Source organism: Erythrobacter sp. S227 (genome assembly GCF_057364925.1).
Genome location: NZ_CP200280.1, coordinates 3,139,834 through 3,195,340, shown reverse-complemented (window position 1 = coordinate 3,195,340; position 55,507 = coordinate 3,139,834). Strand labels below are relative to the sequence as shown.

The following is a 55,507-nucleotide window of genomic DNA, read 5'->3' as shown; positions in this document are numbered from 1 at the left end:
TCTCACTCCCTATCTCGACATTCCGTTCCAGCACGCCGCGCCATCGATACTCAAGAGCATGCGCCGTCCGGCGAATGAGGCGAAGGTCTTGGACCGCATCAAGAAGTGGCGCGATATCTGCCCCGACATCGCCATCCGTTCCTCATTCGTGGTCGGCTTTCCGGGAGAGACCGAGGCGGATTTCCAATACCTTCTCGAATGGCTGGAAGAGGCACAATTGGACCGCGTGGGCGGTTTTCGTTTTGAACCCGTCGAAGGCGCGCGCGCCAATGATCTTCCGAACCCTGTTCCCGAGGAGATTAAGGAAGAACGCTACGCCCGTTTGATGGAAGCAACGACACGCATTTCCGCCGCCAAACTCACCGCCAAAGTGGGGCGCACGCTCCCTGTCATCATCGACGAAGTGGGCGAACCAGACGAAGACGGCGACATTGGCGCAACCGGTCGCAGCGAGGCCGATGCGCCCGAAATCGACGGTGCTGTTTACTTGCGCAATGTGCCCGAAACACTTGCCGCTGGCGATATTGTGGACGTCGCGGTGGAAGACGCAGACGCGCACGATCTGTTCGGCGTCATCGCCTGAGCGTCGGTCCGGCCCCAAAGCATCATAGCGCGCGCAATGCCGATCAAAATCTCCTCCCGCTTCGCCTTTGAACTGGACAAGGCAACCGACGTGCTTCTGCAATTCGAGGCCGCAGCGCTGCCTGATCAGCGCATCATCTCGTCCCATTTGGCGATGAGCGAGACGGAAACGATGGCCTGCGTCCCTGCGCAAGACAATATCGGGACCCGCATCTTGCTGCGGGCGCAAGGGTTTTTCAGAGTCGAATATGAGGCCGAGGTTGCGATTGACCGCTTTGTGCCTGACATCGCGTCGCTCGCCGCGCTTCCGACACAAAGGCTCCCGGGAGAGGCTGTGCAATATCTGCTCGACTCGCGCTATTGCCGCGCTGACCAGTTTCAGCATTTTGCCGGGACCCAATTCGGCGCAAGCACGGGCGGAGAGCGGATTGCCGCCATTTGCGACTGGGTGCGGCAATCCTTCACCTATTCACCCGGTGCCAGCAACAGCTCAACAGACGCCGCCGAAAGCTTTATCACCCGTCAGGGCATTTGCCGCGACTATGCCCATATGGTGATCGCACTGGCGCGCGCGTCCACTATCCCTGCGCGATATGTCGCGTGCTATTCTCCGGGTGTTTGCCCGCAGGATTTTCACGCGGTCGCCGAAGTCTTCCTCGCCGACCCCGAGAATCCCGGCAGCGGCGCTTGGCAGCTGATTGATGCAACTGGCATGGCCGATCCGCAAGAAACGGTGAAGATCGGTATCGGCCGCGATGCCGCCGACGTCAGTTTTCTTACAAGCTTCGGGCCCATGCGCTTTGTTTCATCGGCTGTGGACGCAAAAACGGTCTAGGCTCAGGACCCTAGCTGCTCGCCCGTTTGACAAGCTTTACCGGTACGCGCTGCACTTTGGGGTGCGTTTCCCCCTCGCCTATTGCACCTGCGACCGCTTCGACCAGCATACGGCCTGCAAGGTCGAGATCAGGCTCAATCGTGGTAAGCGGGGGCGAGGTCATCTCGCTTGCCGGAATGCCGTCAAAGCCCACGAGGCGAAAGTCATCGGGGATCGCCCTACCCGCCGTTTGCAACTCTTCGATCACACCAAATGCAAGCGCATCGCAAACGGCAAACACGCCGTCGCAATCGCTATGCTCTTCGAGCAATTTCTTTGCCGCCAGTCGCCCTTGATCGCGCCGCGCGTCCGCGGGTTCAATTTCGATCAGGCTGGCGGGAATCCCGCGTTCCTTGGCCCGGTTCAGGAAAACGCGCGCCCGTTCGGCAAATTGGCGCTGCGGGCTTCCTAAAGAACCGATGCAAACAAGGGTCTTCGCGCCTTGATCGATCAGATGATCGGCTGCGGCTTTTGCGCCCGTTTCATTGTCTGACAACACCCGGTCAAGGTCCCCCAAAGGCGACCCCCAAAAGGCAACAGGCGCACCGGTTTGTGCCGCCGCTTTCCCGACATCGCTGAAATAGTCCCAGGCCGGGCGGTTGGCGGTGGTCCCGATCACAATCAGCCCCTCTGCCTGACCGCGCTCAACATAGTGGCCAAACAGCTTGTCCTCATCCGCTTGAAGCGAGACGAGAACCTCGAGGCCTTGCTCTGCGGCCGCTGCGCAGATTCCGCCCAGAAGCGCATAGGAAAAAGGGTTCACATCGCGCGCCCGTGCGCCCGGTTTGCAGATGACGACGACAGCCAAAGTGCCCGTGTGCCCCCGCCTCAAGCGAGCGGCCCGTTCATCGACGAAATAGCCCATTTCCTGGGCTGCGCTCATGACCTTTTGCCGGGTCGCTTCGCTGATTACAGCAGAACCGGAAAGCGCGCGGCTCACCGTCGACTGGCTCACGCCTGCGCGCTCTGCCACGTCAAAGCTGGTGATCCTCGCATTTCTGCGAGGCTCGTCCCCAGAGCCGTTCCCAAGCCCTTCCCCAGAGCCGTTTCCCGACCCGTTCATGGCCACACATCCTTTTCGCTGCTCGAATAGCGTCGTAAATGAGCATGATGCGCATTTGAATAGCTATGCAATGTATGGTCCACATCTAGCTTGGCCTGCTAGAGAGTACGAGGCATGCGCGATGTTTGTGCACGCCGAAGGAGAATAGACCATGGCACCGCCGCAATTTGCTGCTGATCGACTGCTCTTGTTTGGTGCGACCGGCGACCTGTCACGGCGCAAGCTTTTGCCGTCTTTATGCGCGCTTGATGCCGATGGACTGCTTCCTGAAAAGCTGAAGATAATCGGTACGGCGCGAAGCGATCTGGATGATGCGGGCTTTCGCGACATGGCACGCGCGGCTTTGGAAGAGTTTCTGCCCGCGGATCGCCGCGGTGGAATGGCAGGGTTTCTCAACCGTTTAAGCTATCAAACGCTGGATGCGAGCACTCTGGACGGCTTCGATGCGCTTGCCGCCAAAATTGACGACGCTGGCGGGTCCGAGGGCGGTCTCGCTATTTTCCTCTCCACCGCGCCAAGCTTGTTCGGGCCCACTATCGCCGGATTGGAGAAAGCCGGGCTGACGGGCGAAAAGGTGCGCATGTGCCTTGAAAAACCGCTGGGCACCGACCTTGCTTCATCTGCCGAGATCAATGACGCGGTTGCGGCTGCTTTCCCCGAAGAACGCATTTTCCGCATCGACCATTACCTTGGCAAAGAAACCGTACAAAACCTGTTGGCCCTGCGCTTTGCCAATATCCTGTTCGAGCCGATCTGGAACTCCAACGTGATCGAGCATGTGCAGATCACTGTCGCTGAGACCGTGGGGCTTGAGGGGCGCGTTGGCTTTTATGACGATGCGGGCGCGCTGCGCGACATGGTTCAGAACCATATGCTGCAATTGCTCGCGCTGGTGGCGATGGAGCCGCCGACATCCTTCGATGCGACGGCCGTACGCGATGAAAAGGTGAAAGTGCTGCGCGCGCTTCGTCAGGTTACAGCAAGCGAGACAGTGACCGGACAATACCGTGCAGGTGCCAGCAACGGTCAGGCAGTTCCCGGCTATGACGAGGAATTGGCCGAGCATGGCCTTGGCGAAAGCGAGACAGAAACCTTCGCCGCGATAAAGGCACATGTCGACAATTGGCGCTGGAAGGGCGTGCCCTTTTATCTGCGCACCGGCAAGCGCATGCCCCACCGCGTAACAGAAATTCTGGTCCAGTTTCGCAGTGTGCCACATTCGATCTTTGAAGGCCAGAAACTTCAGAACGGCGCCGGGCTCCAGCCCAATCATCTGCTTATCGAAATACAGCCCGAAGAGAACATCACGCTCTCGCTCATGGCGAAAGTTCCGGGCCTTGACGAAGACGGCGTGCGCCTTCGCGAAGTGCCATTGGCGATTGCCATGCCCGATGCCTTTGCCGAGGCACAGCGGCGGATCGCTTATGAGCGGCTGCTGCTCGACCTGATCAAGGGCGACCAGACCCTGTTCGTGCGCCGCGACGAGGTGGAAGCGCAGTGGAACTGGATCGACGGCATCCGCACCGAATGGAAATTGCACGGTGTGAAACCGCAAACCTACATGGCCGGATCATGGGGGCCGAGCAGCGCAATTGCCCTTACAGAACGCGACGGAGTGAGCTGGCATGAGTAAATTGAACCCTGTCATCGAGCGCGTGACGCAGCGCATTATTGAACGCTCGCGAGGCCCGCGCGGTGCCTATCTTGACCTGATGCAGCGCGAGGCGGACAGGCGGCCTGAACGCTCAGCTGTGTCGTGCTCGGTTCTCGCCCATGCCTTTGCGGGCGCACTTGAGGATCAGGATGCGCTGAAAGAAAATCGCGGTCCGAACATTGGCATCGTTACCGCTTACAATGACATGCTTTCTGCTCACCAACCCTATGGCCGGTACCCAGACCGGATGAAGATTTACGCCCGCGAAGTGGGCGCAACGGCGCAGGTTGCAGGTGGCACCCCCGCGATGTGCGACGGGGTGACACAGGGCGAAGACGGGATGGAGCTATCGCTTTTCTCCCGCGACAATATCGCCATGGCGACCGGCGTTGCGCTTTCGCACCAGATGTATGACGGCGTTGCCTGCCTTGGCATTTGCGACAAGATCGTGCCGGGGCTCTTGATGGGCGCGCTCCGCTTTGGCCACCTGCCTGCCGTTTTTGTGCCTTCCGGCCCCATGCCAAGCGGCATTTCAAACAAGCAAAAGCAGGAAACTCGCCAAAAATACGCAAGCGGCGAAGTAGGCCGCGACGCCCTGCTCGAAAGCGAGCTTGCCTCCTACCATTCACCGGGAACCTGCACCTTTTTTGGCACCGCCAACTCCAACCAGATGATGATGGAGATGATGGGCCTGCACATTCCGGGCAGCGCCTTTGTTCTGCCCGGATCAAAGCTGCGCCAAGCCTTGGACCGCGCTGCTGTCCACCGCCTCGCCGAACTCTCCGGCACTACGGAACGCACTCTGGCACAAGTGGTCGACGAAAAGGCGATTGTGAACGCGGTGATCGGCCTGCTTGCCACCGGCGGATCAACCAATCACGCGATCCATATTCCAGCGATGGCGCGCGCCGCTGGCATCATCATCGACTGGAGCGACATGGCTGAGCTTTCGAGCGCCGTACCGCTTCTCGCCCGCGTCTATCCTAATGGCTCGGGCGATGTGAACCAGTTCCATGCAGCAGGCGGCATGGGCTATGTCATCAGCGAATTGCTCGACGCTGGCCTCGCCCACGGCGACATCCTGACAGTGTGGGAAGATGGCTTTGACGCCTACCGCGCAGAGCCGGTGTGGGAAAACGAGGCGCTCCAATGGATGCGGGTTGAGGAAAGCCAGGATGACACCATGCTGCGCCCTGCCTCTGCCCCTTTTCAGGAAGATGGCGGCATGAAGCTCTTGACCGGCAATCTGGGGCGCGCGTGCTTTAAGTCCTCTTCAGTGGCAAAAGAACGCTACACCATCACCGCCCCTGCCCGCGTGTTCCAGACACAAGAAGCGGTGAAAGAAGCCTTCCAAGCTGGCGAACTTGACCGCGACGTGGTCGTCGTTGTGCGTTTTCAGGGTCCGCGCTCCAACGGGATGCCGGAGCTTCACGGCCTCACCCCTTCCCTTGGCGTGTTGCAGGACAAGGGCTTCCGGGTTGCGCTGGTCACAGATGGCCGCATGTCGGGTGCCTCTGGCAAGGTTCCAGCGGCAATCCACTGCTCACCCGAAGCAATGGACGGCGGGCCGTTGAGCCTTTTGCAAGACGGCGATGTGGTGACCGTTTGCGCGCAGACCGGCACTCTTAGCACCGATGCCGACCTCAGCGCGCGCACCCCTGCCCCCAACCCGCCGCAGGAATGGGGCGTTGGCCGCGAACTCTTCCGCATGATGCAAGCCCAAGCCGACGAAGCGGAAAAAGGCGCATCGGCTATGTTGGTGGCCGCTGGCCTATGAGCGAAGGCACACAAATCGTCGCCGTCGATGTCGGCGGCACTCACGCGCGCTTTGCGATTGCCAGCGTGGCGGACGATGGCACCATCACCCTTGGTGAACCCACAACGCTCCACACATCGGACCACGCCAGCTTCCAGACAGCATGGGAGGACTTTCGCACACAGCACGAAAGAGGTGGCGGCACGCTTCCGGACAAGCTCGCTATGGCCGTGGCGGCCAAGATCAAGCCCGACCTCATCCGGTTTACCAACAACCCCTGGATCATTCGCCCGCCTCTCATCCCTGAAAAGCTTGGCGTGGCCGCGCACGTTGTCATCAATGATTTTGCAGCGGTAGCCCATGCCGCCGCTCGCGCTCCTGCCGACCAATTCCTGCATCTTGCAGGCCCCGAAGAACCCTTGCCCCAAACCGGCACAATCAGCGTACTTGGCCCTGGCACAGGGCTTGGCGTTGCGCATTTCAACCGTGTTTCCCCCACCCACTACCACGTGCAGGCAACCGAAGGTGGACATGGCGATTTCGCCCCGTTGGACAGTATCGAGGACGCCATCCTTGCGCGCCTGCGCCAGCGTCACACCCGCGTTTCAAACGAGCGCGTCGTCTCTGGCCCTGCGATTGTCGAAATTTATCAGGCTCTTGCCGCGATGGAGGGCCGCGCGGTTCACGAGAAAACCGACGTCGAGATTTGGACAGCAGGCGTAAGCGGCGAGGATTTGCTGGCGTCGGCTGCCGTCGACCGCTTCTGCCTCGCGCTTGGTTCAGTCGCGGGTGACATCGCTCTAGTCCAAGGGGCATCTGGCGTCGTTATTGCAGGCGGCCTTGGCTACCGCATCCGCGACACGCTTCTGGCCTCCGGTTTTGCTGACCGCTTCTGCGCAAAAGGCCGATTTTCCTCGCTTATGGGCTCGCTACCGGTCAAGCTCATCACCCATCCCCAGCCCGGCCTTCTGGGCGCGGCTGCGGCCTTTGCGCAAACTCATCTTTCCGATCAATCACCTGTGGACACTCCGAACGCATGACACTCCCGCTCACCAGCATCGACGATCTTTCCGAGCGCCTGAAGGAGTTGCACGTCCGAACGCGCGAAACGCCGCTGTTCAACCCTGTCTTTCAGCTCGGGCTGGACCTGTCACGCGCGCTTGAAGGGGGCACTTCTGATCTGGACGCGCTTGAGGCGCTGGTCGAAGAGCTTGAATGCGCCAGCCTTAATGCCCGCAAAGACCGGATGCGCGCATTGGTGGCTCTCTCCGGATCGCAGAGCGCAGTCACCGCAACCAGTGACAAGAACGAAGACTTCGCAGCGTTTCAAAAGCGCTGGGAAACCCCGCAACTGCACGCTGTCTTCACAGCTCACCCGACCTTCCTGATGACGCCTGCACAAACCCGCGCCGTTGCCGATGCTGCGACCAACGGGTCCCATATTGCACGCAGCGCAGATCTCAGCGGTGCAAGCCGTCCGCAAATCACGCTTGATTACGAGCACGCAGAGGCGATGGCCGCCATCGCCCATGCGCAAACCGCGCGAAGTGCCATTGTGCGCGAGGCGTTCGAGCACGCATACGGATGCTGGCCCAAAGAGTGGAAGATCCTGCGCCCGCTGCCGTTCCGTTTCGCCACATGGGTTGGCTATGACATGGACGGGCGCACCGATATCGCGTGGTACACCTCGATCCGTTTCCGCCTGCTTGAGAAGGCTGAACGGCTTGCCAGGTATGCCGACGAGCTGGCCGCGATTGATGACGATCACGCTCTGATCGCGACGCTGAAAGCAGGCGGTGCCCATGCGAGCGCCAGTGCCAAGGATTTCGCGGGAGATTTGTCTGCACCGCAGGCTTTGTCCGACGCGGCCAATCGCCTCACCGCCGATGATCCAGCAAAACTGACAAGTCTTGAAGCAATCATCGCGCAGCTCGAGGAAGAGGCACAAGGCGAAAGCCAGGACGCGAAAGCCGCCGATCTGCTCACTCTGGCCTGCGCCATGCGCGCCGATGGTCTGGGTATGGCGCATATCCACTTTCGCGTGAACGCCAAGCAATTGCACAACGCCATCCGTGTCCACCTCCACGAAAGCCCGCAACTGGACCTGTCGAGCAAGGGCGCAGTGGCGACCCTTCGCGGCATGTTGACCAAGGTCACTCCCAAACGCACCAATTTCGCCTCGCTCGCTATCGAAAGCTCGACCGCGACACGGCAATTCCTCGCGATGGCGCAGATCCTTGAACACATCGACGCCGATACGCCGATCCGCATGTTGGTGGCAGAATGCGAACAGCCCTCGACGGTGCTTGCCGCCCTTTACCTCGCCAAACTGTTCGGGATTGAAGACAAGGTCGACGTCTCGCCCCTGTTTGAAACCGAAGAAGCGCTCGAACACGGTGGCCGCTTCCTCGAGGCGCTGTGCGCTGAAGAAAGCTATCAGGAATATGCCCGCACAAGGGGCCGCGTTTGCATCCAGACCGGCTTTTCCGATGCGGGGCGTTTTGTCGGGCAGATCCCGGCAAGCCTTGCGATTGAACGTCTTCAGGGCCGCCTGGCGCAGGCGATGGGCAAGAACGGGCTCACCGATGTGGCAGCGCTCATCTTCAATACCCACGGCGAAAGCATGGGCCGCGGCGCGCATCCCTCGACGTTCGAAGACCGCCTTACCTGGCCGCTAAGCCCCTGGGCGCGAAGCCGTTTCAACCGCAACGGGATCGAGCTTGAACCCGAAGTGTCTTTCCAGGGCGGCGACGGTTACCTCTTCTTCGCCAATCCCGAACTGGCGCGCGCGACCCTTACCCGGATTATTTGCGACGGCCCGCCGCCAAGCGAAGTGTGCGACGACCCGCTCTACCAGCGCACGGATTTGAGCCTCGATTTCTACCGCGCGATCCGCGCGCATCAGCGCCGTCATTTGCGCAGCCAGACATACAGCCGCGCGGTTACCGCCTTCGGGCTTGGCCTGTTAAATTCCACCGGAAGCCGCGTGTCGCGACGGCAAAGCGACCTTTCCGCCGACCGCGATATGAACTTGCGGCAAATCCGCGCCATCCCGCACAATTCGATCCTCCAACAGCTTGGCTATCCGGTGAATGTCATCGCCGGCATCGGAAGCGCGGCGGATGGCAATTACGAGGAAATCTCCGCTCTTCTCATGCAAAGTGATCGCGGGCGGCAATTGATGCGTTTGGCGCAATCCTCCAATGCGCTTGCCAGCATCAAGACGGTTGCGGCCTATGGCGAATTGTTCAATTCGGCCTATTGGGCAAGCCGCCCCTATCGCGGGACAGAGCCGCATTTGTCCTCTGCCTGCGAAGTTCTGGCCGAATATCTAACCAAAGATGACCGCACCGGTGTTTACCGGCGCCTCGCATCGCGGGTTCGTGTCGATGCGCTCAAATTCCACAGGCTGCTGGACCAGCTTCCTCGCGAAGAGCGCCTTGAATTTGATCAGGACACACGGCGCATGATTGGCGCAGCGCAGGCTCTGCGCCTTGCCTTGATGCAGCATATTTTTCTGCGCGCCGTATCGGTTCCGGTCTTCAGCCGCGCGAATGATATCAGCCGCGAAGATGTGCTGGAGATGGTGTTCTCGCTTCGGATCGACGATGCACTGGCTCAGATGCGGCGTGCCTTTCCGGTCGCCTTCCCCTCGCCGTCCGATTTCGCGATGGATGCGCCTGCCGATTATCCCGATGCAGAAACCGAAGGGTATGCAGCGATTTCACGCGATTACATCGACCCGATCGAGCGCGCTTACGGCTTGATGCTGAGGCTGAGTGTGGCGATCGCCAACGAGTTCGGCGCCCATGGCTAGGACCTTTCCCTGCTGATCGAGGGCAGTAAACTAAACGCCGAAGCCTTGAGCCCGTTAACGTTTGCGCCCTATTTGCGTCCCCGCAAGGGACGGCCGCGACTTAGGCACTAGCGAAAAAGCCGAAAAAACGGCATAATGCGCTGCGTGATAAAGGGATTACTGATTATGGCTTTCGGCAAACTTCGTTTTGCAACCGTTGTAGGTTTGGCAGCACTGACGAGCGGCGCGACCCTTGTTGCTGGACAATCTTCCGTTGAAGAGGCGGGCGACGAGGCTCTGCGTATTGCGATGGAAGCAGAGGATGAAATCCGCGCGATTGACCCGACCACCGGTGGCGACTCACTGGTGATTGATCCCTCTCTGCCCCAGCCATATGACGCCAATGAAGTCACCCTTCCCGAACTTCCGTCTGCACCAGATGCGCTTACACAGTCTGCATTGGGCAACGTTCCGGACGATACAATCGATACACCGCGCGGTCCTGCTCTTCGCATGATCGAGGCGCAAGACGGCGCTCTGCCAGAGCTTCCTTCCGCGCCAGCTGACATCACCGCTCGCGCAATGGAGCAAGCACCGGCGGTCGCAGCTCCAGCGATTGCACAGGCCCCGAAGAATGCGCCAGAAGACCCCTTCGTAATCAACTCGATCCTGCCGATTGAGGGCACTATTCGTTATGGCGATTGGTTCTGGGACGAAAGCCGCGCTCCCAAAACGGGCAAGCTGGTCATCACCGTCGACCTTGATGCCCGCGTCATCAGCGTCTTTCGCAATGGCCACGAAATCGGCACGGCGGTTGCCCTGCTTGGCACCAAGAGCCACCCGACACCTGTTGGTGTTTTCCCGATCCTGACCAAGGAAAAGGACAATGTGTCCGAAAAATATGACAACGCGCCAATGCCATGGACGCTGCGCATGACATGGGACGGGATTGCCATCCACGGTTCGCCGGTAATGAACGGTTACGCCTCGCACGGCTGTGTCGGTGTGCCCGATCCGTTTGCCGAGAAACTCTTCGCCATTGCCAAGCGCGGGGACAAGGTGATCGTAACACGCGGCAAAATGGTCGGCGTGGGCGACAAGCTTATCAGCGGATGATTTAGTGCGTCCTCCGGGGCGGTTCCGGCACAAAACGCCAGACCCGCATATCGACGCCCACTTTGTCGACCTTTTCGATATCGCAGCGGCCAAGCACACCGCCAAGCGACGCATTCTCCCCGCGCCATAGTCGGTCGGCGGCTCTCCCCGCCTCGCCCCGGCTGACGCGGCCGCCCAGCTTTGCGACAATGCGGCAAACGGTCTCGATCTGGATCGCGCGCGGCACGTTGCAGAAATAGCGGTACTGCGGCAGGCCGTCTGCCGTCTCCTCGAGCGTCACCATCTCTTCCCAATCTGCTTGCGCATACCATTCCAGCGCCCGCCACCCTTCGGCCAGATGCTGCGCGCTTGCCGCGAGGTTCGGCGCGTCCAGCCAATCATGCTGCGCCAGATGTTGTCGCACGCGCACACGGTCAAAGGCGCGATCTACATTGGATGGGTCGCGCACCGGAGTAATGCCGCAGGCCTCGACCACTTCCTCCAGCTCGCTTTTCCGAAAGCCAAGCAGAGGCCGGATTAATGGCAGGTTTTCGTAGCCGGGCACGTGGGTCCACTCGCGAACACCGGCAAGCCCCGCAATACCGCTCCCGCGCACCAGCCGCATCAGCAGCGTCTCTGCCGCATCATCGGTATGATGCGCCGTCGCAACCGCGCCCAGCCCCTCTTGATGGGCCCATTGCCCCAGTGCCGTGTACCGCGCCTCTCGCGCCTTGGCCTGCAAATTGCCGGAACCCAGCTTTACCTTGGCCCGCGTGAAAGGAACGCCAAGCGCGGCACACACGCTTTCGACCAGTGCGACCTCGGCCTTGGCCTCGGCGCGCAGACCATGGTCCACGCTCATCACCGCGATCTCTCCCGGCAGTGTGGTGGCCGCCAAAAGCAGAAGGGCAAGGCTGTCGGGACCACCTGACACGGCGAGCCCCAAGGGGCCTTCGCGGTCCTCGTCAGGCCACAGGCGTTCAAGCGTCCCGGCAAAGCGTACAATACGCTCCGGTTCGATCGCAGCTAGGTTGAGCGGCCTATCAATCAGTGCCCCCTTTGGTGTCACATCGGCCCTTCAAACGGGCTCAACTCTCGCAGGTGACTTTTTGTAAACTGCTTTGGTATTGGCTCGCCAGACGCCCCGTCGCAACCGCAGGATAGGTTTCGCCAAATTCGGCCAGCGCAATGCAGGCCCGGCGGGTATCATCCATCGCGATCATCGATTCAGCCAGAAACAGCAGGCTGTCCGGTGCGCGCCGTGCGGTGCGGTCGGCCTGATAGTTGCGCAAGAACCAGCGCGCTGCCTCTTCCGGCATGCCATCATCAAGGAAGGCCCGGCCAAGCAAGTTACGGCCGTAGGTGATGCGCGAATGGTTGGGATAGGCCTCGACGAACGACGCCAATTGCTGGCGCGCTTCGGGGAAATATCCCGCATTCCAGAGGCGGAAGCCGTAGGAATATTCGTCATCGCCCGCATCATCGGTTTGCGGCTTTGTGATCGCCTGAACACCCGCGACACGTTCGGCGCTTGGGCCGGTTGTAGTGGTCGTAGATGTGCTAGCGGTGCCGCTGGTAGGCTGCTCTTGTTCGAAAGAGCCCGAACCCGTGCCCGTCATCGCGCCAAGGTTGCTGTCCGTGGCAGTCGTTTCCGGATTCGAAGGAACAGAGCGCGAGGCACCGGGTAATTCAAGCGCGGTCAGACGCATATCAAGCGCGCTCAAGGCGTTGGTGTTCTCTTCGGTTTTCGCGGTCAGCCGCTGGAGTTGCAGTTCCATCGCATCAAGCCGCGCCAGGATATCGGTCACTGCCGTGGTCGAAGGCCGCGCGGTTGTTTGCGGAGTGCTGCGCGTGGGCTGCTGGCTGCCATTTGACGGGATCGAGGGTTCAAAAAACCGGCCATCTCCGCCGGGAAACACGGTGCGTTGAAGCGCGCGGATTTCGGCCTCGGCACGGCGCAGGCGCGCTTCTGTATCGTCTTGCGCCACAGCAGGAATAGGCGTCGCCGCGACAACAGCCGCAGCGGTAATTGCGCCAAGCACGGGCGCTGTCTTTCTCAAAAGGGTGATTGCACGGGTCAGATGCATGACGGGTCAGGCTCCCTTATGGTCCATCATAGTGTTTTCGTGGCAGAATATGCATTTGAGCGTCTCGCACAGGCCACATGAATAGCGTCCGAATCTTGCCCAAGCCCGGCTTTCAAGTCGAGCCCGCGGCATAACTAAACGGGGGAATGTACCCGCCAACCGACGATCTGTCCGATTAATCGGGAGACCCTTCGGACCCGCGTGATAGCAACGCAGCTGCAGATACCGGCGCATCGCTGACCGGGACCATTTCGTTCGCGATCGGCGGCACGGCCTGCCCGCCTATGGTGATGTTAAACAGGTTTGGCCGCCCTGTGTTCATGCGCGGATCTTCTGCATCAAGCGGCACTTCGAATGTATCGCCATCCTGCATCACGCCCTCGAACAGGCGCTCACCGCCGTCTTCGTAAAAGCGCACCCATGCCTCGTCCCCTGCCATCGTCAGGACCACTTGGCCCTCAGCAGAGGGTACAGCAGGCGTGGTGGCAGTATTGGCCGAGGCAAGCGTTTCTTCCTGGGCAGCGGCCGCTTCATCGGTTGTATCATTGTCAGCTATCAGGGAGGGCAATTCAGCGCCTGCGCCAAAGTAAGTGCTGGCAAAGGCCACCACGCCCACGGCCAGCAAAAGCGCTGCGATAGCCCCGAACCATGCAAGCCCGCGTGATGGGAGCTTGTTCGCATCGCCCGGCTCCATCCCGCTCGCCATGACCGACGGGTGTATTCCCCCTTCGGCAAGCTCTTCGCGCACAGCGTCAGCAATGGATCTTTCATCAAGCCCGACGCTGCGCGCATAGGTGCGGGCAAATCCGATCGCATATGTTCGGGAAGGAAGCGTGTCGTAAGCGCCAGCCTCGATCGCTTCAAGATGTCTGACAGGGATGCGGGTTTCAGCAGAAATATGGGCCATATCCATGCGCCGCGCCTCGCGCGCAGTGCGCAAGCGGTCGCCTGCTCCCGCGCTTGCGGTTTCCAGCAGATCAGTGTCGGTTTCTTCGATGTCGTTGTGTTCGCTATCCATCAACTCGCTTCACATTCGCGCCCAAAGTCATATTATTTTGTTATGCTGCATAGAAGCTTGGCGTTGGAGCCCAAGTCAAGGGATGCGATGTAAAAAACGCGAGACACCAAGGCAGAGCGACCGCAAAAATCGCTCACCTGAGCCTTGAAATGAAGTCTGCGTGCGATTGGTGGCTAGTCGAACTCGATTTCGCGCGCCTTCGCCCAGGCGCCGAGTTCCTCGCGCAGGTTTGTTTGAGGCTTCAAAAGCCACTGCGACATTGCATCGGTAAGCTCTGCCAGATCGACTTTGCGCACAAGCTCTTTGATCGGGCCGACAGCTGCCGGAGTGATCGACAAGCGGCGATAACCGATCCCGAGCAATGCCAGCGCCTCTAGCCGGCGACCGCCCATTTCACCGCATACGCCAATATCGACACCGCTGCCCACGGTCTGCTGCGATACCCTGTTGAGGAAACGGAGGATGGGAATGGAAAGCCAGTCGTAGCGTTCCGCCAAGGCAGGATTGCCCCGGTCGGCTGCGAACAGGAACTGCGTCAGGTCATTGGTCCCGATGGAAAGAAAAGACAGGCGCGGTAACAGCAGGTCAAGCACTTCTGCCAATGCGGGCACTTCGAGCATGGCGCCAAAATGGATCGCCTCGGGCACCATCTTCTTTTTGGACCGCAGGAAAGCGAGCTGTTCGTCGAACACCTTTTTCGCTGCATCAAATTCCCATACTTCGGACACCATCGGGAACATCACATAAAGCGACCGGCCAGCGGCTGCCTCAAGCAGTGAGCGGGCTTGTGCCTTCATCAAGCCATCGCGTTCCAATGCGAGGCGCAAGGCGCGCCAGCCCATCGCCGGGTTTTCATCCTGACGCGCCATGTCCGATGCAAGGTAGGGCACCGATTTGTCACCACCGATATCGACCGTGCGAAAGATCACCGGCTTTTCACCGGCAGCATCAAGCACATCGCGGTAGAGCTTTTGCTGGCGCTCGCGCGCGGGCAAAGTTGCAGAGACAAGGAACTGGAATTCGGTGCGGAACAGTCCGACGCCGTCTGCGCCTGTCATGGCAAGCGCGCTGATATCGTCGCGAAGCCCTGCGTTCATCATCACCTGAATGCGCGTGCCGCATTTGGTGAAAGGCTCGACATCACGCAAAGATGCATAGACGGCCTGACGCTCTTTGGTTTTGGCGAAACGCTGTAAAAAGGCATCGGCCACAGGCGCGGTTGGCCTGACGGTCGCGGTGGCCGCCGTTGCATCAAGCAGGATTTCATCGCCATCACGCACGGTCCCGCGAAGGCCCCCATTGCCATTGTTGGCGCGGCCCAGGACCGGCACACCCATCGCGCGCGCGACAATCACGACATGAGCGGTGAGAGAGCCTTCTTCGAGGATCACACCTTTCAAACGCCGCCGGTCATATTCGAGCAATTCCGCAGGGCCCAGATTGCGCGCGATCAGGATCGTGTCCTGGCGAAGCCCCTGCTGCGCAGCCGTGCCGAGTTGGCCTGACACAATCCGCAAAAGCCGGTTCGCCAAATCCTCAAGGTCGTGCATCCGGTCAGCGAGCAGCGGATCGTCAATCTCGCGCATTCGCATACGGGTGTGCTGCTGCACCCGTTCAATCGCGGCCTCTGCGGTCAGGCCGGAGCTGATCGCTTCGTTGATGCGGCGCGACCACCCTTCGTCGTAAGCGAACATCTTGTAGGTCTGGAGCACCTCTTCATGCTCCCCGCCCACGCCAAAGTCGGCCTGGGCAGAAAGGCCGTCGATCTGCTCGCGCATTTTGTCAAAAGCGCGGTAAACCCTCTGGCGCTCTGCCTCGATATCATCAGCGACTACCTGCGTGATCTGAACGCGGGGCTGGTGAAATGCAGCGATCCCTGCGCCAAGCCCTTTTACAAGGGTCAGGCCGCTGATCATTTGTGGCCCGGATTGCTCAGCGCTCAGGCCAAGCGCCTCTTCTTCATCGACCAAATCGGCGTTGGTGATGAGTTCGGACAAGACCATTGCTGTGGTCTGAAGCGCCTCGATCTCGACATCGGCATATTTGCGCGGGTCGAGATGCTGCACACACAAGACGCCCACCGCCCGTTCACGGTAAACGATGGGCACGCCTGCAAATGAGTGGAACTTCTCCTCACCCGTTTCAGGGCGATAGAGGAAATCTGGATGCGCCTTTGCCTCGGCAAGGTTCAGCGTCTCGACCTTGTCCGCAATGGTGCCGGTCAGACCTTCCCCGATTGCCATACGTGTGACGTGCACGGCGCTTTTGTTGAGACCGCGCGTCGCGAAGAGTTCGAGCATCCCTTCGCGCAGGAGATAGATCGAGCAAACCTCTGAAGAGAGGCTTTCCCCGATGATATCAACCACCTGATCAAGTTTGCCTTGCGCGTGCAGGCGCGAGGCCATCACATCGTGAAGGCGCGTCAGAATCTGGCGAGCTGCGTCTACTGCTGTCATTATGGCTGAGGACCCTAGCGCTCTGCGGCAAAAAGGGGAAGGTGAGCGCCCTCAAATAGTGAAGGCGCGCCGGATTTAGTCAAAAAGACATATGCAAACGAGCAGCGCAATTGCCGCTGTTACAGGAGAAGAAAGTCGCCGCGCTGGTTAATAGCGCTCGATCTCTTCCTTCAGCTTGAGTTTCTGTCGTTTGATGGCCTGAACCGCTGCGGCATCCGGGACCGGGCGAGCCATCTCGTCACGAAGACGGGCTTCTAACCCTGCATGTTTTGATTGGAGAGCATTCACGTGTGAGGATGCTGCGGACATTGCCATATGCTTGGTCTCCTATGTTGTTCGGGGGTTCGCCCCCGGTTGGCGACTCGGAACAACGCGTCCGAGGTGCAAATCAGATGAAATCACATCTGGCCCAAACTTGCAAAGTGATACGCCAATATGAAGCGGCCAATGAGGGTTTATCCAAGACGAGCCGCCTGTCGCAACCCGGGCAAATCCCCTAGTGCCAATGTCACAGGATGACAGGCCCTTGCAGTCGGCCCTCGAACGCGTCATTGAATTGGCAATGGTACAATCGCTTGTGCGCATCATAGCTGCACGCAAAACCGGACGGGTCTGAGACAGTCATGAACGAGCAAGAGCTGCAGCAACGTCTTGGGCTGTTGAAGACCGAGCATCGTGATCTGGACGCAGCGATTGCGGCCTTGATCGAGGCAGGGGCAAGCGACCAGTTGCAAATCGCGCGGTTGAAGAAGCGCAAACTGCGCCTGAAAGACCAGATTGCGATCATCGAGGACACATTGCTGCCTGACATTATCGCGTAAATCTTTGAAACAAATGGGTTTCGATTAAGCGAACGTCAGCACCAATCCGCGATTTATACGCAGTACCCCTGATCAGTAGGAATACATAGGGGAACCACCTGAATGGGTAAGCATGCAAGGCTTATCGTCCCTCAACGAGACAGGCGAAAATCTTAGAGGGATAGTAACCTTACCCCACTGGATTGCTTGCCCCCAGACGAGTAGCGGAATGAGCGATGACAAATGCCACAAACCTATCGCGCCCGATTGTGGAAGCGCTTTACACCGAGGCTCTGGTGCTGGCCGATGAAGTGCGCGCAGTGTTTGCGCGCGGGGCCTACGAGCCCGAAATACCCGCAGATCGCAATAGCGACACTATGGCTCGCCTCGCTTTGTCGACCGAAGGGCTGAAAACAACCACGCGAATGATGCATATCCTTGCATGGCTTTTGAACCAGCGCGCTTTCTTCTCTGGCGAACTGACCGAACGGCAGGTGCGCTTGCACGGAACCCTGCCCGACGATCGGCCTACGGATGAAAGGGCTCTCGATGCGCTTGAGCCTGCGACCCGTGACCTGATCGCGGAAAGCGAACGATTGCATCAACGCATTGCCCGGCTGGATGAAGCATGGCGTTCCGGCTTTGAAATGGCATCGCCAGCGCGCGCTATTCACTCAAGGCTTGAAAGGCGATTGAGCGACCTTTCGATGTAAGCGTCTATAGGGGTCGCGCTTACAAACAATTTAGCCCTCAAACAGCCTCAAGCGCGGCTTTCCAACGCGACAGCCGTTCCTGACGCACTCCATCTTCCATCGCCGGTTCAAATTTGGAAACTCCGCCGCGCATAGCCGCAGCCGCGCTTTCAACATCGGGGTAAAGCCCTGCTCCTGCCGCTGCCAGCATCGCTGTTCCAAGGGCGGTGGTTTCGACAAAGTCAGGCCGTTCGACGCACACGCCAAGCATGTCGGCCAAATCCTGCGCCATCCAGTCATTGGCCGCCATTCCGCCGTCGATCCGCAAGGTCTGCCAGTTGGTTCCGTCGGCTGCAAAGGCCTGCGCCAAATCATGGGTTTGGTGAGCCATGGCCTCCAACGCGGCGCGGGCAATCTCGGCCTTGCCACTTGCGAAGCTGAGACCGGTAATGACCCCGCGCGCTTCCGGTTTCCAATGCGGCGCACCAAGACCCGATAAAGCAGGAACAATGGTCACGCCGCCGCTATCAGGAATAGACCGGGCCAGCGCTTCGGTCTCGCTTGCTGCGCCCACAATTCCAAGACTATCGCGCAGCCATTGCACAAGGCTGCCTGCGACAAAAACCGATCCTTCGATTGCATAGGTCCGCTCTCCGGCAATCTGCATCAGTACCGTCCCCAGAAGCCGGTTATCAGACTTGGGGATAACGCTGCCCTGATTGGTGAGCACGAAAGCGCCGGTGCCAAAGGTCGCTTTGGTCTCGCCAGGGGCAAAACACGCCTGTCCGATAGTGGCGGACTGCTGGTCTCCGGCAAGACCGGTGATAGGGATTTGGCGCCCGAACAAGGCGCGGTCGGTGTGGGCGAGATTGCCCGACATATCGACCACTTCAGGCAGAGCTTCATGCGGCACCCCCAAGAGGTCGCACAATTGCTGGTCAAAGCCTTTGTCGGCAAGCCCCATCAAAAGCGTGCGGCTCGCATTGCTGGCATCGGTGATGTGGCTTTTGCCGCCTGAAAGCTTGTAGGTGAGCCAGCTTTCAACCGTCCCAAACGCCAGAGTATGCGCATTAGCCGCCGCGCGCACCGAGGGCACATTGTCGAGCATCCAGCGCATTTTGGTGCCGGAAAAATACGGGTCTAGCAGGAGGCCGGTTTTGGCTTGCACCTCGGGCTCGTGACCGACCTCTCTCAGTTCAGTACAAAAAGGTTCGGTCCGCCGATCCTGCCACACAATTGCGCGCGTCAAAGGCTCGCCCGTCACCTTGTCCCAGGCGACCACGGTTTCGCGTTGGTTCGTGATGCCTATGGCAGCGATCATCGCCGCCCCGCCAACCTTGGGGATGACTTCTTGCACGCAGGCAAGCGTCTTTGCCCAGATCTCGCCCGCGTCATGTTCGACCCAGCCGCTTTGCGGGTAATGCTGCGTCAACTCCGCCTGCGCGCTCGCGACAAGCACGCCGTCGCTTGCAAACAGCATTGCACGCGTGGAGGTGGTGCCTTCATCAAGGACGAGAATGTAATCAGACATGGTGATCCCTTATCAAGTCTTGGTTCTTCGCCGCTTACCCACCCCCAACCCCTCCCGCAAGCGGGAGGGGAGCGAGACTTGGCAAGACCCTAACGCAGTTGGGTCGTGCTTAGTCGCAGCGGGGTGGGCCTGCCCTCGACACAGACCGCCCATGACGGCATATGCAACACCCATGTCGAAGATACCCCCTAAGCCATGGCCCACGGGCCTTACCGATCCGGTAGAGCCGCTTGTCATGCGGGTGCTCGCACCCAATCCATCGCCTTATACGTTTACGGGGACACAAACCTATGTGGTGGGCGAAGCGGGTGGCCCCGATTGCGCGGTGATTGACCCGGGGCCAGACGAGGGACCGCATATCGACGCGATTTTGGCAGCGGTCGGCACCCGCACAATCAAAGCGATCATGTGCACCCACACCCACCGCGATCACTCGCCTGCCGCAGCGCCCCTGGCTGAGCGGACAGGGGCACCTATCGTTGGCTGCGCGCCATTGGTGCTGCAAGTGGAGGGCCCGCGTTCAGACGAAGCCTTCGACACCACATATGAACCTGACCGCGTGCTCGAAGATGGAGAGCAGATGCGGGGGACCGGATGGACCCTGACCGCTGTGGCAACGCCGGGGCATACCTCGAACCATCTGTGCTTTGCGCTCGAAGAAAGCGGTTCGCTGTTCACGGGCGACCATGTCATGGGCTGGTCCACCAGCGTCGTCATCCCGCCCGATGGCGATATGGGTGACTACATGGCGAGCCTTGAGAAGCTTCAGGCGCGCGGCGACAAAGTCTACCACTCGGCCCATGGTGCGGCGATCACCAAGCCGCAGCAATTGGTGCGCGGTATGATCGGCCACCGCCGCCAGCGCGAGAACCAGATCCTGCGCCTGATGGGAGAGCGGGCAAGAACCGCCGCCGATTTCATTCCAGACATGTACAAGGGGCTTGATAAACGCCTCATCGGTGCCGCTGAAATGAGCGTGACGGCCCATTTGCTCGACCTTGAGAAACGCGGCATAGCGACGCAAGACGGCGCGCTATGGAGCGTGAATTGACCCCATGACCCCCAGCGCGCACCCTGACGACCCGCACTATGTCGAGCGTGGCGGCTGGCTTCGTGCAGCGGTGCTTGGCGGCAATGACGGGATCATCTCGGTCGCATCGCTTGTCATTGGCGTCGCTGCCGCCAATCCCGACCCTTCCGTGATCGTAGTCTCTGGCGTTGCAGGCCTTGTCGCAGGCGCCATGTCGATGGCGGCAGGGGAATATATCTCCGTCTCGGCACAGCGCGATTCCGAAGAGGCCGATATTGCGCGCGAAAGAAAGGCTATCGAAGAAACACCAGGCGAAGAGCTCGACGAACTCATCGCGATCTACAAGGATCGTGGACTAAGCGACGACACTGCCACGTTGGTTGCCCGTGAATTGATGGCCAAAGACCCATTGTCTGCCCATTTGCGCGACGAGCTTGGCCTGTCTGACGAATTGGCGGCGAAGCCTCTTCAGGCAGCGATTGCATCGGGCGTGACCTTCACGGTGGGAGCAGCCCCGCCAGTTCTTGCAGCGGTTCTCGCACCCCAAGAATGGACGATCTGGGCTATTGCTGTTGTCTCGATTTTAGCGCTCGCCTTGCTGGGAGCGGCAGGCGCCAAGCTTGGCGGCGCGCCAATCTTGCGTGCGACCATCCGGGTCGTGGGCTGGGGCATCCTTGCAATGGCGGCAACGGCTGCCATCGGCTCGCTGTTCGGGATAGCGGTCTAGCGAAACCGGCACGTAGGCCCGCCCCGGTCCGCTGAATCAAAATCTGTGGAAGCGCGCCCGCTTGGCCCTGCACGGTGGACAGCAAGTGCGAAGCTTGCAATGTTTCCCCTTCACAAACAAAACCCGCAAAAAGAAAGCCTGCAAAAAGAAGGAAAGCCCAACCCCTATGTCGAATGATGGTGATCTGTTGGACGAAGCGGACGCGGCAAATCCCCGCGCCACCGGCCCCTTGCGGACCGCGATTGAATTCATCGGCGCGCACCCGTTTGCAACGGGGCTGCTTGCTATACTGGGAGTGGTCGGGTTTATTCTTTCGTTTGCAGGCTTCCTCTTCGACCGCGAGGAGGCTGCTCAAACCACAGAGCAAATCGCAGACGTCGGCGACGATGTGACAATCATTAGAGACAGAATGGAGCAACCCTGCTCCAGAACGCCATGCTGGGGTCTTGAAGACATCGCACAATTCAGCACGTTGGGCCGACCAAAGGAGCTGATAGAAGGCAAACTCCCGCTTCCCGAGACAGGCGATGCAGGCTCTACAGTTTACAATGTCGACGGATGCGAGGTGAGGATCGAATTTGTTGACGACACGGTGGTCTACTTTGCCATTGCAGTTGGGAAAACACCGGCTTCGGGCTCTTTAGCACAGGCGGCAGACGAGCCGTGCAATTTTGATCTTGCAGATATGGCCCTGCAACCGATGCCGGACCTGCCCCCGCTAAATGAGCTCACTTTCAGGGACATTCTTCCCGCTGTGACCACGCTGGAGGCTGGCGATTATGTTCTGGATGGCGGCAATATGATGCGTCCCCACTTCAATTTTTTTGAACAAGGCGCGCAATCGCAAAACAGCCGCAGGCTTTATTTCGAAACTGGCTTCGCATCGGCAGATACATCGAACAGCTCCCCTCTCGGCCCATTCCGGAACGCTCTGGACGAGATCGAAGCACGCAATGTCAATTGGCGGGGCAATCCGCGTAAAGGCGTATGCGAAGCGCGGTTGAATGACGCGGTTTCCGCTCACCTGTCTGATGTTCGCATAACCGCCATCGGGCTGGGTTTGGGGCAAAGAGCGCTAGATGCGTCGGGCGAAAGCCCCCTGGTGGTCTGTCCCTAGATTATGCCTGATTGATTTATGCAGGGTTGATTATCACTCGCTCAGAGTCTCCCGCAGTTTTGCCACCCGAGCAGCGTTTGCGCCTGCGTCCGAATATCCGACCCGCGAGGCTGAACGCAGATGAACCGCGTCCTCTGCCTTGCGAAATTCGACATCGTCGACAAAGCCGAAAATGGCGGATTTGAATTCAGCCGAGATGTAATCGTCCGACGCGCTGGTAACCGTGCCGCCTTGCGCAGCGATCGCTTCGGGAAGCTTGTCCCACGCATCCGCCGACAAAGGCTGTGTCGCTTTTTCGGGAACGGTGCCCGCCTCGCTGCTTACACAATTGGGGCTGTCGGGACAGGGGGCCAATTGACCCTGGACAAGGCCGGGTGCCTCACCATTTTGCGACATCAAGCCAAGGACGAAAAACCCCGCTGCCCCAAGAACCGCAAGACCCAAAACGCCGTAGATCAAAGCTTTCAAAATACCCATTACCGTTCCTTTTTCGTGCAGGTTCAGGCGCTTGCCAATTCACCCTTGGCGAAGTCTTCCGCCAGTTGAAATTTCTGAATCTTGCCAGAGCCCGTAAGCGGAAACTCTTTCATCCACACCCAATGCGCAGGGGTCTTTTGCGGCGATAAACGCTCGCGCACAAAGGATTTGAGATCATCATCCGAAGGCCGGTCCGCCCCGTCTGCCAAACGCATAAAGCAGGCGACAATCTCGCCCCACTTTTCGTCCGGCACACCTGCCACGGCGACCTCGGCAATGGCGGGATGCTCGATCATCGCGGCTTCAATTTCGGCGGGAAAGAGGTTCTCGCCGCCTCTGATGATCATCTCTTTTACCCGGCCCGTGATCTTCACATATCCGGTCGCAGAAATGCTGCCCAAGTCGCCTGTGTGGAGCCAGCCGTCCTGATCGATTGTCTCGGCAGTCGCCTGCGGATTGTCGTTATAGCCCGCCATCATGTTGAACCCGCGCATGCAAATCTCGCCCTGTTCATCAATGGCGCACACGCTGTTGTCATTGGGGTTGCGGATCGAGACTTCCATATGGCTGCACGGTTGGCCGATGGTCTCCATCAGCTCTGCGCCGGTATCGGTGGGCCAGGCGGCGGTGATCGCAGGGGATGTCTCGGTCTGGCCGTAAACAATCAGGATTGGCACGCCGAATATCTCTTGCGCAGAGCGATTAAGTTCGGGCGGCACCATCGCGCCTCCACTCAAGATTGTACGCACTGCGGACACATCCGTGCCCGTTGCCTTGGCCGCTTCGATAATGGCAAAGATCATGGTGGCGACCCCGCCCAGAACCTCGGGCTTCTCGCGCTCGATCATCTTTGCAACCGCGACCGGATCAAACACCGAGACCAGCATTAAGGTCCCTCCACGTGCGATCGTGCCAAGCACACACACCGCGCTGCCCGCCGTGTGGAACAGCGGAAACGGACACGTCACCTTGTCGCCGGGCCCAATATTCCAGCGCTCGAACACATCCCTGTTCGATTGGACCAGCCCATGCTGATGCAGCAGCACGCCTTTGGGAAAGCCGGTGGTACCCGACGTGTACTGGATCATGACGATATCGCGCGACTGGCTCTCACGCAGCTCGCCATCCTTCTCGCCCGCGAACAATTCGCCATGATCAGTCATGTCGATCACATATTCGGACGCGGCCAGCCCTGCTGCGGCCTCATCCACCACGGGACGAAGCGCGCTCCCGCGCACATTAGGCTGATAATAAACCGCGCCAGACCCCGATTGTTCGAGGACATAGCGCACCTCGCGCGCGATAAAGCTGGGGTTGACGGTGACGATCACCAGCCCAGCCATCGCCGCGCCAAGCTGTATCATCACCCATTCCGGGCAATTGCCGCCCATCACCGCAATGCGCGTGCCAGCCGGATGCCGCGCGGCAAGAGCGCGCCCTGCCCGCTCGCTATCTGCAAGCAATTCAGCATAGGTCCAATCACGGCCCGCCGATCCATCGGCCAGCAATTCGCGTAAGGCCAGCGCATCGGGGCGTATTGCCACCTGCTCGCGCAAGACCCCTTCAATCGTGCGCTCCTTATATTCGGTGTCGGTTTGCGCCGGGCAATAGGCCTCTTTGAGATCAAGCTTGTACATAGCTGTTCCCCTCTCTCACTCGGCCAAAGCTAACACACTGTGCGCGAGAGTCATTCGCAAACTGAACTCTCGCAAATTGGGCTTCGCGTGCTTATACCGAAGGAAACAATTCAAGCAGGGATGCATCCATGAGCTTCGAGACCAAAGTGCCAAGCGGGGAAGAACTCCACGCAGAAATCAAGCGCCTCAAGAAAGAGCGCAATGCGGTGATCCTTGCCCACTATTACCAGACCCCCGATATTCAGGACATTGCCGATTTCGTGGGCGACAGTCTTGAGTTATCGCGCAAGGCGGCGGAGACGGACGCGGATGTGATCCTGTTTTGCGGGGTCAAGTTTATGGCCGAGACCGCCAAAATCCTCTCACCAGAGAAAACCGTGATCCTTCCCGATATGGACGCAGGGTGTTCTTTGGAAGACAGCTGCCCGCCGGAGAAATTCAAGGCTTTCCGAGAGGCAAACCCCGATCACATTGCGCTCACCTACATCAATTGCTCGACCGAAGTGAAAGCACTGAGCGACATTATCGTGACCAGCTCCAGCGCAGAGACGATCCTGTCGCAGATCCCCGAGGATCAGAAGATCATCTTTGGCCCCGACCGTCACTTGGGCGGTTGGCTCAGCCGCAACTTCAACCGCGAAATGCTGCTGTGGCCGGGCGTTTGCGTGGTGCACGAGGCGTTTTCTGAAACCGAGCTTCTGAAGCTCAAGGAACAACACCCCGGCGCGCCTGTGGCCGCTCACCCCGAGTGCCCGCCAGCCATCGTCGACCACGCCGATTACGTTGGTTCAACCAGCGGTATCCTGAAATTCGCGCAAAGCTTCGAAGGCGACACTCTGATCGTCGCGACCGAGCCGCACATCATGCACCAGATGGAAAAGGCGCTGCCTGAGAAAACCTTCATCGGCGCGCCCGGAGCCGACGGCAACTGCAACTGCAACATCTGCCCCTATATGGCGCTCAACACCATGGAGAAGATGTACACCGCGCTACGCGACCTGGAACCGCGCATCGAGATGGACGAAGAGCTGCGTTTGCAAGCGAAGAAAAGCCTCGACCGGATGCTCGAGATGGCAAGCGGGACTGTGGGACAGGGCGATTTGGGCTTTGTTAGTTTCAAGGGGAGTTGAGGCGGCTTGTCGCTTTCGCAAACTCAGATTATTCAGTCTCTTGGTGAAGCACTTTCTTGGCTCGAGAAAGAACTCTCTTGGGGTGTATCTCAGGCTGAGTTGAATCATCTTACGGGCCGTATCGGTGAACTTTACGCAGCGATGATTACTCGTGGTCAAATGGCGCTACGAACCAATCAACACGGGTATGATGTTGTATCCAGTGACAACGAAAGAATTTCGGTCAAGACGGTTACAACCAGCACGCATGTCTCATTTCGAAAGTCGACATTCGATCAAGTCGACCGCGCGATAGTACTCCGACTGAACATCGATTCTGACGAAGGCGTTTCGATTGAAGAAATCTTCGATGGTTCTCGCGATGAGTTAATCGAGAAATCCACCCCAACATCTGACGCCTATCGACTTTCAACTCGCCTTTCTGAGGGAAAAACCCGTCCAGTAGATCAGCTCAAAGAGAAGCAGCGTGCAAGGTTCGAGAACTACGAGATTCGGCAATACGAGAATGGGAAGATCGTAATCTTTGTGGATGGCCAACGGAGCGATCCAGCTAAACCCCATCTTCGTGAGATAGCGGCTAAGATTGGGGTCGAGCTCTATTCCGAGACTGGACCGCAAAAGACGACCCACCAGTTGGGCGCTGGCATCCTACGTCAACTCTCGGTTCAGAACCGTCAATAAAGCATTTGAGTGCTTCGTTTATCGCACATTCGTCATCCTGAACTTGTTTCGGGATCCATCTCAGCCACCAGCACAGTCCCTAGAAATGGATGCTGAAACAAGTTCAGCATGACGAGTGGGATTATGATTTGCCCTGAGCCACTCGCGCCACCACAAGCGCCGAGCCCAGAAGCAGCATCCCCACCACGTCCAGCGCGCTGAGCACCTCGTCAAACACGAAATACCCGATCACCGCTGCAATCGCAGGTTGGGTCAGCAGCGCCAAGCCAATAATCAGCGGCGGGAAGTGGCCGAGCGAATAGACAAGGAGCCCCTGCCCGATCAGTTGGCTGGTCACAAACAGCACGATCACCGGAGTCCAATCGGTCGGCCACACGGGCTCTCCGAGGATCAGCGCAAGCCCAAAGAGATAGGGGCAGGCGAAAATGCTCACCCAGACGAGCAGGCTCCACGAACCGAATGCCCCGCGCTCCTTTTGCAAGGTGAGGAGGTACACTGCGTAAAGAAGCCCCGCCGTGATGCAGAACAGGTCGCCCACGAATGTCTGTGCGGAAATCTCCAAAGACCGGCCTAGCAATATCCCCGCCCCGCCCAGCGCGCAGACGATGGCAAGCCACTCGAACCCCTTGGGCAGCATCCGTGCGATGATAAATCCCCAGAACAAGAGGATGATCGAGCCTGCATTGCCGAACAAGGTCGCATTGCCCAGCCGCGTCATCTCGATCCCGATGTGCCAACTGGCAAGATCGCTCGCAAAGGCAATGCTGCCAATCGCCACTACGATTAGCGTCTTTTTGGGGAGGCCGCGCAAAGGCTGACCCGCAACCCGCGCAAACACGATCAGGAACGGCAGCGCCAGAAACAGCCGCCAGAACGCAGCGCTGACCGCGCCGGTATCGGCCAGCCGCACCAGCCACGGGCCCAGCGCAAGCGCGACATTGCCCGCCAGAAGCGCCGCCAGAAGCAAAGCCGAGCGAACGGCCGAACCCTCGCCCCCAACTTTCTCTTCTTGGCGTTCAACCGTTTCCATGCTTGCGCCCTAGCTCCCTTGTGTCCAAGTAGATAGCCAAATGAAACGCAATTTGGAGTTTTCCGCCAATGCATGACGCTCTTTTCCAGCCGCTCAAGATGGGCGCTCTCGAAGCCAGAAACCGCATCTTTATGGCTCCGCTCACCCGCGGGCGCGCAGCGGACCCGATGTTTGTGCCCAATGAAATGATGGGCACCTATTACCGTCAGCGTGCAGGCGCTGGCATGATCCTGACCGAGGCGACGGGTATCAGCACGGAAGGGCTCGGCTGGCCGTCGGCTCCGGGGATTTGGTCAGATGAACAGACCGAGGCGTGGAAGCCAATCGTCGAAGGCGTGCACGAAGAAGGCGGCCTGATCGCGATGCAATTGTGGCATATGGGCCGGATTGTTTCGTCCTACTTCCTCAATGGCGAGCGCCCCTTCTCCGCCAGCGAAACCAAGGCTCCTGGCGAAGCGCACACGCCGGTGGGTCGTCAGGAATACGATGTCGCCCGCGCTATGACCAAGGACGATATCAACCGCACCCTGGACCACTATCAACGCGCCGCTGAAAACGCGAAGAAGGCCGGTTTCGACAGCGTCCAATTGCACGGCGCGAACGGCTATCTGGTCGACCAGTTTCTGCGCGATAAGACCAATCTTCGCGAAGACGAATATGGCGGCAGCCCTGAAAACCGCACCCGCTTTATGCGCGAGGTTCTGGAGCGGCTTGTCGATGTATGGGGCGCGGACCGTGTGGGCATCCGCCTCTCGCCCAATGGCGACAGCCAGGGGACCGATGACAGCAACCCGCCAGCCACATTTGGCGCTGCGACCAAGGTGATCGAGGACATGGGTCTTGCCTATCTCGAACTGCGCCAACCGGGGCCCGACGGCACCTTTGGCAGCACCGATGTGCCCAAGCAGGACAAACTTATCCGTGGCCTTTATTCGGGCGCATTGATCCTCAATTCCGATTACAGCGCGCAGGAAGCCGACGATGATGTGTCGAGCGGCCGCTGCGATGCGGTCAGCTTTGGCCGTCCCTATATTTCCAACCCCGATCTGGAAAAACGGATCGCGGCAGGGGCGGAATTCAACCCGAACAAGGACGTGCCCAAAAGCTGGTACTTCCCAATTCCCGATGGCTACATCGACTATCCAACGATGGAAGAAGAAGCGGCAGCGGCAAACGCTGCCTAATTCTCACCGCTTTCGCCCGGCGTCGCTGGAGGTTCCGGCGGCGCCCCGGGCGCAGGCGCATCCGGGTCAGAGCTGCTGGTCACTGTGGTATCGACGCTCGTCTGCGTGCCATTGCTGGTGGTCGTGACAGTCGTGGTCTCACGCTCGGCTGGGGGCGATGTCGAGGTCAGTTCTTCCAACGGGATCATATCGTCGCTAATCGTGCCGCCCAGGATTTCACCCGCCGCCTCTCCGCCGGTTTCGCTCGCCACCACTGCAGGTGCTTCTTCCTCGCACGCGGTCAAAACCAAAAACGGCAGTGCCGACACCAAAGCCCATTTTTTGTTCATGTTCCACATGCCCTTTGACTTGCTCTTATTTTGGCCGCCTCAAGCGTACCCAGAAATCCGTCAGCGCGTTTGAACAGCGCCTCGTCCCAATCGTCTGCTGAAACAGTCTTGCCCAGCCGCGCCAGACTTGTGACGCCGAATTCGTTGATGCCGCAAGGAACGATACCGCCAAAATGCGAGAGGTCGGGGTCAAGATTGACCGAGAAGCCATGCATCGTGACCCAGCGGCGCACACGCACTCCGATAGCGCCAATCTTGGCCTCGCGCCCGTCGATATCCTGGCACCAAATGCCAACGCGCCCCTCTGCGCGCCATGCCTCGACACCAAAGTCGGAAAGTGTGTCGATGACCCAGCCTTCGATGGCATGGACAAAACAGCGCACATCTTTGCCGCGCTTATTAAGGTCGATCATCAGATAGCCAACGCGTTGCCCCGGCCCGTGATAGGTGTAGCGCCCACCGCGCCCTGTCTCCACCACGTCAAAACGTGGGTCGGTCAATTCAGCCGGGTCCGCGCTTGTACCCGCAGTGTAAACCGGCGGGTGTTCCAGCAGCCACACCTGTTCTGCCGCCTCGCCTGCGGTGATCGCGCTATTGCGCGCCTCCATCGCCTCCAAAGCCTCTTGGTAAGGCACAAGAACGCTGTCGCGCCGCCATTCAAGAGTGGACGCGCTTAAGGTTTGGGGCAAAATGTCTGCATGGCTTGCCATCGCTCCCGCGTGGGGCCAATATTCGCCAAAATCAAGAAACAATGCGCAAAACCACTGCGCCTAGGGGTAGCAATGAACTTTGATATGAACACCTGTTGGTCGCGCACGGTCGAGCTGATCCAGACCAATTTTCAATTGCTTCTGATTGTCGCGGCCGTCTTTCTGCTGCTGCCTAATGTGACGATCTACATGCTTGTGCCCGATATGCAGACATTGGTGGACCCGATGGCTGATCCCGATGTGGTTGCGGCACAAATGGCCAGCATGGCTGGTCCGCTCATCGTCGGCGGGCTGCTTTCTCTGGCGTTCCAGCTGGCGGGTTATTCGGCGATGGTTGCATTGATGGGCGACAATCGCCCGACTGTTGGTCAGGCTCTGGGCGCAGGCGTCAAAACCGTACCCAGCCTGCTCGCTGTCGCCTTGCTGTTTTTCGTGATGTATTTTCTGGGAGCGATGGCGATTGTCGTCCCGATCTCGCTTTTGGCAGGCCTGACCGGATCGGCCGCGCTCGGATTTATCGGCCTCATCCCTGTGGTCGTGTTTGTTGCATGGCTTGCGGCACGGGTATCCATGGCGATGCCTGTTATGGTGCTGGAAGGCACGCTCAATCCGATCACAGCCATCACACGAAGCTTTGCTCTTACAAAACCGAAACAATGGCCGATCATCGGATTTTGGACAGTGATCATTATCGTGATGATCATCGCTAGCCTGATTTTCACAAGCGTGTTCGGATTGATCGCAGCGGTTGCGGGAACGGGCCTTGTCTCGGCACTGATCCTTGGCCTTGCCAGCGGCCTTACCGGAATGGTCTACGGCATGGTCATGTGCGGCATTGCAGTGGCGATGCACGGCCAGCTCGCAGGGCCAAGCGTCGAAGCGATCGAGGATACCTTCGGCTAAAGCGACAGGGCGCAAATGACCCCTGGTGGAGCAATCACCGATTGATCAGCGCGCCGCACTGGCCTAGCGGCATTGGCAATGTCCCAAACCAAGCCTCCACCTCAAAGCGACGCTTCACCGCCTGACGATCACACCGAAAGCCATAGCGCCATTTCAAACGGGCGCATGGCTTTGTTGTTTATGGTCATGCTGGTCGCGGCGGCTGGCAACACGGCGATGCACTCGGTCATGCCATCGGTGGGCACGGCTCTGGAAATCGACGATGTCTGGATCAGCCTTGCCTATTCATGGTCGGCTTTGCTGTGGGTCGCGTGTGCCCCCATATGGGCGCGGCGGTCGGATAAGCGCGGACGCAAGGCGATGATGGCCTTGGGACTGATCGGGTTTATCGTTTCGATGTCGCTGTGTGCCGCTGTCCTTTGGGCAGGACTTTCCGGATGGCTTGCGGGCACCTGGACGCTCATCCTGTTTGCCATTGCGCGCAGCGCATATGGCGGATTTGGCAGTGCCGCGCCGCCTGCGGTGCAAGCCTATGTCGCCGCGCGCACCCCGCGTTCAGAACGCACGAAGGCGTTGTCGCTGGTCGCTTCAAGCTTTGGCCTTGGTACGGTGGTGGGCCCCGTCCTTGCCCCGCTGATGATTGTGCCCTTCTTTGGCATTGGGCTCACCGGTCCGTTCTGGTTCTTCACTCTGGTGGGCATCATTGTGCTCATCCTCGTGCGTCTGCATCTTCCCAATGATGAACCCCAATATGCTGCACGGGGAAAGACGTTTGGCGATCCGGGCGCGGGGGTCAACGATTCTGATTCGATACAAGATGACGCTGATGAGGATGAGCCTGCACTGCCAGTGGGCGATCAACCCCGCCTCAAATGGTTCGAACCGCGCCTTCGCCATTGGGTAATCGCCAGCCTTGTGGGAGGCCATGCGCAAGCGATGGTGATGGGCGTCACCGGATTTCTCGTGCTCGACCGGCTCGCCCTGCGCGACAATCTGACCGAGGGCACCGCATTTGTAAGCCTTGTGATGGTGTTCGGGGCGCTTGCGACCTTGCTGGCGCAGTGGGGCATAATCCCGCGTTTCAAGATCGGACCGCGCGCCGCAACCTTGTGGGGCCTGGTGGTCGCTGCCGCCGGTACAGCGATCCTTGGCGTTGCCAACACAGTGTTCACCCTGTCTTTAGGCTATGCCATCGCCTCGCTCGGCTTTGGACTGTTCCGCCCGGGAACGACCGCAGGCACTTCGCTCGCCGTGACCCGCGCCGAGCAAGGTCAGGCATCAGGCATCGTTGCAAGCGTAGCGGGTGCAAGCTTTATCTATGCGCCGGGCCTTGGCGTGTGGCTCTATACGATCAATGACTGGCTCGGCTTCGGCTCGATCATCGCGGTTTGCCTTGGCGTTGCTGTTGTCAGCTGGTTCAACCTCACGCGCGACGAAGTGCTGACCACAGACCGGAAAGCCGCCTGACAGCCGCTAGAGAAGTTTCAACACTTCTTCTTGCGGGCGACAGATTGCCACGCCCTTCTCGGTCTCGACCAGGGGCCGCTCGATAAGGATCGGATCAGCGGCCATCGCATCCAGAACAGTGTCGGCATCCGCCTGTGGCAGCCCGCGTTCCGCGGCGTCGGTCCCGCGAATGCGAAGACCCTGATTAGGCGTAATGCCCGCATCGGAATAAAGCTGCGCGAGCTTTTCACGGCTTGGCGGCTGTTTGAGATACTCAACCACGGTCAGGTCAACGTCGGGGCGTTGTTCCAATATGGCCAGTGTCTTGCGCGAAGTGCCGCATTTCGGATTGTGCCAGATGGTTGCCTTCATGGCTGATAATTCCTCGTCAAATGGGTCGATGACAGAGCGTAGCGCCCTGCCCCCGGATTGCCGTGTGATTCCCGCAAATCCGTAACCCAGATGCACCAGATTTGCCACAAAAGAGAGTTTTGCGAATAATTCGCAACTTTTCTGTTGCAGTTGAGAATAGCTTTCAATAGCGAGGCTGCAACACCTGACGGAAGGGAATCAACGTGAACACCTACATCGCCCGCACTGCACTATTTCTAGGCTGCGCAAGCATTGCATTTCCTGCGGTTGCCGTTGCCGAAACAAATGCCGAGGCGAGCGCCGAAACGCGTACAGGACCGGATACCACTTTGGTCTCTGACGCTGGACCGATCATGGAGACAATAGGCGACAACATCCTTGTATCGGGTGATGTTCTCCAATCCTCTGCGGTCAATTCGGTCAAAACCCCAACCCCGATTATCGACGTGCCGCAAAGCCTCTCGATCACCACCGATGAGCAGATTCAGGATCGCGGCTGGGTCAGCATTGGCGAGATCATCGACTACACGCCGGGCGTCAACACATCGCAGGGCGAAGGTCACCGTGACGCCGTCGTCTTCCGCGGTGTTCGCTCCACAGCCGACTTCTTCATCGATGGCGCGCGCGATGACGTGCAATACTATCGCAGCCTCTATAATATCGAGCAGGTCGAAATCCTGCGCGGCCCCAACGCACTCCTTTTCGGTCGCGGCGGTGCAGGCGGCGTTTTGAACCGTGTGACCAAGAAAGGCGAGTTTGACAGCAACTTTGCCGGTGGCCAAATCGCGGTCGACACCTTTGGCGAGTTCAGCGTCTTTGCCGACTTCAACCTCTCATCCTCCGACACCGCAGCCTTCCGTCTGAATGCGGCCTACGAAAGCCTCAACAATCACCGCGATCTGTATGATGGCGAACGCATCGGCATCAATCCGACCGCGCGCTTTGCCTTGGGCGAGGACACGATTGTCGATCTGTCATATGAATATGCCAACCACCGCCGTTTCATCGACCGCGGCATTCCGACCGGTGCGGATGGCCGTCCGGTCGAAGCACTTGACCGTGTGACCTTCGGAACCTCGGAAGAAAACTTCGGCGACCTCGAAGCGCATATTTTCCGCGCCAATGTCGCCCACAATTTCTCCGACAATTGGAAGGGTGTGTTCAACGCTTTCTACGGCGATTTCGACAAGATATATGCCAACTTCTTCAACACCGGATATGACCCTGACACCAACCGCGTCGAGCTTGACGGATATATCGACAACACCTTCCGTGAAAACCTGATCCTGTCAGGTAATCTGGTGGGCGAATTTGAAACGGGCTCGCTTTCGCACACGCTTTTGATCGGCGGCGAGTACATCAACACCTCGTCAGACCAGGACCGCTTCAACTCGCGTTTTGACACCTCCGTTCAGGACGCAGCAAACGGCGTGGTTGATCCCTTCTTTGGCGCAGCGCGCTCCGATCAGGCGATCTTCTTTGCCACGCGTCCTCTGGCCCTTCGCGCCAACACCGGCACGCTCGCCGACGGGCGCACCACGACCAATGATTTCACCACCGACCTCAACGACTTCACTCAGGTCGATATCGACGTCTTCTCGCTCTATATTCAGGACGAAGTCGAGATCACCGATTGGCTGAACGTGATCGTAGGCGGGCGCTTCGACAGTTTTGACATCACGGTCAACAATGTCCCCGATGCAGAAATCCGCACTCGCAAGGATGAAGAGTTTTCCCCTCGCGGTGGCCTCATCATCAAGCCGCAAGAAAACATCTCGATCTATGCGAGCTATTCGGAAAGCTTCCTGCCGCGTTCAGGCGAACAGTTTGCCAATATCAATGGCGCCAACAACGCTCTTGACCCCGACCGGTTTGAAAACCTCGAAGCAGGGCTCAAATGGGATTTTGTAAGCGGGCTCAGCCTGACCGCTGCGATCTTTGAAATCCAGCAAAGCTCACCCCAGCCAAGCGATAATGATCCGGCAACGCTCGATGTGATCGACAGCGAGATTCAGGGTTTCGAATTGCAGCTTCAGGGAGAAATTCTCCCCGGATGGAGCGTGATTGCGGGCTATTCCTACCTCGATGGCGAGCAAGTCAGCCGCACCGGCCCCACCGGCCTTCGCCCGCGTGAATTGCCTGAAAACATGTTCTCGATCTGGAATCAGGTGGAAGTCACCGACCGCTTTGGCATCGGGCTTGGCATTACGCATCAGGACGAAAGCTTCATCGACAACGGCAACACCGCTGTCCTTCCCGCCTACACGCGGATTGATGCAGCCGCCTATTACGATGTGAGCGACAATGTGCGCGTGCAGGTCAATGTCGAGAACCTTACCGACACCACCTATTTCCCCAATGCGCACGCCACCCATCAGGCAAGCGTCGGCGCACCGCTCAACGCGCGGTTTGCGATTACGGGACGGTTCTAAGCGGATTAGGCTTCGGGTTCTTCGGAACCCGGAGCCACCCTTAAAGCCGGGACAGCCTGCGCTGCGTCGTCTGCGTCAATCGCAGGTGCGGGCGCTGCGCTGATGCTCTCTTGCCGCTGCGCCACACGGCCCGCGCGTTCAAGCGCGCTGACAAGCCGCGGGTAAACCCCGCAGCGGCAATCATTGGGGATCGCCTCTTCAATCTCCGCTCTGGTGGGTGATGCGTTGCGTTGAATGAGGGCAGCCCCTGCCATCACAATGCCGGGGGTACAAAAGCCGCACTGGATGGCTTGCTCAGCCACCATCGCCTGTTGCACGGGATGAGAGCGATCGCGCGACAACCCCTCGATCGTGGTGATAAAACGCCCCTCCGCCTCTGCCAGAGTAATCCGGCAGGAGCGCAAGGCCGCGCCATCCACAAGCACCGTGCACGCACCGCATTCGCAAGTTGCCCCGCCGCCACCATTCTTGGTGCCGGTAAGGTTCGCTGCCTCGCGAAGCGCAAAGAGAAGCGGCATATCCGGGTCGAGATCAAACTCGACCGGACGCCCGTTTATGGTCATACGCGGCACGACTTACCGTCGAGGTGTCTTGGGTATAACAAGCATAGGGTTTTCGTGTTGCTCGCCTTAGCTGCGCCAGCTGTCGTCGATCTTGTCGATACGGCGCTTCCAAGCCTCGAAATCGAAGACGCCTGCGCCGCCCTGGCTCTGCATGACGGCGAGATCGCGCTGGTGCACGTCAATCACTTCTTGTGGCACGACCTGCGGTTCGCCTTGAGAAAGGGTTGCGATCTGGATCTCGCAGGCACGCTGCAACGCCCACATCTTCACAAACATGCCCTGAATGGTGCCGTCCATGACCACCGGCCCATGGTTGCGCAGCATCAGGATGGTGTGGTTGCCAAGGTTTTGAACCAGACGGTCCCCTTCTTCGGCGCGCACCGTCACGCCTTCAAAGTCGTGATAGCCGATCTGGTCCTGGAAATTGCAGGCGTAGAAACTGATCGGGCGAAGGCCTTCCTTATGGCTGCACACCGCCATCGTTGCGGTCGTGTGCACATGGCAGATCGCATCGGCGCGGCCGCCCAGATGTTTGTGGAAATGCGCGTGCTGGGTGAAGCCCGCCTTGTTCACCATGTATGGCGAACCGCCCACATTGTTGCCCTCGACATCGATCTTCACAAGGTTCGATGCGGTCACTTCGTCATAGAGCAGCCCGAACGGGTTGATGAGGAAGGTGTTCTCTTCGCCCGGCACTTTCAAAGAGATGTGGTTGTAGATCGATTCGCCCCAACCCATGTGGTCGAAAATCCGGTAGCATGCGGCCAGATCAAGGCGTGCCTGCCATTCTTCCTTGCTCACTTTGCCTTCAAGGCTGCTGTCGGGCTTCAATTGCGTTGCCATCGGGTCAATCCCTTCCATCTGGTTCTGTTTAAGCCGCTTATCGCACTAATTTGCCGTGTCGGGCAAGCGTGTCTGAAATGCGGTGTGACAGGCGGTCTGACAGGCGGTGTGAAGTGATTTACTTTGCGCAGATGACATTGGCCCGATAAGCCCCGCGCTTCCATGAGTAACTCCGAAGCCTCCTCTTTCAAAAGTTCGACTGCGAAGCTGACCAGTGGCAGCATCAGGGGGCATCTGGTCTCCCAGACCTTGCCTGCGATCATCGGGGTGACGGCGATCATGTCAATCGGTCTCGTGGACGCCTATTTCATCGGCAAACTGGGATCAGAGGAGCTTGCGGCCATATCCTTCATCTTCCCGGTAACCACCGCGCTGTCATCGCTTGGCGTTGGCGTGATGGTGGGGATCAATTCGGTGGTGGCACGCGCGCTTGGCGAAGGCGATGATGAACGCAGCGCGCGAAGGGCCAATTTCGGTCTGGTCTTCTCCGTCCTCATCGGGATCATCATCGGCGCATCGCTCTTCGCCCTGATCGAGCCGCTCTTCACGCTGATGAATGCACCAGAGCATTTGCGGCCTCTTATTCTCGACTACATGCAACCCTTTGCGCTCGGCTTTCCTTTGATCCTTGCGATTATGGGCTTCAACGGGGTCCTGCGAGGACAGGGCGAGGCGAAGAAGACAAGCTATGTCTCGGTCACCTATGCGGCGGCCAACTGGGTGCTTGATCCGATCCTGATTACCGGCGCTTTCGGGTTTGAGGGATTTGGCATCACTGGCGCGGCCTATGCGAGCATAATCGGCTATGGCATCGGGGCGGTGATGGGTTTCTATCTCTTGCGGCGGACCGATATTCCCTTCGACCCCGCGCTTATCCGCGAAGGCAGCTGGACCGATCCTGCCCTCGCCATCTTGAGGGTTGCGGGCCCTGCGTCATTTTCCAACGCAATCAATCCGATTGGCCTGTCGGTTCTGACCGCAATTGTTGCAACCCAAAGCGAAGCCGCCGTTGCAGGGTTTGGCGCAGCAGGCCGGTTGCAGAGCTTTGCGACGGTCCCCTTGCTCGCGCTGTCCGGTTCCATCGGTGCAATCGTCGGCCAAAACTGGGGCGCGAGGGAATATGAAAGAGCCCGTCACGCAGCGCTTTATGCCTTCGGTTTCTGCCTTGCCTGGGGCCTTTTGCTGGTGGTCCTGTTCGTGCCGCTGGCAGGCCAGTTTGCGAAAGTCTTCACCAGCGACCCGGATGTCACCGAGCAGTTCGTTTTGTACATCAACATCGCGTCATGGGGTTATGCAGGCTTTGGCATCTTGATTGTCAGCAATGGCATATTGAACGCCATCGACAGAGCCTCTTTCGCGCTCACCCAATCGGCTGCGCGCGTGTTCCTTGTGATGTTGCCCTTTGCATGGGTCCTCAATGCCAGCTGGGGCAGTTCTGCGGTGTATTCGGCTGAACTTGCGGCCAATATCTTTGGCGGCCTGACCGGCGCAGCGCTCGCCTATTGGCTGTTGGCCCGAAGAGCGCCCGACAAGGTCGCCAGCTCCGCCTAGAGCCGCCCGAAGCGAGGCCCAAAAACACGGGCGGCGCTCCCACCGGGCGGCAAGGTAGCCATTCATTAACCATCCCCGTTCATAAGCCATTGCGAAGAGCATTCTTCCTAACTGTGAGATCGGGGCACGCACCTTATGGACGACCTGCTGGCGGACTTCGTCGCAGAAACACGCGAGATGCTGGAAGCCAGCTCGGGCGAGATTGTCGCCTGGGAGGCCAATCCGGGTGATCGCGCACGCCTCGATACGATTTTCCGCTTTGTTCACACGATCAAAGGCAATTGCGGCTTTTTTGATTTTCCGCGCCTCGCCAAGCTCAGCCACGCCGCCGAAGACGCGCTGGCCGATTGCCGTGCCGGGCGGCGTCAGCCTGATAGCGAGCTTGTTACCGCCGTTCTGGCCGTCATCGACCGGATTGTGGTCATGGTCGATGCGATTGAGGCCGGTGAAAATTTTCCTTCCGGCGGCGATGACGAACTGATCGAAGCGCTCGCAATGAGCGAGGACCAAGAACCCGACGCCTTTTCGGGCAGCCATGCTGCAATAGCTCAGGAGCAGGCGGGAAGCGAACCGCCTGCCTTTTCGGCCACCGGGGAGACGGCCCCGGACACAAAGAAAACCGACACCGCCTCAATGCAGCGGTCAATTCGCCTCCCCGTTGATCTGCTTGATCGGGTGATGAGCGGCGTTTCCGACATGGTTCTGGCGCGCAACGACCTTGCCCATCGCCTGCGACAGGCAGGCACACAGCCGATGATCGATGGCCCGTTCGAGCGGCTGACCACGATCCTTTCCGATGTTCGCGATGCCATTACCCGCATGCGGATGCAGCGGATCGAAACCCTGTTCAGCGCCTTTCCGCGCCTTGTTCGCGATCTCTCCAACGATCTTGGCAAGCAGGTCATGATCGATATCGAAGGCGGAGATGTCGAGCTTGACCGCGAGATGATCGAAACAATCCGCGATCCGCTCACCCATATCATTCGCAATTCCATCGACCACGGCATTGAAAAGCCGTCCGAGCGCCTCTCCCTTGGCAAGCGCGAGATCGGATTTCTCTCTATCGCCGCGCGTCAGGCCGGCAATATGATCCTGATCGTGGTCAGCGATGACGGGCGCGGCCTGCGCGAAGACAATATCGCAGACAAAGCGGTCGAAACGGGCCTGATCACCGAAGCCGAGCGCAGCGAGATGAGCCGCGATGCCATTATGCAGCTTGTCTTTCATCCCGGATTTTCCACCGCCGAGACGGTCAGCAATATTTCCGGGCGCGGGGTCGGTCTCGACGTCGTGCGACAAAACCTCGAGCGTGTGGGCGGCGCGATTTCGGTCACATCGACCGAGGGTGTGGGAACGCAGTTCACACTGCAAATCCCTCTTACCTTAAGCATTATCGCAGGGCTCACGGTTGAAGCGAGCGGGCAACGCTTCGCCATCCCGCAAAGCTATATAGAGGAGATCATCCACTCGTCGTCAAAAGCGCTCGACTTCACACGGGTAGGCGAAACCGCGCTGGTGACGTTCCGCGGCAAGCGCGTGCCCTGCCTGCTTCTCAACGATGCATTGGGCCTGCCGCCGAGCCAAGTGGCCGAGAGCGAATTGACGATGGTGATGCTGCGCCTTGCCAACGGGGATTTGTTCGCCATTGGCGTCGATGCAATCCATTCCCACGGCGATATTGTGGTCAAACCGCTTGCGCCTGCGGTAATGAAGGCGGGCATTTATGCTGGGTCCACTCTGCTTGATGATGGCCAGCCGGTCCTTCTCCTCGATGTGACCAGCATCGCCACCCGGCACAATATCACCACCGATCTCAGAAGCCGGTTCCTGCAAAGCGAAGAGAAAACCGCCGAGGCAGTGCCGGGCCACATGGGCCGCGCAATGATCTTCAAAGACTTTGACGGTCGCCGCTGCGGTGTGCGCTTGGAGCTGGTCCAGCGGATCGAGACAATTGCAATGGAGGCTGTGGACCAAACGGCGAAGCAAACGCGCGCGATAGTCGAAGGGCAAATTCTGCCTCTCGTCGGCCTTCCCGAGGAAGCCCTCAAGCTTGAAAAACTGCGCCTGCTGCGACTGAATGATGGCGCTATGACGCTGCTTTATGCCGTGCGCGAGGTCGAGGAGGCAATCGAGCTCAAAGGCGACCTTAAACCGGTCAGCGATGAAGACATGATCGAGGCCGTCACTCTTGTTGGCGGCAAAACCATCAGCCTCATCGATGGACACAAACTCTTCGCCCGCTTTGGCGAGGCACCTGCAGCCACTTCAAGACCGCTGTGCCGCATCCCCGAAGGTGAATGGGCCCGTACCATCCTTGCGCCGCTGGTTTCATCGGCTGGGTATGACATCGTCTCGGACCCCGACACACACGAAGACGTCGCGATCTGGTTCGACGATCAGTATGAGGCGGCCGTTGCCCTTGATGCGCCCTTCCCGGCACCCGTCGTGCGGTTAAGCGATACGCCCGATGCAGGTGAAAATAGCGATACGGTTTACAAATATGACCGCGAAGGATTGGTCGAAGCGCTGCGCCAGGTTCGCCGCGCAGGAGGGGGATCGCAATGAATTCGCTCTTGGTCATGGCCCTGATCGCAGGGCGTCGCTGCGCATTCCCTGCGCCCGATGTGCAATCGGTGATCGAGATCGGGACCATCACTCCGATCCCGCACACGCCCGACTACATCACAGGCCTGACCGCCATGCGCAGTCAGGCTCTGACCGTTCTGGATTGCCGCACAGCCATCGGCTTTGACGCAGACAAATTTGAAACCGACCACCGCGCGATTGTCGCAAGCTATCGCGGGGATTCATACGCCCTTCGTGTGGACGCAATCGAGGATATCTGCAGCGCCGTGAGCGAACCTACCGATGTACGAGGCGGTTTTGGCGAACAATGGGCACAGGCGGCCAGAGGCCTGATCGAAACCCGCGCTGGTCCTGCACTTTTGCTCGACCTTGAAATGATAATCGACGGCCACGCGTCAATCGGGGCAGCCGCTTAATCCAATCCTTACCTTATCGACCTAGCGATGAGGGCTCTGATCTCGGGGACCACGAATGAAAACCTGCCTTGTCGTTGACAATTCAAAGGTAATCCGCAAAGTTTCAAGGCACATCCTTGAAACGCTTGGCTTTACAGTCGACGAGGCCGAGAACGGCCAGCTGGGTCTGGATGCCTGTGACAAGGCTATGCCCGATGTCATCCTGCTGGACTGGAACATGCCGGTCATGACGGGGATCGAGTTCATAACCCATCTGCGAAAGCGCGAAGGCGGCGATAAGCCCAAGGTTGTTTTCTGCACCACAGAGAATGATGTCGCGCACATTCGCGAAGCGATCAGCGCGGGCGCTGACGAATATGTGATGAAGCCGTTTGACCACGAAACGCTCCAGATCAAATTGCAACTTGTTGGCTTCCCGTGAACGCTCCGCCCCGCCCTCCCCAAGGGCAGGCGCGATTGCGACCCTCTTCGCAGCCACCTGCCAAATCACCGGCCAAGTCACCGGCCAAGTCACCGGCCAAATCTCCCGATAAAGCGGCCAAGGGCGCGCGGATCCGCGTGATGATCGTGGACAATTCGCTCACCGTGCGGACGATCTTTCGGCGCATGGTCGAAGGCGATCCCGCAATGGAAATCGCAGGAACCGCAAGCAGCGGCGAACGCGCGGTTGTCCAGATCAGGAAAGAACCGGCCGACGTCGTGCTGCTCGATCTGGAAATGCCCGGCATGGGCGGGCTTAAATCGCTGCCCGAAATCCTTGCAGCATGTCCGGGAACGCAGGTTCTCGTGGTGTCCTCGCTCACGCAGGATGGCGCAGAAGCGACCGTCAAAGCGCTTTCAAGCGGGGCCGCAGACACTTTGCAAAAACCGCGGCCCGGCGGCTTTAACGAGGATTATCGCAGCCAGCTTCTCGGCAAAATCCGTGCTCTGGGCGGCGACCCGTCCGATGCAGCCCCTTCGGATGGAGAAAACGGCGAGCCGCGCACGTCATCGCGCAGTGCCCCCCTGCTCAAACAGCCCGAGGTGATTGCGATTGGAGCCTCTACCGGAGGCATTCATGCGATCAACCTCTTGCTGCGACAGCTTTCCGCAGCGTGCTCCCTGCCGATTTTGATAACGCAGCACCTTCCCAGCAATTTCATCCCCGTTTTCGCGCGACAAATCGAAGTGGCCAGCGGGCGTCCCACAAAAATCGCGGAAGGCGGGACAGAAATACGTGAAGGCGAAATCGCTATTGCGACCGGCCATGGGCACATGTGTGTGCGCCGCATTGCAGATCGCCTGATTGTCCGCACCTCTGCCGCTCCAGCCGCCAGCGGATGCTTGCCATCGGTCGATCCCATGCTCGCCAGCCTTGCAGAGGCCTGCGATGGCCGTGTTCTTGCGATCATCCTTTCCGGAATGGGGCGGGATGGTCACGATGGCGCACAAAAGCTGGTCGATGCAGGAGGCACAGTCTGGGCGCAAAACGCAGACAGTTGTGCGGTTTGGGGAATGCCGGGCGCGGTCGCAAAGGCAGGCATCGCAAGCCACATCGACACCCCTGAAGGTCTTGGCCAGGCGATTATGGCAAAGTTTGCCAATACCAAGGTGCCCGCCGCCTGAGTGCGGCTGAAGATATATGGAAATCTCCCAGGCCTCTTTTCGGATAATCGCCGACCTTCTGACCCAGAGGACAGGGCAACAGCTGACAGACAACCGCAAATGGCGTCTGACCTCTGCGCTTTCGGGCGTATTTCGCCATCACGGCATCGCCAATATCGATCAACTGGTGTGCATGCTTGATGCAGCGTCCGGCCGGTCAGAGTATGAAAGGCTGGCCGAGGAAATCGTAGAGGCGCTGCTGAACAACGAAACCTATTTCTTCCGCGACAAGCCGACATTTGATCAAATTCCGCTGGAAATCCTGCCGGAATTGAAAAGGCGCCGGGCGCATACGCGGCGGTTGTCCATCTGGTGCGCGGGATGTTCGACCGGACAGGAAGTGCACAGCCTTGGAATGCTTTTTGAAGAGCAAAAGGGCCAATGGGCCGGATGGAACATCGAGATTCTCGGGACCGATATTTCTCGCAAAGCGATCGCTACGGCTCGGGAGGGTCATTACAGCCAGTTCGAAGTCCAGCGCGGGCTTGGTGTCGCGGCAATGCTAAGCCATTTCGACGAAGCTCCAGGTGGTTGGCGCTTGCGCGACAATGCCCGCCGCCTTTGCCGGTTTGAACGGCACAACATGCTGGATCAACCCCCGGGACGCAGCCGGTTTGACCTTGTGCTGTGCCGCAATGTCCTATTGTATTTCGACGCTCGAAAGCGTGCACTGGCCTGTCAAAGGCTGGCAGATGCTCTTGCAAGTGACGGTTTTCTGATGGTCGGCGCTGGTGAAACGGTATCGCCGCACTCCGATGCCTTCGTTCCTTCCAGTAACCGCGCCAGCTTTTTCGAACGAAGCGGCGCCATGCAACAGGCAGAATTCACCGCGCGAATCGCCTGAACAGGCGCGTCCGGTATATTGATCTTGAACCATCGCTGCGTAGTTTATCCCGGGACCGGATTTTACAGAAATTTAGCCATTACTCTTTAGCGTTCTGCGCAAGCGACGGACGATCGCTGTTCAATAAGGGAAGCAGAGTGCCAGGACCGAACAAACCTTTGCGTTTGACTCCAACAGGACTGGTGCTGTTCCCGCTCGCGACTGTCTCGTTGGTGGTTTCCGCGATTGCTCTGGTTGTCATCGCAAGCGAGCATCTGTCCCTCGCCAATCCAAGCCATCTGCTCATCGCTGGCGCGCTCATCTATGCTGCCACGATCTTCTTCGTCAGCCGCAGCAGCTATGCCAATGTGCGCGAACTGGAAGAATTGGCCCTCACCGATCACCTGACTAACCTGCCCAACCGCAGCTCGCTTCGTGATGATATCCGCGCTTTTGCACAAGGCGATGAAGAGTTCGCTTTGGCGATGCTCGACCTTGATGGATTCAAGCAGATCAACGACCGCTACGGCCACGCTGAAGGCGATGAACTGATCAAGCAGTGCGCTTCGCTTTTGCAGGAATTGGTCGGCGATGAGGCACGCTGTTACCGCCTTGGCGGTGACGAGTTTGCAGCTGTTGCGCAAGGCCCGCTCGCTGGCACTATTCTCGAAGGGTTGTGCCGCAAAATCCTTGACCGGTTAAAAACGCCTGTCCGCGTTGGCAACCGCGAATTGGCGATTGGCGCGAGCGTCGGCCTTGCCACCAGCACCGCTGAAATGCACCTCGATGCATCCGAGCTTATGCGGCGCGCGGATGTGGCCATGTATATGTCCAAGCGCGGCGGCAAAATGCGTTGCACATGGTTCAATTCAAGCTTCGATCAACGCCGCGAAATCGTTCGCAACCTCGAAGACGGATTGCGCCTGGGGCTTAAGAGAGGCGAGTTTGAGCTGGACTATCAGCCGCTGGTCGATGCCCAATCGGGCCGGATCGTCGCTGTTGAAGCGCTGCTTCGCTGGGTGCCTGCCGATGGCAAGAGGATCGGGCCAAACGTATTCATTCCGGTGGCCGAAGAATCGGGGATCATCAACCCGATCGGACTGTGGGTCCTGAAAGAAGCCATGACCAAAGCGCGCAGCTGGCCGGGGATCGCCCTGTCGGTCAACATATCTGCGGCGCAATTGCGCAACTCGGAATTTGCGATCAAGCTGGGCGAGATATTGGAAGAGACCGGCTATCCCCCCCACATGCTCGAGCTGGAGGTCACCGAGACCTATCTGGTGCTCGACCCGCATGTCGCCGAACGCACTCTGGATGTGATCCGCAAGTTCGGCGTAAAAATCTCGCTCGATGATTTTGGCACAGGCTACGCCTCGATCGGATTTCTGCGCCAGTTCCGTTTCGACAAGCTGAAACTGGATCGCAGCCTTGTCGTTCAGGCGTGCCAGGACGAGGGAAGCCGCGCCATGATGCTGTCCAGCATCGCCGTTGCCCGCGCGCTTGAAATGGGCGTGACCGCAGAAGGTGTCGAGACAGACGATCAGGCGGACATGGTTCGCCTGGCTGGCTGTGACCAGATCCAGGGCTGGCTGTATTACAAACCCATGCCCGCCCCGCAGGTCGACGCGCTGATCGAGCTTCAGTCGGGGCGCGATTTCGACCGCTGCGAAGCTGCCGTGACGGCCATGCCCCGAATGGCCGAGCCTACCCCTGTGAAACTACGGGCTGCGCGATAGGCCCTTAGCCGTAAGCCGTTTCAAACATCATCGCCAAATTCGGCGAGCAGTTCGAGATATTCCGCATCGCGAACCAGCAATGCGCGGCCCTCTCGCGCGATGATGCCCTGGCTTTCCCATTCTGAGAGCAGGCGGCTGACATTCTCGCGCGCTAACCCTGCAAAAGCGCCCAGATCATTCTGGCTCGGGTCGTAGATCAAATGCCCGTCATCGCGCGATTGATCGACCAGGCGCACAAGCGCACGGGCCAATCGCGGGCCCATGGAGAACGTCCGGTCGCTTTCGACCACAAGGTTCAATTGCCGCACCCGCCGGGAAAGCTCGCGCATCACGCCAACAACCGACGCAGGATTGGTCGAGACCGTTTCAAGGAACACGCTGGTCGGCAATAACAATGCCTCTGACGGGACAACCGCTGTTACCGATGCGGTTCGCGGGCCGCTGTCGAGGAGGGCGATTTCGCCCACCAGCTCATTGGGCGCGCAATAGTTGAGGATGATCTCGCGCCCGCCAGCGCTGACAAAGCTGATCTTCAATGCGCCGGACAGGAGATAGACGGCAAAGTCGCCATCCTCATCGCCCTGGTTGATGAGCACGTCGCCTTTCTTGAGCGTGCGGCGGGTCGATTTGGCGAGCAAACGCTCCAACTGCTCGGGCGATAGCGCGTGCAAAAGGCTATCGGAGGCAAGCGTATCAATGATCGTTTTGGCCGTATCCATATTCGCGCTTCCCTGCACCATATCCTGAAACCGCACTCTCAAGCGTTACCCCTGAGGGGCGGCTTTCGAAAGTTTCAAACACATTGGCGCAAAATTTGTGAGCTGAATAGTGATGGTCATCACAGACCCAAAGAACGACCCTGCCTAAATGACCCCCATGCTTACGACGTCACGCAAACGCCGTCACGCATAGCGGGGGGAGCATACGCGGGGGCAAAAGAAGGCGACCCGAGCGGAAGGGTGGTGCACCCTTCCGGCGCCTGGCCCACACTTCGGGGGGAAGTGTGGGCCTTACCCGCCATTTTCCTACTGCAAGAGCGCTTGCTAAGGCTTGAGGATGCTTGCTTGTCCTCGCCCGGCTTTAATCGCTTTTCCCGATCAAACCGCGCGTTTTCAATCGAACCGATTTCTTGCCCTGGACAGTGTGTCAAGTGTGTCAAAACTTGCGTTTAATCGCATGGATAGAAAGGGTTACGATTTCAGGGGAGGTGGCGCGCCCTGCAGGATTCGAACCTGCGGCCTCAGGATTAGAAATCCCGTGCTCTATCCAACTGAGCTAAGGGCGCGCATCGTGGGTGCCTATATCGCGCGCCATAGCGTGCTTTGCGTCAGTTTCAAATCGCGCTAACGGCTGAGCAATGGAAAAAGACCAAACCTCTCCGGATCAGGGCATTGATAGGGGCATCGATAGGGGCGCCGCCTTCGATACCGATCCAAATGACGGTATTCAGGCGACCAGCCGCGCACCGGTGACGTTCAAATACTATGACTTTGTGATGGCGGCCTTCGTCGCGATCCTGTTGCTGTCGAACATCATTGGCGCTGCGAAAACGACCTTTGTCGAAGTGCCGTTCTGGCCCGATGATCTTTGGCCTGCACCCGACGGCGTGTTCGTTTACGGCGCGGGGATCCTGTTCTTTCCATTGGGCTATGTGATCGGCGACGTCCTCACAGAGATTTACGGCTTTGCACGGGCCCGGCGGGTGATCTGGACCGGCTTTGCCGCCATGCTGTTCCTTGCCTTCATGAGCTATGTCGTGGTCGCCCTGCCCCCGTTTGATGACTGGCGTTGCGCGGCAAGCGGCTTTGACGGGCAAGGCCCGCTGACGGCTCGTGGCGGCAATGATGTGCCATTGGGGCAGATTTGTCAGGAAACCTATGTCTCCGTCTTTGGCAATGCATGGCGCATTGTGGCCGCGTCCATCATCGCCTTTTGGGCGGGCGAATTCGTAAATTCCTATGTGATGGCCAAGATGAAGGTCTGGACCAAAGGCAAGGCGCTCTGGACCCGTACGATTGGCTCGACCGTTGTGGGTCAGGGTGTCGACAGCCTGATCTTCTACCCGCTTGCGTTCTACGGCATCTGGAGCACCGAATTGGTCATCACCGTCATGATCACCAATTGGCTGTTGAAGGTCTTTTGGGAGGCAGCTTTGACGCCGGTGACCTATTTCGTGGTGGGTAAGCTCAAGAAGGCAGAAGGGGTGGATCTGTTTGACACAGACACCGATTTCTCGCCCTTTTCGACGCGGAAAGCTTAGGAGACCTCGCCAATACGCAATTCGTCATCGCCCACGATTTCAACGGTCCAGTCAAGACCAAGGCGCCCGGCAAGGAGTTTGATGTCCTTTTCAGGGGTAAGGCCGAAAAGCGCAGCCTGACGTTCTGCAAGCCGCAAGGTAAGTTTGCCGTCCTCAACGCTAAGGCGGCTCTCTTGCAGGGACCGGCGCGAACCCGCGCCAAGCCTTCGGGCAAGGCGTGTCGCAAGGCCCCAGCAGATCGCCTCCTCAAGCGCTTCCTCGCTCGCCAAAGCAGTCACTTCGTCAGGAAGGTCAAGCGCATTACCATTGGCGGCAATGGCCGCTGCAAGCATCGCCCGCTCTTTGCCATCGACCGCGATCCAGCGCTTGTGCAGGGCCCAGTCAATCGCTTGCGGCAGCCGGATATTGGGCTCGATCTGCATAGAAGCAAGCGCCAGCATGGTCGCCGCCATGCGCAGCCTCTCGGTTCCATGAGGTTCGCTCTCGGGACCACGTGAAGGCGCTGCATCAACGGTCCAGCTAGCGATACGCGTTGCCAGAGTTGCGGGCGCACCGCGCTGGGCAGCGAAGACCGAGATACCTGCCAGAAGAGGATCGCGTGACTGTGTGTGCTCGGGCAGCGAATCAAAGAGCAATCCTTCGCGAATGCCCCAGGAGGAGAAGATGATCCGGCTGGGTTCAAACCGCGAAAGCATCGCCTCTGCCAGAACCGAGGCATCTGGCAGCTTCTCGGCGCGCATGGAGGAAATCCGGTCGCGCATCTTGAGGCTTTCAATCGTCTCGTTCGCGAGCGCCTTACCTAGCAAGCGCTTGGCTGCTTTGGGATCAAGTTCAAAGCCGTGGGGGTCGGAAAGCGGGTGACCTTGCTCCTGCATTGCATAAACCGCCATCGTGCGAAGCGTACCGCCAACAAGATAGAGCGGCTCGCCTTTGACAATATCAGGCGCGCCTTTCTTGAGAGCTTTTTCCAACCCCTTCCGCATGTCAGAACGCGTTTCGCCGCGGAGATCGGGAAGCCGCAAAGTGCCAAGCGGCAAGGACACCGGATCGCGTACACCCTTGTCGGTTATGCGCACCAGCTCGAGGCTCCCGCCTCCCAAATCGGCAACCGTCCCGCGCGCGCCGGGGAAAGCGCCGATGACGCCATTGGCGCTCAGGCACGCCTCTTCCTCGCCGGTGACAATCTTGGGATCGAACCCAAGCTTCTTAAGCTTGCTGATGAACTTGCTGCCATTGCTAGCCTCGCGCACAGCAGCAGTGGCGACCGTTTCGACGTTCTCGACTTTCAGGTCTTGAAGCAAAAGCGCAAATCGTTCGAGCCCGCGCATCGCAAGCTCGATCGCTTCGTCGGCCAGAACGCCCTTGCTCGCAATATCTCGCCCGAGTTTTGCGGAGACCTTTTCATTGAGAAGCACGGTGGGTGCTCGCATGGAGCCACCGTAGATCATCATGCGAACCGTATTGGACCCGATATCAATAATCGCGCGGCCAGGCGTGTTTCCCGAGAAAGTCCCCTCGCGATTCGCACGGCGCTTCGCCGAATTCATCCAGCGCGTCCCTTGCGCAAGGAGAGCTTGGGCACACCGCCCGCTTCCAATGCTCCGCCGCGACCTGACAAGGATGGGTTTGTCATAAAATATCTGTGGCAGTTAAAGGGCTTGCTGTCACCTTCGATAGGGTGCTCGACCCGTGCATAACTGCCGTCTGCATGAAGCCACCAACTCTGTTCGACATCGAGCATATTGGCGAGCAAGACCTGCTGAAGGATCTGATCGTGCACTGTGCGATTGAGTATCGGAATGAGTGCTTCGACACGGCGATCAAGGTTGCGCCCCATAAGGTCGGCAGATGCAATATACACCAAAGTTCCGGGGCTTGGCATCGGTTCACCATTGGCAAAGGCGTAGATGCGGCTGTGCTCGAGGAAGCGGCCGATAATCGACTTCACGCGAATGTTCTCGGAAAGATCAGGAACTCCAGGTCTAAGGCAGCAAATGCCCCTCACCACCAGTTCGACCGAAACCCCTGCATTGCTTGCGGCGTAGAGCCGGTCGATCATGCCGGAATCGGTAAGCTGGTTGCACTTGATCCAGATCGCTGCTGGTTTGCCGTCCAGCGCATTGGCTATCTCCGCATCGATCCGCTCATAAATCTTCTCGCGAAGATTAAGCGGCGCAATAGCGATGTGTTCAAGGTCGGTTGGTTCGACATAGCCGGTCACAAAATTCATCATCTTCGCCGCGTCCTGACCCAGTTTCGGATCGGCGGTAAAGAAGCTGAGATCGGTGTAAATCTTGGCTGTGACCGGGTGATAATTGCCAGTGCCAAAGTGGCAATAGGTACGAAAACCGCTTTCTTCGCGTCGCACCACCATCGCAATTTTCGCGTGGGTTTTCCAATCGGTGAAACCATAGATCACCTGAACCCCTGCGCGCTCCAGCTTGGCGGCCCATTTGAGGTTTTGTTCTTCGTCAAAACGGGCCTTCAACTCGACCACTGCGGTGACCGATTTCCCGTTTTCAGCCGCCTCGATAAGCGCATTGATAACGGCAGATTGAGAGCCCGCACGGTAAAGCGTCTGCTTGATCGCGACCACGTCAGGGTCGGCTGCGGCCTGCCGGATAAAGTCGACCACTACCTCGAAGCTTTCGTAGGGGTGGTGGACCACGATGTCCTTTTCGCGGATCGCAGAAAACACATCGCCATCATGTTCGCGAACACGTTCGGGATAGCGCGGGGAGTAAGCGTCAAATTTGAGGTCCGGGCGGTCTTCATCGACGATTTTTGCAAGGCCGTCGATGCCGATCATGCCGTCCGTTTTGATGACGGCGGCCTCGTGCACGCCCAATTGGTCGAGCAGGATCGCTTCGGCCTGCGGGTCGAAATCTTCTTCCAGTTCCAACTGGATCACTTGCCCGCGCCGGCGGCGCTGGATCGCGCTGCGGAAAGTGCGCACAAGGTCTTCGGCCTCTTCCTCGATCTCGATATCACTGTCGCGAAGGACCCGGAAAAGACCGTCGCCTTCAATCTTGAAACCGGGAAACAGCTTCGCCGCGTACCGCTGAATAAGGCTCGCGATAGAGATGTAGACCGCCTCGCCTGCCCCTGCGATATCGCCGGGCACCCGGACAAAGCGCGGCAAAGCTGTGGGGATCAGGATCATCTCGCTGATCTGTTCCTGATCGGCCTCGCGCGTGAGAGTGAACAGCAATCCCATCCCCTCATTATGAACGAAGGGGAACGGGTGCGCCGGATCAAGCGCCTGAGGGGTGATGACGGGCAAAATCTCATCGAGAAAGAATGCCTCGAGCCATGCGTGAGCCGCGGGCTCAACCCGTTTCTCATCGGCGATATGAATGCCTGTATCGGCCAGTGCTGCACGAAGATCGCGCCAGATATGCTGTTGGCGCGCAGTGATCGCGGCAAGCTTGTTTCGAATGGCCGTCAATTGCTGTGTCGGGGTGCGACCATCGATTGCGGGCTTTTCAATTCCCCGCTTTGCTTGCCCGACAAGGCCCGCCACGCGGATCATCATGAATTCGTCGAGATTGCTCCCGGAAATCGAAAGGAACTGCAAACGTTCGAGCAGCGGATAGCGCTCGTTGCAAGCCTCGGCCAACACGCGCTCGTTGAAGGCCAGCCAGGAAAGCTCGCGGTTGAAATAGTTCTCGCTGCCCGGCGCATTTACAACCTGCGGAACCGAGGGAGGAGAAGCTGCCGAGACAGATGCATGCGGCATGGTCGCGTTAATTGCTGCATCAAGGATATTCGGGCTGCTCATTGGGGTCCTGCCTGCTTTCTCTCAGCTACCCAGATGGCAATTGCGAGGCGATTTTCAAAGGAGAGATTTGCTATCCGCAATCGCAGTGATCCCGCGCTTGCCTGTACCATCGCGGCCAAGCTGGACGATCACGTCGATCACGCTTGCGGCATATTCGATCGTATCCTGCCGCGTCAGCCCGATCCCCGTTTGCATCACCATAAGCGACAATTGCTCAAGCGCGCCGCGCAAGGAATTGGCGTGGATGGTCGAAAAACTGCCCGGGTGGCCGGTGTTGATAGCGCGAAGGAAAGAGACACTTTCAGCGCCGCGAAGCTCGCCCAAGACGATGCGGTCCGGGCGCAGGCGCAGGGCGGCTTGAAGCAGTTCGTTGGGAGTGACCTTCGCCTCTCCCAGCTCACCCTTCACAGCGACAAGACCAACCGAATTCGCGCCGGGGAATTTAAGCTCAGGCGTATCCTCAACCATCACTACACGCTCTTCGCGCGGGATCTCTCCCATCATCGCGTTGAGGAAAGTGGTCTTGCCCGTGCTTGTCCCGCCCGAGATCAGGATCGTTCGGCGATTTTGAATGGCGGTGCGCAGGTAAGCGATAGGCTCCCGGCTGGCATCGGGCATGGCAACCTCTTGCTCGCCCATCAATGGCCCCGCGTCATAGGCATCAAGCGGCAGATCAAGCCTGCGGTGACGGCGGATGGCCATGACCCAGTGCTTGCGGCTTGCAGGAGGGCCGCAAAACTGAATACGCGCGCCATCTGGCAAGGTCGCCCCCAAAAGCGGGTGTTCGCGGTTGATCCCCTGATGGCTGACCCGCGCGACTTGTTCGGCGAGGCGTTGCACAAGGCGGTCGTCAATCTCGGGCGTGATGATCTTCTTCATGCCCGGATCACGTGCATCTTCGACCCAGACTTCGCCAGGCTTGTTGACCATGATCTCTGTTACGGTGTCTTGTTCGAGCCAGCGCCGGAACGGGGCAAGATAAGCATCAAGATAGACGCTGCGCTCGCCTGCAATCGGTGCGTCCGGTGCCTCCACCGGCCCTGTCTCAACCGGCCCTGTCTCTACCGGCCCAGCCTCCGGAGAGGTGTTGAGGGAGTGTATATCCGCGCTCATTGCGCAACCGTGCTAAAGTCCAGATCGCGCGCGGTGAAGACGCGGATCGGTTCACCCATGCGCACGCGGATTGTGGGGCTGATGGCGCCGTCTTGCTGTGCCGCGATGGAGGCAGCGCTTTGCCCTGCTCCGCCAAGCACAACCGAAGTCCCACCAGACGCAATTGCGCCAAGCCCACCGACGACTGAGAGCAGCATGGCTGAACCAAAGCGGCGGAAGAAGTGGTTGTTTACATCGCCCTCAAGCCCAGTGGTCCCGTCAAAGGCGACCGCCGGCGAGGCGATATTGACCGATGCGCCGTCGGGGCGAATGAGCCTTGTCCAGATGACATAGGCGCGTTTTTGCCCTTGCTGTACGCCCGATTGATATTGACCGATAAGGCGCGAGGAACGCGGGACGAGCACCTTTGTGCCATCAAAACTGCGCACGTCCTGGCTAACAACAGCGCGGACATATCCTGGCACATCGGTGTTGATCGCGGTCTCCAGGATCGCGGGGATCATCGTCCCTTCCGTGACCGTGGTGGACGGATTGGTCATTGCCCGTGCCTGAGCAGGTGCGCCCCCCACCCCTCCGATACGGCTGGCGAACGCAGCGGCTGAACCGCCTGAGCCATTTTCATTGACCGCGCTGCCCGCAGCTGGCGCGGCGACTGCTTCGGTTGCATTGGCGGCCTGACGCGCAGCGGCGCTGGCATCAAAGACAAGCGAGGGCGTCGCATAAGGATTGACCGCCGGGCCTGTCGCAGGACGGTTCGCAAGGACGGGAGATGGTGCGGGATCAACCGGAGCCACAACTGGCGCAACCGGCGCTGCCACTTCCACTGGCCCTGCGGGAGGGACGGTGGCGGGCACTGGTGCGGGAGCGGCGGTTCCGACTGTCTCGGGTTCCGGCAATTGCGCGGCGTTCATTGCCCAAAATGTGGTCGCCCCCAAAAGACCGACGATGGCAACACCGGCCGCCAATCCCAGCCCTTCGGTTTTGGTCTTGCGCTGCGCCACGGGCGAAAACCCGTTGCGACTCGCAAGGTCGATGACCTCGGCGCTCGTCTCTTCACGCGGGTCCGTATCGACAGGCCCTTTGCCGCCGGATTTGGATGGAAGTCGCATAGCAAGTCGCATTATGTCATCTCCCTCTTACGAACCGCGCGGGCCGTTTGTGTCGGCGCTCGCGCTTCGTTTTGAAGTGGGGCCAAGATTGGTGAGTGTTGCCGTCTCTTTGCCTGATCGCAGGATGATCTGAGGCGGGACGGTATCGACCACCACAGTCTCCCCGCGAACGGTGAAATTGACAGGCCCTTCGTCGCCTTCTTCATTGGTGGTGAGGATCGCCGGAATGGCGGTGCCTGCGGGCCATGTCAGGAACAAAGCCTCCCCATCATCATAGGCACGCGCGGGGAACAGGCCACGCTCTCCGGCGGGGGCCCATTCGAAATTCAATCGCGCGGGGTCCACCACCGCATATGGATCACGCGCTGCGGCAAGCTCCACGTCATTGGCCGCTTCTCTCTCTGCTTGGGCAGCGGCAGCAATCGCGGCCTCTTCAGCCGCGCGCTCAAGCTCTGGATAGCGGAATTGCAGCACGTAAAGCGGCGCATTGCGAGGGGACGCCACAAGGTCGAACAGATAGGTCCGGCGGTTTGTCACAACAGTCATATTGGTGCGCGCCGATGTCGCCAGCGGCTTTACGAACAATAGGGTCTGCGCCTGATTGGGTTGCACCTGCCACGCGCTGCTGTCACCAATTGCAACGTTCTGGATCGCTTCATCGGGGGCAAATTTGATCGTCGTTTGTACCTTTACGCGGCCGTTGATCGTGTAAACCTGCGCCTCGTCAAAAACTTGCGTCACAAGGCGCGGATCGGCAGGTGCGCCAGGGGCTGGATCTTGCGCATATGCAGGCGCAGCAAGCGCCAGCGATCCTGCGAAAAGAAAAAGCCCAAATGGCTTTGCCCGAGCTCCTAACGGGTTCATTGAGAAGTCTCCGAATTTTTCCGCGCGGGCGTAGAAGAGGCCGAGCGGAAACGGTTGCCAATCCCCCTTGTACGCGAAGCAGCAGCGGAAGTGGGTGCGCTCTGAGCATTGCCAGAGCTGGTCGCGTAAACCTTGGTCTCACGCACCGTGGTAGAGCCGGATTGGCCGCCACCATCATTGGCGGCAACAGTGTTCGCCATGGCCACATTGATCCGGCGCTGAGGATTGGTCATGGTCGCCGCAGGTGTCGCCTGAACCGCCCGGTCGAGCGATGCCGCGAGCGGTGCCACAGGAGCGGTGCGGTAAGCATCGGCATTGGGCGTTGTCACCACATCGGGCGATGCAAAGCCAAAGACCTGCCACCCGCTCACCATCTTTGAACCCACATAAAGCACCATCAGCATGAGCATGCAGTGGACAAAGCCCACGAGGAAAAACGCCATCGCGGCTTGCTGGTCAATCTGGCCCGGGGTGGAAACAAGAGCGGAGAGGATGGGCACTGCCATTTCCAGCATCAGCGATCCCCCCACCACTGCGAACAAAGGTGCGAGCGCGAGCATCACCATGCCTTTGAGCCAGCCCACAAACAGGCCTCTTGTCCCGTTGAAGAGGGCAAGCACTACGAAAATCGGCCCCACCGCGAGGAGCAGCGCCAAGCCGATGCGCGCCGTCACCAACAGGCCGACAGTGCCGATCAGAAGCAACATCGCCCCGATCCACATCATGCCGGGCGGCGAAAATGCGCTGATATCCTCAATCCCCGTGCTCGCCTCTTGGATTGCAAGGAACACAATATCGAGCTTCATCGCGAAGGTGGCGGTTGCGGACCCTTCGCTATCGGTCAGCACGCCGGCGAGATAGTCGGGCGTCGCGACAAACAGATTGTAGAAGACGGTCGAGAACGCGGCAAAACTGGTCGCAAAGGTCAGGACAAGCCCGATAGTGACCATCCTCGGGATCATCGCCCGGATCGACAGGTTCGACCGGCCAAGCAGCAGGGAGATGCCGAAAAATGCCACATAAAGCGTCAGCACCACCATCAAAGCGACGCCCAGCTGGCCATCTGTGCCAAACAGGCGGTTGAACGCCTGCTCGCTGACCTCGCTTGCGATGCAGTCAACCGCCGTCAATGCTCCGGCAACGCCCGAGCCCATTTCCTCGGCGACAAGATCGCAAGCGGTCGTCATTCGGCCGCCTGCCAGACGGGCGAACCGTCTTCGTTTACTTGCGCGTTGCCATCGGGCCAAGCTTGATTGGTGAGCGCGGGATACCATTCGCTGGGACTGTCCCCAACGGCTGCACGCAGCAGGTCGAGCCTGCGCACCGCTGCCTCGCGTCCTGACAGGATGGTGAGAACTTCGGGTGCTCCCGACAAATCCAACCGCACCACAACGCTCGCATCAGGTTGGCGCACCAAGAAACAGCGCGAATGAGCGGGAAGCGAGCGGATGAGCGCCAGCTCATGTTCTGTCAGGCCAAATCCGTCGCAATAATCCTCAGGCCGTGCGCGGCTGTTGGGCATGAAGATCATGGTCGCGGTCTGTTCGACCAGAGCAGTTGAAATGCGGCTTTCGAGCGCGTCTTTTGCAGACTGCGTTGCAAACCCGAC

At 59.0% G+C, this 55,507-nt stretch carries 49 protein-coding genes and 1 tRNA gene (1 of these 50 cut by a window edge); 26 read left to right on the top strand and 24 right to left on the bottom strand.

The genetic code is table 11. From position 1 onward, the window contains the following. Together AC0V6Q_RS15145 and AC0V6Q_RS15140 are read left to right on the top strand one after the other, a co-directional pair. Positions 1-583, top strand: a 583-nt coding sequence (locus AC0V6Q_RS15145) for a radical SAM protein (RefSeq protein WP_486169208.1), incomplete at its 5' end; no start/stop codon positions are given. 36 nt (positions 584-619) lie between these two features. Continuing rightward, on the top strand, positions 620-1,417 hold the full coding sequence (locus tag AC0V6Q_RS15140) for a transglutaminase-like domain-containing protein (protein ID WP_486169207.1): 798 nt from the start codon (positions 620-622) through the stop codon (positions 1,415-1,417). A 10-nt stretch (positions 1,418-1,427) separates the two neighbouring features. Here AC0V6Q_RS15140 and AC0V6Q_RS15135 read toward each other — a convergent pair whose 3' ends face one another. Beyond that, positions 1,428-2,519 (bottom strand): LacI family DNA-binding transcriptional regulator, encoded by a 1,092-nt coding sequence (locus tag AC0V6Q_RS15135; RefSeq protein ID WP_486169206.1) that lies wholly within the window; start codon positions 2,517-2,519, stop codon positions 1,428-1,430. 151 nt (positions 2,520-2,670) lie between these two features. Here AC0V6Q_RS15135 and zwf point away from each other — a divergent pair, with 151 nt between their 5' ends. The 5 genes from zwf (at position 2,671) to AC0V6Q_RS15110 (ending at position 10,841) form a co-directional block, all read left to right on the top strand. Further along, a complete protein-coding gene (gene zwf, locus AC0V6Q_RS15130) occupies positions 2,671-4,152 on the top strand; it encodes a glucose-6-phosphate dehydrogenase (protein WP_486169205.1) in 1,482 nt (493 codons plus the stop codon). Beyond that, positions 4,145-5,950 (top strand): phosphogluconate dehydratase, encoded by a 1,806-nt coding sequence (edd, locus tag AC0V6Q_RS15125; protein ID WP_486169204.1) that lies wholly within the window; start codon positions 4,145-4,147, stop codon positions 5,948-5,950. Before zwf ends, edd begins: the two co-directional genes overlap by 8 nt. Next, positions 5,947-6,969, top strand: coding sequence for a glucokinase (locus AC0V6Q_RS15120; RefSeq protein ID WP_486169203.1), 1,023 nt, complete (start codon positions 5,947-5,949; stop codon positions 6,967-6,969). Before edd ends, AC0V6Q_RS15120 begins: the two co-directional genes overlap by 4 nt. Beyond that, positions 6,966-9,746 carry a phosphoenolpyruvate carboxylase gene (locus tag AC0V6Q_RS15115; RefSeq protein ID WP_486169202.1) on the top strand — a complete coding sequence of 927 codons (2,781 nt, stop codon included), beginning with the start codon at positions 6,966-6,968 and terminating at the stop codon, positions 9,744-9,746. Before AC0V6Q_RS15120 ends, AC0V6Q_RS15115 begins: the two co-directional genes overlap by 4 nt. 165 nt (positions 9,747-9,911) lie before the next feature. Further along, complete coding sequence (locus AC0V6Q_RS15110; RefSeq protein ID WP_486169201.1) at positions 9,912-10,841, top strand: L,D-transpeptidase family protein; 930 nt, start codon at positions 9,912-9,914, stop codon at positions 10,839-10,841. Position 10,842: 1 nt separating this feature from the next. Here AC0V6Q_RS15110 and tilS read toward each other — a convergent pair whose 3' ends face one another. The 5 genes from tilS to AC0V6Q_RS15085 form a co-directional block, all read right to left on the bottom strand. After that, the gene (gene tilS, locus AC0V6Q_RS15105; RefSeq protein ID WP_486169200.1) at positions 10,843-11,889 is read right to left on the bottom strand and encodes a tRNA lysidine(34) synthetase TilS; all 1,047 of its coding nucleotides are present in this window, start codon (positions 11,887-11,889) and stop codon (positions 10,843-10,845) included. A 19-nt stretch (positions 11,890-11,908) separates the two neighbouring features. Then, entirely contained in the window at positions 11,909-12,907 is a 999-nt protein-coding gene (locus AC0V6Q_RS15100) for a tetratricopeptide repeat protein (protein ID WP_486169199.1), read from the bottom strand. Between the two features lie 175 nt (positions 12,908-13,082). Beyond that, positions 13,083-13,925 (bottom strand): helix-turn-helix domain-containing protein, encoded by an 843-nt coding sequence (locus AC0V6Q_RS15095; protein WP_486169198.1) that lies wholly within the window; start codon positions 13,923-13,925, stop codon positions 13,083-13,085. A gap of 173 nt (positions 13,926-14,098) precedes the next feature. Next, entirely contained in the window at positions 14,099-16,381 is a 2,283-nt protein-coding gene (gene ptsP, locus AC0V6Q_RS15090) for a phosphoenolpyruvate--protein phosphotransferase (protein ID WP_486169197.1), read from the bottom strand. 147 nt (positions 16,382-16,528) lie between these two features. After that, complete coding sequence (locus tag AC0V6Q_RS15085) at positions 16,529-16,696, bottom strand: YdcH family protein (RefSeq protein ID WP_486169196.1); 168 nt, start codon at positions 16,694-16,696, stop codon at positions 16,529-16,531. A 308-nt stretch (positions 16,697-17,004) separates the two neighbouring features. Between AC0V6Q_RS15085 and AC0V6Q_RS15080 the strand changes: the two genes are divergently transcribed. After that, the gene (locus AC0V6Q_RS15080; RefSeq protein WP_486169195.1) at positions 17,005-17,202 is read left to right on the top strand and encodes a YdcH family protein; all 198 of its coding nucleotides are present in this window, start codon (positions 17,005-17,007) and stop codon (positions 17,200-17,202) included. Between the two features lie 215 nt (positions 17,203-17,417). After that, positions 17,418-17,894 carry a DUF1465 family protein gene (locus tag AC0V6Q_RS15075; RefSeq protein ID WP_486169194.1) on the top strand — a complete coding sequence of 159 codons (477 nt, stop codon included), beginning with the start codon at positions 17,418-17,420 and terminating at the stop codon, positions 17,892-17,894. A gap of 37 nt (positions 17,895-17,931) precedes the next feature. Here AC0V6Q_RS15075 and glpK read toward each other — a convergent pair whose 3' ends face one another. Then, positions 17,932-19,404: a glycerol kinase GlpK gene (glpK, locus tag AC0V6Q_RS15070; RefSeq protein WP_486169193.1), complete on the bottom strand. Its 1,473-nt coding sequence runs from the start codon at positions 19,402-19,404 to the stop codon at positions 17,932-17,934. 172 nt (positions 19,405-19,576) lie between these two features. Here glpK and AC0V6Q_RS15065 point away from each other — a divergent pair, with 172 nt between their 5' ends. The 3 genes from AC0V6Q_RS15065 (at position 19,577) to AC0V6Q_RS15055 (ending at position 22,278) form a co-directional block, all read left to right on the top strand. Further along, positions 19,577-20,455: an MBL fold metallo-hydrolase gene (locus AC0V6Q_RS15065; protein WP_486169192.1), complete on the top strand. Its 879-nt coding sequence runs from the start codon at positions 19,577-19,579 to the stop codon at positions 20,453-20,455. Positions 20,456-20,459: 4 nt separating this feature from the next. Then, positions 20,460-21,161: a VIT1/CCC1 transporter family protein gene (locus AC0V6Q_RS15060; RefSeq protein ID WP_486169191.1), complete on the top strand. Its 702-nt coding sequence runs from the start codon at positions 20,460-20,462 to the stop codon at positions 21,159-21,161. 166 nt (positions 21,162-21,327) lie between these two features. Further along, complete coding sequence (locus AC0V6Q_RS15055; RefSeq protein ID WP_486169190.1) at positions 21,328-22,278, top strand: hypothetical protein; 951 nt, start codon at positions 21,328-21,330, stop codon at positions 22,276-22,278. A 33-nt stretch (positions 22,279-22,311) separates the two neighbouring features. On the opposite strand, the gene AC0V6Q_RS15050 is transcribed toward AC0V6Q_RS15055, so the two are convergent. Together AC0V6Q_RS15050 and AC0V6Q_RS15045 are read right to left on the bottom strand one after the other, a co-directional pair. Beyond that, positions 22,312-22,755 (bottom strand): DUF1499 domain-containing protein, encoded by a 444-nt coding sequence (locus AC0V6Q_RS15050; RefSeq protein WP_486169189.1) that lies wholly within the window; start codon positions 22,753-22,755, stop codon positions 22,312-22,314. Positions 22,756-22,778: 23 nt separating this feature from the next. Beyond that, a complete protein-coding gene (locus AC0V6Q_RS15045) occupies positions 22,779-24,392 on the bottom strand; it encodes a class I adenylate-forming enzyme family protein (RefSeq protein ID WP_486169188.1) in 1,614 nt (537 codons plus the stop codon). 128 nt (positions 24,393-24,520) lie between these two features. On the opposite strand from AC0V6Q_RS15045, the gene nadA reads away from it, so the two are divergent. Next, on the top strand, positions 24,521-25,522 hold the full coding sequence (gene nadA / locus AC0V6Q_RS15040; RefSeq protein ID WP_486169187.1) for a quinolinate synthase NadA: 1,002 nt from the start codon (positions 24,521-24,523) through the stop codon (positions 25,520-25,522). 6 nt (positions 25,523-25,528) lie between these two features. Then, on the top strand, positions 25,529-26,203 hold the full coding sequence (locus AC0V6Q_RS15035) for a DUF6998 domain-containing protein (protein ID WP_486169186.1): 675 nt from the start codon (positions 25,529-25,531) through the stop codon (positions 26,201-26,203). Positions 26,204-26,324: 121 nt separating this feature from the next. Here AC0V6Q_RS15035 and AC0V6Q_RS15030 read toward each other — a convergent pair whose 3' ends face one another. Further along, the gene (locus tag AC0V6Q_RS15030) at positions 26,325-27,233 is read right to left on the bottom strand and encodes a DMT family transporter (protein ID WP_486169185.1); all 909 of its coding nucleotides are present in this window, start codon (positions 27,231-27,233) and stop codon (positions 26,325-26,327) included. A gap of 68 nt (positions 27,234-27,301) precedes the next feature. Here AC0V6Q_RS15030 and AC0V6Q_RS15025 point away from each other — a divergent pair, with 68 nt between their 5' ends. Continuing rightward, complete coding sequence (locus tag AC0V6Q_RS15025) at positions 27,302-28,417, top strand: alkene reductase (protein WP_486169184.1); 1,116 nt, start codon at positions 27,302-27,304, stop codon at positions 28,415-28,417. Here AC0V6Q_RS15025 and AC0V6Q_RS15020 read toward each other — a convergent pair. Both AC0V6Q_RS15020 and lipB read right to left on the bottom strand, forming a co-directional pair. Continuing rightward, on the bottom strand, positions 28,414-28,746 hold the full coding sequence (locus AC0V6Q_RS15020; RefSeq protein ID WP_486169183.1) for a hypothetical protein: 333 nt from the start codon (positions 28,744-28,746) through the stop codon (positions 28,414-28,416). The two genes, AC0V6Q_RS15025 and AC0V6Q_RS15020, sit on opposite strands and share 4 nt — an antisense overlap. Further along, positions 28,743-29,456 carry a lipoyl(octanoyl) transferase LipB gene (gene lipB / locus AC0V6Q_RS15015; protein ID WP_486169182.1) on the bottom strand — a complete coding sequence of 238 codons (714 nt, stop codon included), beginning with the start codon at positions 29,454-29,456 and terminating at the stop codon, positions 28,743-28,745. Before lipB ends, AC0V6Q_RS15020 begins: the two co-directional genes overlap by 4 nt. Positions 29,457-29,528: 72 nt before the next feature. On the opposite strand from lipB, the gene AC0V6Q_RS15010 reads away from it, so the two are divergent. Further along, positions 29,529-30,359, top strand: coding sequence for a hypothetical protein (locus AC0V6Q_RS15010; RefSeq protein ID WP_486169181.1), 831 nt, complete (start codon positions 29,529-29,531; stop codon positions 30,357-30,359). Positions 30,360-30,437: 78 nt separating this feature from the next. Further along, positions 30,438-31,826 carry an MFS transporter gene (locus AC0V6Q_RS15005; protein ID WP_486169180.1) on the top strand — a complete coding sequence of 463 codons (1,389 nt, stop codon included), beginning with the start codon at positions 30,438-30,440 and terminating at the stop codon, positions 31,824-31,826. Positions 31,827-31,832: 6 nt separating this feature from the next. On the opposite strand, the gene AC0V6Q_RS15000 is transcribed toward AC0V6Q_RS15005, so the two are convergent. Beyond that, entirely contained in the window at positions 31,833-32,177 is a 345-nt protein-coding gene (locus tag AC0V6Q_RS15000; protein ID WP_486169179.1) for an arsenate reductase family protein, read from the bottom strand. A 203-nt stretch (positions 32,178-32,380) separates the two neighbouring features. Here AC0V6Q_RS15000 and AC0V6Q_RS14995 point away from each other — a divergent pair, with 203 nt between their 5' ends. Next, on the top strand, positions 32,381-34,609 hold the full coding sequence (locus AC0V6Q_RS14995) for a TonB-dependent receptor (protein WP_486169178.1): 2,229 nt from the start codon (positions 32,381-32,383) through the stop codon (positions 34,607-34,609). 5 nt (positions 34,610-34,614) lie between these two features. Here AC0V6Q_RS14995 and AC0V6Q_RS14990 read toward each other — a convergent pair whose 3' ends face one another. Next, on the bottom strand, positions 34,615-35,181 hold the full coding sequence (locus AC0V6Q_RS14990) for a (2Fe-2S)-binding protein (protein WP_486169177.1): 567 nt from the start codon (positions 35,179-35,181) through the stop codon (positions 34,615-34,617). 57 nt (positions 35,182-35,238) lie between these two features. Further along, the gene (locus AC0V6Q_RS14985) at positions 35,239-36,015 is read right to left on the bottom strand and encodes a class II aldolase/adducin family protein (RefSeq protein ID WP_486169176.1); all 777 of its coding nucleotides are present in this window, start codon (positions 36,013-36,015) and stop codon (positions 35,239-35,241) included. Positions 36,016-36,177: 162 nt separating this feature from the next. Between AC0V6Q_RS14985 and AC0V6Q_RS14980 the strand changes: the two genes are divergently transcribed. The 7 genes from AC0V6Q_RS14980 (at position 36,178) to AC0V6Q_RS14950 (ending at position 44,771) form a co-directional block, all read left to right on the top strand. Continuing rightward, positions 36,178-37,566, top strand: coding sequence for an MATE family efflux transporter (locus AC0V6Q_RS14980; protein ID WP_486169175.1), 1,389 nt, complete (start codon positions 36,178-36,180; stop codon positions 37,564-37,566). 135 nt (positions 37,567-37,701) lie between these two features. Continuing rightward, on the top strand, positions 37,702-40,131 hold the full coding sequence (locus AC0V6Q_RS14975) for a chemotaxis protein CheA (RefSeq protein WP_486169174.1): 2,430 nt from the start codon (positions 37,702-37,704) through the stop codon (positions 40,129-40,131). Next, a complete protein-coding gene (locus tag AC0V6Q_RS14970) occupies positions 40,128-40,568 on the top strand; it encodes a chemotaxis protein CheW (RefSeq protein WP_486169173.1) in 441 nt (146 codons plus the stop codon). Before AC0V6Q_RS14975 ends, AC0V6Q_RS14970 begins: the two co-directional genes overlap by 4 nt. A 55-nt stretch (positions 40,569-40,623) precedes the next feature. Continuing rightward, positions 40,624-40,989, top strand: a complete 366-nt coding sequence (locus tag AC0V6Q_RS14965) for a response regulator (RefSeq protein ID WP_486169172.1) — start codon at positions 40,624-40,626, stop codon at positions 40,987-40,989. A 35-nt stretch (positions 40,990-41,024) separates the two neighbouring features. Next, positions 41,025-42,173, top strand: a complete 1,149-nt coding sequence (gene cheB / locus AC0V6Q_RS14960; RefSeq protein WP_486169171.1) for a chemotaxis-specific protein-glutamate methyltransferase CheB — start codon at positions 41,025-41,027, stop codon at positions 42,171-42,173. 16 nt (positions 42,174-42,189) lie between these two features. Further along, a complete protein-coding gene (locus AC0V6Q_RS14955; RefSeq protein WP_486169170.1) occupies positions 42,190-43,056 on the top strand; it encodes a CheR family methyltransferase in 867 nt (288 codons plus the stop codon). A gap of 137 nt (positions 43,057-43,193) precedes the next feature. Then, a complete protein-coding gene (locus AC0V6Q_RS14950) occupies positions 43,194-44,771 on the top strand; it encodes a putative bifunctional diguanylate cyclase/phosphodiesterase (protein WP_486169169.1) in 1,578 nt (525 codons plus the stop codon). 20 nt (positions 44,772-44,791) lie between these two features. Here AC0V6Q_RS14950 and AC0V6Q_RS14945 read toward each other — a convergent pair whose 3' ends face one another. Then, the gene (locus AC0V6Q_RS14945) at positions 44,792-45,490 is read right to left on the bottom strand and encodes a Crp/Fnr family transcriptional regulator (protein ID WP_486169168.1); all 699 of its coding nucleotides are present in this window, start codon (positions 45,488-45,490) and stop codon (positions 44,792-44,794) included. Between the two features lie 489 nt (positions 45,491-45,979). Further along, positions 45,980-46,056: transfer RNA gene (locus AC0V6Q_RS14940), tRNA-Arg, on the bottom strand. 72 nt (positions 46,057-46,128) lie between these two features. On the opposite strand from AC0V6Q_RS14940, the gene AC0V6Q_RS14935 reads away from it, so the two are divergent. Next, positions 46,129-47,031, top strand: a complete 903-nt coding sequence (locus tag AC0V6Q_RS14935) for a queuosine precursor transporter (RefSeq protein ID WP_486169167.1) — start codon at positions 46,129-46,131, stop codon at positions 47,029-47,031. On the opposite strand, the gene AC0V6Q_RS14930 is transcribed toward AC0V6Q_RS14935, so the two are convergent. The 7 genes in view from AC0V6Q_RS14930 to AC0V6Q_RS14900 are tightly spaced (at most 54 nt apart) and all read right to left on the bottom strand, a layout consistent with a single transcriptional unit that may run on beyond the window. After that, positions 47,028-48,578, bottom strand: a complete 1,551-nt coding sequence (locus AC0V6Q_RS14930; RefSeq protein WP_486169166.1) for a Ppx/GppA phosphatase family protein — start codon at positions 48,576-48,578, stop codon at positions 47,028-47,030. The genes AC0V6Q_RS14935 and AC0V6Q_RS14930 overlap by 4 nt on opposite strands. Continuing rightward, positions 48,575-50,812: an RNA degradosome polyphosphate kinase gene (locus AC0V6Q_RS14925; RefSeq protein WP_486169165.1), complete on the bottom strand. Its 2,238-nt coding sequence runs from the start codon at positions 50,810-50,812 to the stop codon at positions 48,575-48,577. The genes AC0V6Q_RS14930 and AC0V6Q_RS14925 overlap by 4 nt, the downstream gene beginning before the upstream one ends. Positions 50,813-50,866: 54 nt before the next feature. Then, a complete protein-coding gene (gene virB11 / locus AC0V6Q_RS14920) occupies positions 50,867-51,925 on the bottom strand; it encodes a P-type DNA transfer ATPase VirB11 (RefSeq protein ID WP_486169164.1) in 1,059 nt (352 codons plus the stop codon). Further along, the gene (locus AC0V6Q_RS14915; protein WP_486169163.1) at positions 51,922-53,046 is read right to left on the bottom strand and encodes a TrbI/VirB10 family protein; all 1,125 of its coding nucleotides are present in this window, start codon (positions 53,044-53,046) and stop codon (positions 51,922-51,924) included. Before AC0V6Q_RS14915 ends, virB11 begins: the two co-directional genes overlap by 4 nt. Before the next feature lie 15 nt (positions 53,047-53,061). Beyond that, positions 53,062-53,898, bottom strand: a complete 837-nt coding sequence (locus tag AC0V6Q_RS14910) for a TrbG/VirB9 family P-type conjugative transfer protein (RefSeq protein ID WP_486169162.1) — start codon at positions 53,896-53,898, stop codon at positions 53,062-53,064. Next, positions 53,895-55,085, bottom strand: a complete 1,191-nt coding sequence (locus AC0V6Q_RS14905; protein ID WP_486169161.1) for a TrbL/VirB6 family protein — start codon at positions 55,083-55,085, stop codon at positions 53,895-53,897. Before AC0V6Q_RS14905 ends, AC0V6Q_RS14910 begins: the two co-directional genes overlap by 4 nt. After that, positions 55,082-55,507, bottom strand: partial view of a VirB4 family type IV secretion/conjugal transfer ATPase gene (locus AC0V6Q_RS14900; protein WP_486169160.1) — the 3' end only. 2,016 nt of this gene lie beyond the right edge of the window; 426 of the gene's 2,442 nt are visible here — the last part of the coding sequence; the start codon falls outside the window, past its right edge — the gene reads right to left on this strand; it ends in the stop codon at positions 55,082-55,084. The genes AC0V6Q_RS14905 and AC0V6Q_RS14900 overlap by 4 nt, the downstream gene beginning before the upstream one ends.

Excerpts from the sequence above, each read along its gene's own strand:
- AC0V6Q_RS15110 (WP_486169201.1), top strand. The coding sequence starts at position 9,912 with ATGGCTTTCGGCAAACTTCGTTTTGCAACCGTTGTAGGTTTGGCAGCA.
- AC0V6Q_RS14980 (WP_486169175.1), top strand. The coding sequence starts at position 36,178 with ATGAGTAACTCCGAAGCCTCCTCTTTCAAAAGTTCGACTGCGAAGCTG.
- AC0V6Q_RS15030 (WP_486169185.1), bottom strand. The coding sequence starts at position 27,233 with ATGGAAACGGTTGAACGCCAAGAAGAGAAAGTTGGGGGCGAGGGTTCG.
- lipB (WP_486169182.1), bottom strand. The coding sequence starts at position 29,456 with ATGGCAAGCCATGCAGACATTTTGCCCCAAACCTTAAGCGCGTCCACT.
- AC0V6Q_RS14910 (WP_486169162.1), bottom strand. The coding sequence starts at position 53,898 with ATGAACCCGTTAGGAGCTCGGGCAAAGCCATTTGGGCTTTTTCTTTTC.
- AC0V6Q_RS15100 (WP_486169199.1), bottom strand. The coding sequence starts at position 12,907 with ATGCATCTGACCCGTGCAATCACCCTTTTGAGAAAGACAGCGCCCGTG.
- AC0V6Q_RS14975 (WP_486169174.1), top strand. The coding sequence starts at position 37,702 with ATGGACGACCTGCTGGCGGACTTCGTCGCAGAAACACGCGAGATGCTG.
- AC0V6Q_RS14930 (WP_486169166.1), bottom strand. The coding sequence starts at position 48,578 with ATGAATTCGGCGAAGCGCCGTGCGAATCGCGAGGGGACTTTCTCGGGA.
- AC0V6Q_RS15085 (WP_486169196.1), bottom strand. The coding sequence starts at position 16,696 with ATGGCAATGTCCGCAGCATCCTCACACGTGAATGCTCTCCAATCAAAA.
- AC0V6Q_RS14935 (WP_486169167.1), top strand. The coding sequence starts at position 46,129 with ATGGAAAAAGACCAAACCTCTCCGGATCAGGGCATTGATAGGGGCATC.
- edd (WP_486169204.1), top strand. The coding sequence starts at position 4,145 with ATGAGTAAATTGAACCCTGTCATCGAGCGCGTGACGCAGCGCATTATT.
- AC0V6Q_RS15060 (WP_486169191.1), top strand. The coding sequence starts at position 20,460 with ATGACCCCCAGCGCGCACCCTGACGACCCGCACTATGTCGAGCGTGGC.
- AC0V6Q_RS14945 (WP_486169168.1), bottom strand. The coding sequence starts at position 45,490 with ATGGATACGGCCAAAACGATCATTGATACGCTTGCCTCCGATAGCCTT.
- AC0V6Q_RS15045 (WP_486169188.1), bottom strand. The coding sequence starts at position 24,392 with ATGTACAAGCTTGATCTCAAAGAGGCCTATTGCCCGGCGCAAACCGAC.
- AC0V6Q_RS14925 (WP_486169165.1), bottom strand. The coding sequence starts at position 50,812 with ATGAGCAGCCCGAATATCCTTGATGCAGCAATTAACGCGACCATGCCG.
- AC0V6Q_RS15080 (WP_486169195.1), top strand. The coding sequence starts at position 17,005 with ATGAACGAGCAAGAGCTGCAGCAACGTCTTGGGCTGTTGAAGACCGAG.
- glpK (WP_486169193.1), bottom strand. The coding sequence starts at position 19,404 with ATGTCTGATTACATTCTCGTCCTTGATGAAGGCACCACCTCCACGCGT.
- AC0V6Q_RS14985 (WP_486169176.1), bottom strand. The coding sequence starts at position 36,015 with ATGGCAACGCAATTGAAGCCCGACAGCAGCCTTGAAGGCAAAGTGAGC.
- AC0V6Q_RS15025 (WP_486169184.1), top strand. The coding sequence starts at position 27,302 with ATGCATGACGCTCTTTTCCAGCCGCTCAAGATGGGCGCTCTCGAAGCC.
- AC0V6Q_RS15140 (WP_486169207.1), top strand. The coding sequence starts at position 620 with ATGCCGATCAAAATCTCCTCCCGCTTCGCCTTTGAACTGGACAAGGCA.
- virB11 (WP_486169164.1), bottom strand. The coding sequence starts at position 51,925 with ATGAGCGCGGATATACACTCCCTCAACACCTCTCCGGAGGCTGGGCCG.
- AC0V6Q_RS15135 (WP_486169206.1), bottom strand. The coding sequence starts at position 2,519 with ATGAACGGGTCGGGAAACGGCTCTGGGGAAGGGCTTGGGAACGGCTCT.
- AC0V6Q_RS15005 (WP_486169180.1), top strand. The coding sequence starts at position 30,438 with ATGTCCCAAACCAAGCCTCCACCTCAAAGCGACGCTTCACCGCCTGAC.
- AC0V6Q_RS15020 (WP_486169183.1), bottom strand. The coding sequence starts at position 28,746 with ATGAACAAAAAATGGGCTTTGGTGTCGGCACTGCCGTTTTTGGTTTTG.
- AC0V6Q_RS15115 (WP_486169202.1), top strand. The coding sequence starts at position 6,966 with ATGACACTCCCGCTCACCAGCATCGACGATCTTTCCGAGCGCCTGAAG.
- AC0V6Q_RS14965 (WP_486169172.1), top strand. The coding sequence starts at position 40,624 with ATGAAAACCTGCCTTGTCGTTGACAATTCAAAGGTAATCCGCAAAGTT.
- AC0V6Q_RS15010 (WP_486169181.1), top strand. The coding sequence starts at position 29,529 with ATGAACTTTGATATGAACACCTGTTGGTCGCGCACGGTCGAGCTGATC.
- AC0V6Q_RS15055 (WP_486169190.1), top strand. The coding sequence starts at position 21,328 with ATGTCGAATGATGGTGATCTGTTGGACGAAGCGGACGCGGCAAATCCC.
- AC0V6Q_RS14970 (WP_486169173.1), top strand. The coding sequence starts at position 40,128 with ATGAATTCGCTCTTGGTCATGGCCCTGATCGCAGGGCGTCGCTGCGCA.
- AC0V6Q_RS14955 (WP_486169170.1), top strand. The coding sequence starts at position 42,190 with ATGGAAATCTCCCAGGCCTCTTTTCGGATAATCGCCGACCTTCTGACC.
- zwf (WP_486169205.1), top strand. The coding sequence starts at position 2,671 with ATGGCACCGCCGCAATTTGCTGCTGATCGACTGCTCTTGTTTGGTGCG.
- ptsP (WP_486169197.1), bottom strand. The coding sequence starts at position 16,381 with ATGACAGCAGTAGACGCAGCTCGCCAGATTCTGACGCGCCTTCACGAT.
- AC0V6Q_RS15065 (WP_486169192.1), top strand. The coding sequence starts at position 19,577 with ATGTCGAAGATACCCCCTAAGCCATGGCCCACGGGCCTTACCGATCCG.
- AC0V6Q_RS15050 (WP_486169189.1), bottom strand. The coding sequence starts at position 22,755 with ATGGGTATTTTGAAAGCTTTGATCTACGGCGTTTTGGGTCTTGCGGTT.
- AC0V6Q_RS15120 (WP_486169203.1), top strand. The coding sequence starts at position 5,947 with ATGAGCGAAGGCACACAAATCGTCGCCGTCGATGTCGGCGGCACTCAC.
- AC0V6Q_RS14905 (WP_486169161.1), bottom strand. The coding sequence starts at position 55,085 with ATGACGACCGCTTGCGATCTTGTCGCCGAGGAAATGGGCTCGGGCGTT.
- AC0V6Q_RS15000 (WP_486169179.1), bottom strand. The coding sequence starts at position 32,177 with ATGAAGGCAACCATCTGGCACAATCCGAAATGCGGCACTTCGCGCAAG.
- nadA (WP_486169187.1), top strand. The coding sequence starts at position 24,521 with ATGAGCTTCGAGACCAAAGTGCCAAGCGGGGAAGAACTCCACGCAGAA.
- AC0V6Q_RS15075 (WP_486169194.1), top strand. The coding sequence starts at position 17,418 with ATGACAAATGCCACAAACCTATCGCGCCCGATTGTGGAAGCGCTTTAC.
- AC0V6Q_RS14915 (WP_486169163.1), bottom strand. The coding sequence starts at position 53,046 with ATGCGACTTGCTATGCGACTTCCATCCAAATCCGGCGGCAAAGGGCCT.
- AC0V6Q_RS15095 (WP_486169198.1), bottom strand. The coding sequence starts at position 13,925 with ATGGATAGCGAACACAACGACATCGAAGAAACCGACACTGATCTGCTG.